Consider the following 56416-nt stretch of genomic DNA (forward strand, 5'->3'; position numbering starts at 1 on the left):
CGTGTGGAGCCCGGGTAGAGGCGCGTGGCCTGGTCGAACGTGACTGATGCCATGGTTCTTTTCTCCTTCACCGGCAGGTACGTGCCGGACGATCCGTAGTGAAACGAGTGCTGACCAACGCTGGCCAACCTGCTGATTATCGCACCCTTTCGTTGGACGCTGGCAACACGGATGCATACGCATCGGCCGCCCGCTGGCGCGGGAGCGAGCCTTTCTCAGCAGGGTGACCGTAAAATCCTCGAGGCAGTCGCGTTCCCGAGCGCTGCCGGAGAACCAGATCGAGATGGAGTCGTTTGTGTCGACCGGAGCACCAGGGGCGCCGAAGCCGTCGAAGAACGAGCGCCGCGAAGCCGCACGCGAGAAGGCCCGCGTCCTCCGCGAAGCGCAGCAGAAGCGCGAGAAGCGCAACCGCTTCCTGCTGATCGGCGGCATCGGAGCGGTCGTCATCGCGGCCGTCGTCGTGGTCGCGCTCATCCTGACCACCAACATCCGCCCCGCCGGACCCGGTCCCGCCAACATGGCGAGCGACGGCATCAAGATCGGAACGGGCCTGGTCGCTGAGACCACGCCCGCCCTGCCCGCCGGCGCCGAGCCGACCGAGCCGAGCGCGAACCCGGCCAACGTCGTCGACATCCGCATCTGGGTCGACTACTTCTGCCCGGTCTGCGGAGCCTTCGAGGCCGCTAACAACGAGCAGATCCGCGGTTGGGTCGAGGACGGCAGCGCCACCATCGACATCCACCCGATCGCGATCCTCGACAACCGGTCGATGGGCACCAAGTACTCGACCCGCTCGGCGAACGCCGCCGCCTGCGTCGCGAACACGTCCCCCGACAAGTACTTCGACTTCAGCCAGATCCTCTTCGAGAATCAACCGGAGGAGCAGACCGTCGGCCTCGACGATGAGACCCTCATCTCGCTGACCGAACAGGCCGGTGTGACGGGTGCATCCACGATCGCGAAGTGCATCGAGGATCAGACCTATGCCAAGTGGGTCAGTGACTCGACTACCCGCGCGCTGACCGGCCCGCTCCCAGGCACGGATGTTCCCAAGGTCGAGGGCACGCCCACCGTCATCGTCAACGGCGTCCAATACAAGGGTGCGGTCGACGATCCCGAGGAGTTCGCCGCGTTCGTACTCGCCCAGTCGTCGACGCCCGAGGCCTCCTCGACGCCGACCCCCACGCCGTCGCCCGCAGCGACTCAGTAGCTCGTTCTCTAGAATGAGACAGCGGCCCCGGCCGTATGCCGACTTGGCGCAATTGGTAGCGCACCTAACTTGTAATTAGGGGGTTACGGGTTCAAGTCCCGTAGTCGGCCCCAGAACATGCACCCGCTACGGGTTTCGAGGCGGATCGCTCCCGTCGTAGAGTCCTGTATCGGCGCGCGCTCAACATCTGCGGCTACTCGTAGCGGAGCGACTCGACGGGGTCGGCGCGGGCTGCCCTGGCGGCCGGCAGGGTTCCCGCGACAAACGCGATTCCCATGACGAGCACGATGATCCAGACGATCGAGAGCGGATCGAAGGCGATCAGTGTCAGCCCGGGCAGGTTGGCGAGCAGCGCACCGGACAGCGCCGCGCTGAGGGCCGTCCCCGCGAGGATGGCGATCCCGGCCCCGATGGCGCTGCCGAGGAAGCCGATGAACACGGCCTCAAGACTGAAGAGGGAGAAGACCCGTCCGCTTCCCATGCCCATCGCCTTCATCAGGCCGATCTCCCGTGTGCGCTCCTGCACCGACATGAAGAGAGTGTTGACGATCCCGAAGCTCGCGGCCAGCAGGGCGATCACGGCGAACGCGTTGAGCACGAGCACGATCGCATCGATGACCGTCTTGAAGGAACCGAGCTGGTCGGCCACGGTCGTGCCCGTGTATCCCGCGTCGGCGAGGCGATCCTTGAGGCCGGTGACCGCCTCATCGGTGGCACCGTCCGCGAACGTCACGCTCGCCGACGCGTACCGCTGTTGCTCGTCCGTCGGCACCCCGGTGTTCTGAGCGCTGAAGAGCGCATCGGTGAGCGCGGCGTTCGGGATGACGCTCGACGCGCCGGCGAGCGTGGGCTCGGCGACACCGACGATCGTCGCCTCGACCAGATGCTGGGTGCGCTCGGCGTCGGTAACGGCGATCGTGACGGTCTTGCCGACCGCCTCGTCATCGCCATCGAAGCCGAGAGGTTCGATGTACGAGACGGGCAGCACGACCTGCAGTTCGGGGGAGTCGCCGTCGGGCTCGGCGCCCGCGGCCAGCTGCACCGTCTGCCCGGGGATGAGACTGCCGATCGAGAGGACGTATCGAGTTCCATCGGCGTATTCGATGTAGTCGGCCGAGACCGACTTGGTCGGATCCACGGCGAGCACCCCGTCGATCCCCCCGAGGGTGTCGATGTCGTCCGGCGTCAGCGCGATGACCGACGCGCCGGGAGGGCCGGGTTGACCGCTCGCGATGGAGTCGGGGTTGTATTCGGCAGGGCCGGTGTCCGCGATCCCGTTCGTCGCATCCGCGGTCTTGGTCACCGTCATGACGTCCTCGGCGCCGATCGAGGTGACGGTGTCGTCGATGTACCGGTTGATACCGGTGCCGAGACCGTTCGTGATCGTCAGAGTGAACGCTCCGACGAAGATCGCGAGGATCGTCAGGATGGTGCGCGTCTTCGAGCGGAACGTGCTGGAGACGGCCGACGCGATGAGGTCGGTGGTTCTCACGCGGCGACCGCCTCATCGTCGATGATCAGACCGTCGCGGATCTGGATCCGGCGGTCGCACCTCGCGGCGAGGTCCTCGTCGTGGGTGACGATGATCAGGGTGATGCCCTTCTCGCGATTCAGCTCGAACAGGATGTCCTCGACGACGCCTCCGGTGCTGGTGTCGAGATTCCCCGTCGGCTCGTCCGCGAAGATGATCCGCGGATCGTTGACCAGAGCCCTCGCGATGACGGAGCGCTGCTTCTGACCCCCGGAGAGGTCGACGGCCTTGTTCCGTGCCTTGTCGGCGAGCTCGAGCTGGCTGAGCGCCGCCATTCCGCGCCGTTTGCGCTCGGCGCGGCCCACTCCCGCGATCTTCATCGGCAGCACCACGTTGTCGAGCACGGACGAGCCCGCGGTGAGGAAGAACTGCTGGAACACGAAACCGAAGGTCTTGTTGCGAGTCCGATTCAGCGCTCTGCCGCGCAGGGTCGTCGTGTCGACTCCTTCGAGTTCGATCGAGCCGCTCGTGGGCTGATCGAGCAGCGCTAGAACATGCATGAGGGTCGATTTCCCCGACCCGCTCTTGCCGACGATGGCCACGCTCTCTCCCTCGAAGATCTCGAGGGTCACGCCCCGGAGGGCGTCGAATCTGTTCGCGCCTCGGCCGTAGGACTTGCGTACGTCCGTGACCGAGATGATCGGGGCTTTCATGTGGCTCCTCGCAGGCGGGCCGACGCTCGGACCGCTTCGTCCACACTGCCGCGGAGGATCAGGCCGCACATCATCCCACTGGGGGTATCCCGCATACGCCGTGAGAAGTACACCTCCGGGCCGCGCGGATCTCACGCACGATGAGGAACGGCCCGAGCTCGTGGCGAGCTCGGGCCGTTCTGGTCGCTCCAGCCGCCGACCGCCGTGGTGGCCGCCCGCGGTGCACCGGCAGGAGCGGATCAGGGTGCGAGTGAGGCGAAGACCTCGCGGGACCGGTGGTATCCCTCGGCGAGGCGATCGATGAATCCTTCGACCGCCGGGTCGCCGGCCGCTTCGACGGGGTGCTCGCGACGCCACTCGACCATGCCGATCACCGATCGGTGGAAGGTGCGGGTCGGGAAGAAGCCCGGGACCAGCGAGCGGATCTTCGAGTTGTCGAACAGGGCGCTGTGCGACAGGTCGCCCACGATCAGCTCCGACCAGAACCAATCAGGGGCGGCGACCGTGAAGAACTCCGACGGGACGTGGATGAGCTTCGCCTCGACGCCGAGAGCCTCGGCGATCATCGTGTAGATGGTGTCCCAGGTGTAGACGTCGTTCGACGTGATGTGGAACGCCTCGCCGATGGCCTTCGGGTTGCCGAGCAGTCCGACGAGCCCCTGAGCGAGGTCGTCGGCGTGCGTGACGGTCCACAGCGAGGTCCCGTCGCCGGGCACCACGATCTCGGCGCCGCGCTCGATGCGGTCGAAGACCGTCCAGTCGCCGGGCAGCGGAGGGTGCGCCTCGTCATAGGTGTGGGACGGTCGCACGATCGTGACGGGGAATCCCTCCTCGCGGTAGGCGGCGAGGAGGACGTTCTCGGTGTCGATCTTGTCGCGCGAGTAGGCGACGAACTTGTTCTCGAGCAGCGTGGACTCCACGACCGGCACCTGCAGGATCGGTCGCCGATACACCGAGGCCGAGCTGATGTGCACGTACTGGTTGGTCCGTCCGGTGAAGATGCGGGTGAAGCGGGCCGAATCGGCCTCGTCGAACGACAGGAAGTTGACGACCGCGTCGAAGTGGAGGCCTTCGATCGCCGACAGCAGGGCGTCGTCGTCGGTGACGTCGGCGACGAGCGAGTGCACACCCTCGGGGACCACCCGTCCCTTGGCATTGATGCCGCGGTTGAGGGCGTAGACGTTCATGCCTTCAGCAGCGGATCGGCGCACGCAGGCGGAGCTGATGATTCCGGTTCCGCCGATGTACAGCACCTTCAGCGGTGCGGGGTTGGTGCTCATGATTTTCCTCGGATCGATGGGTTGACGGGATGTCGATGTGGCGCGGTGGGGGAGCGCGCAGAGGCGCGTTCGCGGGATTCGGCGCAGGTGAGCGAATTCAGTGGACGAGCTTGCCGGCGAACGAGTCCTCGACGCCGAACTCGTTGACGACGACGAGGATGCTCGACCTGTCGATGCCGAGGTCCGACAGCTTGTCGAGGAGGGCGTTGTAGAGCCGCACCTTGGCTCGTACGGTGTACCAGGGGACCATCGTCATGCGGATGACGAGCGGGTTCTCGACGCCGGAGACCTGCACGTTGCCGACCGCGGCGTCATAGGGGCGGAACACCTGGAAGACGTCGTCGACGGGCACGTCGATCGCCTCGATCTCAGCGTCCTGCACGGCGCGGGAGATGAGCGCGCCCTTCTCCTCGTAGAGGCGGCGATCGATATCGATCTGGACCAGGGGCATCGTCACTCCGTGTTCGTCTCGGCGTCGCGCCCCACTCTGGACCCGGCGGATCAGAGCAGCGGTGGAGTTGCTGCACGATCTCTCGCACAGTAGCGCCGTCTCCGAAAGGCGCGCAAGTGTGAGAATCAATAGTGCGAAATGCACCCGTTGTGTGGTGCAATGGCTCCGAAGCGGCGCCCTTCCGGCGCGCGCTTCGCTCCCGACAGTCCGATCGTCATCGGAGTCACCCCGCACCGGCCCTCTGGGTCGCCCCGTCCAAAGGAGGACACATGCCGCTCATCCAGGTCGACATCGACAGGGCAGTGCTCGAGGAGAAGCGTCAGCAGCTCAGCGACGCGATCCATCAGGCCCTCGTCGACACCGAGCCGATGGGGATCCCGGTCGACGACAAGTTCCAGGTCTTCCGCCCGCGGGATGTGGGGGAGCTCGTGTTCGATCCGACCTACAACTCGGTCGATCGCCGCAGTCTGGTGCTCATCCAGGTCCTGATGGTCCACCGCTATCCGGCTTCGGCTAAGCGCGAGATGTTCCTGAACATCACGAAGCAGCTGGTCGCGATCGGCATCCGTCCCGAGGATCTCCTGATCTCGATCATGGAGAACCAGTACGAGGACTGGCTGCCCGGCATGAGTGAGGAGGAGTTCGCGCGCGTCAGCGAAAGCTGAGTCATCGTCGGGTCGGTTTGACCTGGCGCTCATTGGAGGATAATTTTCGAGAGCAATACCCCCTGGATGTCGAAGAGGACATCGACGCACCTGTGCTCCGGCGACAGGGTGACGTCCAGGGCTCACTAGGAGGAAACAATGTCGTTTAGTTCCGTGGGCAGGACGCGTCTCGTGCGCGTCGTCGCCGCAGCAGCCATCGGCGGCTTGATGCTGACCGTGTCGGCCTGCGCCGGTGGTGGAGGGGGCGGCGGCGAGCAGGGATCCGCCACCGAGGGAGAGGTCAACTGGTGGGGGTTCACCCCCGACCTCGGAGTCGGCGAGGACTACATCGCCCTCTTCAATGAGGAGTACCCCGACATCAAGGTCAACTACAAGTTCGTCCCCATCTCGCAGTACGACGCCGCACTCCGTCCGGCACTCGCCTCGTCGTCGGGACCCGATGTCTACGACGTCGCCCCCGGTGGTGGTATCGCATCCATCACGGCCTTCGGCGGCTCGGCGATCGACATGACCCCTGTCCTCGAGGACTCGCTCGGCGACGACTGGGCCTCTCAGATCGCCGAGAACGGCGTCACCGGTCTCACGACCAGCGACGGCAAGCTCGCCGGCCTCCCCGTCGGATCGACCTTCGGCGGCACGCTCTGGATCAACCAGGAGCTGTTCGACAAGTACAGCCTCACCCCGCCGACGACCCTCGACGAGTGGGTCGAGGTCTGCGACACCTTCCGTGCCAACGGCGTCGGCTGCCTCGCTCAGGGCGCGGGCCAGGTCGCTTTCGACCAGGACACGCTCCAGTCGATCGCCGACAGCATCGAGCCCGGACTGTGGACCAAGGCTTCGAAGGGCGACGCCGATTGGAGCGATCCGGTCTTCGTCGAGGCTCTCGAGATCTGGAAGAAGCTGTTCGACGACGAGATCATGGTCCCGGGCGCGCTCGGTCTCCAGCAGTACCCCGACGCCAACAACCTCTTCCAGTCGCAGCAGGCCGCGATGGTCATGATGGGCACCTGGTACATGCAGTACTCGACGGTCGCGGGCATGACCGCCGCCATCTCCGCTGCCGGTGTCGGCAGCCCCGTCCCGTTCACCGCCATCTCGATCCCGTTCCCGGATGTCTCGGGCAACGGCAACCCCGCGTCGCTCTACGGCGACCCCGACTACGGCCTCGCCGTCAACAGCCGCTCGAAGGCGACCGCCGCGGCGACCACCTTCGCGACCTGGTTGACGACGACGACCGCGGGTCAGCAGGCCGTGGCCAACGCGCTCAACACCATCCCGTCGCTGAAGGGCGTCGAGCCCGACTGGGACAACGTCGAGCTCGTCAACCCCGACGTGCAGCGTCCGAGCCTGCAGGCTCTGATCGCCGAGACCGCGACGGTGAAGGAACCGCGTCTGAGCCTCGTGTCAGCTGATCTGCAGCAGGCGATCGGCGTCGCCGCGACCTCGGTCGCAGGCGGCCAGGCCACGCCGGAGGATGCGGCGAAGACGCTGCAGGAGACGATGAAGCGGCTCGGCTGACGCCGCCGCGTCCACCACCGTCAGTCACGCAATACCCGAGGGAGTCGCACCGCATCATGACCGCAATGTCTACGACAACGAGGCCAGGTGCGGCGTCGCCCCCGAAGGCAGGGAAGACGAGTGGCGGCGGCCCCCGGCGCCGCCGCCGCTCGCTCCCCAACGGACTCCCGTGGATCCTCCCCGCACTCATCGTGTCGGTGGGGCTGCTCTACTACTCGATCGGATACACGGGATACATCTCGACCCTCAAGTGGGACGGCACCTCGCCGAACCCCGAGTCGGTCGGGCTCGACAACTACGGTCTGCTCTTCACCGACCCGATCTTCTGGACCGCACTGCGCAACACAGTGCTGTTCTTCCTCGTCACCTTCGGGGTGCAGACCGCGCTCGGTGTCTTCTGCGCGGTGCTGCTGCACTCCCGGATCAGGCTCGCCGTCGTGTACCGGGTGCTGATCTTCCTCCCCGTCGTGCTCGCGCCGGCCATCATGGCGCCGGTGTTCCGCCAGATCTACGCGGCCGGTGGTCAGTTCAACGACGTCCTCGGGTTCCTGGGCCTCGGCTTCCTCGCCCAGCCGTGGCTGGCGCAGTCGTCGACCGCCCTGCCGGTGCTCATGGCGATCACCATCTGGCAGTGGACCGGCCTCAACTTCATCCTCTACTTCGCCGCGATGGGGCAGATCGACAGCGAGATCCTCGAGGCCGCCCGCATCGACGGCGCCAGCAACTGGCGGATCCTCGTCAGCATCATCTGGCCGGGGGTGCGGGGAACGACGATCGCACTGGCGATGCTCAGTGCGATCGGGGCGCTGAAGACCTTCGACATCCCGTACCTGGTCACCCTCGGCGGGCCGAACTTCGCCACCGAATTCCTGGGCACCTTCATCTACCGGGAGAGCATCCCGCTCGCGCACGTCGGCTACGCGGGGGCGATCTCGATCATGCTGCTCCTCCTGGCCATCGTGATGGCGTTCATCTTCGGTCGCCGCCGGAACAGCGAGGAGCGCTGATGTTCGAGATCCGCACGCGCAGGGCCAAGATCGTCCTGCAGATCGTGATGACCCTGATCGTCATCCCCTTCGTCTTCCCGCTCTGGGTGATGGTCCAGGGCTCCCTGTCGGGACAGGGCTGGGAGAACTACGCGATCGTGCTGGCCGTGCCCGAGCTGCCGCAGTTCTTCCTCAACAGCATCCTCGTCGCCGCGGCGACCATCGCCATCGTGTACGTCTGCTCGATGCTCGCCGCATTCGGTTTCTCGAAGCTGCGAGTGCGGGGCAAGGAGATCTACTTCTGGATGCTGATCCTGGCCCTCACCCTGCCCGAGGTCGTGCTCCTCACACCCCTGTTCGCCACGACGAGCTCGCTGGGCCTCTTCAACACGCCGTGGGCCGTCATCCTGCCGATCGCGGCGCTGCAGATCCCGTTCGCGGTGCTCATCGCCCGCAACTTCGTGGACGGGATCCCGGACGAGCTGTTCGATGCGGCCCGCCTCGACGGCGCGAGCACCTTCTCCGGCTTCCGTTACATCGTGGTGCCGCTGACCCGCCCGATCGTCGCCGCGATCTTCGTGCTCACCTTCATCGCGGCATGGAACAACTACCTGCTGCCGCTGGTCTTCCTGCAGGACCTCAGCAGTCAGACGCTGACACTGCTGCCGCAGTTCTTCGTGGGTCGCTTCAGCGACGATCAGACGAAGGTGCTCGCGTCGGCGGTCATCAGCGCCCTGCCGGTGATCATCGCCTACCTGAGCCTGCAGCGTCTCTTCGAGCGCGGGCTGGCCGCGGGCGCCCTCAAGTGACGAGGGTGGAGTCGCACAGATGCGACGCCGCCGGTTCGCCAGCGCGGGGCTCGGCCGATCAGATCGAGCTGAGGTACTTCGTCGGGTCGACGGGGCGCTTCCCGCGAGCGTCCCGATACTTGGCGTGGATGCCGCCGACGTAGAGCCAGCCGAGCAGCTCCTCGTTCTTCTTCAGACCGTGCGCTTTGCGGACCGGTTTGCTGCGCGTCAGGTCGCCCGTGCGCCAGAACACGCCCCAACCGGCTTCATCGAGCAGCAGGCTCAGAAGATGGGCCACACCTGCCGCGGTGGCGTCCTGCTCCCACTCGGGGACCTTCGACTTCTGCCGGGATGCGACGACGGCGATGAGGAGAGAGGCACGGAAGGGCTTATCGGACGGCTTCTTCGATCCATCGGCCTTGCCGAGAGCCTTGCCGAGCTTCGCGCGGCCCTCCCCGCGGATCTCGATCAGACGCCACGGGCGCAACGAGGAGTGATCTGCGACTCTCGACGCCGCCGCCACGAACGGCAGCAGCTGCTCGTGCGTCGGCGCCTCGGGCGTGACAGAGGAGTGGGAGCGCCGCGCGAGCGCAGCGCGCATCACCGCGTCGGAGGCGATCAGTCCTTCTCCTCGAACTCGAGCGAGATGGAGTTCATGCAGTAGCGCTCGCCCGTGGGGGTCTGCGGGGCGTCATCGAACAGGTGACCCAGGTGCGAGCCGCAGGCGCCGCAGAGGACCTCGGTGCGCACCATGCCGAGGGTGCTGTCGCGCTCGAGCTTGACCGCGTCGTCGCTGACCGGCTCGTAGAAGCTCGGCCAGCCGGAGCCGGAGTCGAACTTCGTCGTGCTGCGGAACAGCTCGGCATTGCAGGCCTTGCAGCGGTACACGCCGTCGCGCTTCTCGTCGAGCAGTGCCCCGGTCCACGGGCGCTCGGTCGCAGCCTGGCGCAGCACCTTGAACTCGGTGGGGCTGAGCTCGGAGCGCCACTGGTCGTCGGTCTTGTCAACCTTGTAGGTCACGTCTTCTCCTCGGGTCGGATCGATTGTAGGGGCGGCCGACTGGGGGTCTTCGGAGTGCGCAGCTGAGGATCCCGCCCCGCCGGTCTGTCGGGTGCGCCGAGTGCCGCTGTCGTTCCTAGACTCGGAAGGCGAGCGGAGGGCGGTGGACATGGCCGAGCAGGATCCCCTCTTCGACCTCGCCCCCGATCACCGGGCGGACGCGGACGACGATTCGATCGCCCATCCCGACGCGGGCCACGACCCGGCGCCCGGCCCCGACGCAGACCGGACGGATACGTCCGGGCTCAGCGAACGAGACCTCGCCGTGCTCGCATTCGAGCGCACCTGGTGGCGTCACGCCGGCGCGAAGGAGGAAGCGATCCGCGGATCGTTCTCCATCTCTCCCGCCCGTTACTACCAGCTGGTCGACTCGCTCATCGATCGGCCGGAGGCTCTGCGGCACGACCCGATGCTCATCGGGCGGCTGCAGCGTCTCCGCGAGAGCAGGGTTGCCCGACGCGCGGCGCGTGCAGAGCTCCGCAGACCATCCGGCCGTTAGTGTCGAGTGCGCTTGCCGCTCGACCCCGCTGAGGAGCCATGCCCACATTTCCGCCTGACCGCTTCGACGAGGCGCCGGCTGATCTGCATCGGGTCGGTGCGCATCGAGCGCCCAAGCGACGGGGACGCGGCTGGATCGCATTCGCCTGGGCGGCGCTCGCGACGGGCCTGATCGTGGCCATCAGCGTCGTCGGAATGTTCATCATCAACGACAACGTCTCGTTCGAGAACCCGTTCGGCGGTGCGTCGACCCCGATCCCGACCGAGACACCGATCCCGACGATCGAGCCCACCGTCGACCCCGCTGCCAACGTGGTCGTCCTCAACGGCACGCTCACCGACGGGCTGGCGAACTCGGTCGGCGATCTGCTCGTCTCCCGGGGCTGGACGGTCGCCACCCGCGGGAACGCCTCGGCCTCCGATGTGGCGACGACCACCGTGTACTACAGCGACCCGTCCCAGGAGGGTGCCGCGAAGGGCATCATCCAGTCGCTCGGGGTGGGCTCGATCGCTCTCTCGGACGCCTTCGTCGTCCCCGATCAGGTGCGTCTGGTCGTCGTCGTGGGGGCCGACTACCCGCTTCCTCAGTAGTCGTCGAGGCGAGGGTTCGGACGCTGGTACATGTCGCCGATGTTTCCGACTCGTTTAATGTTCCGATCAATGGGGCGCAGGGGGCCGGAATTGCTGTCATCCCCATGTTTCCGGGGCTGAGCGCTCCGCTACTATCGCGGAACGGTCGGTCGTCCAGCCGCCCCGCAGCTCGCCACAGTGCGGTCGACAGGGGCAACCGGACGATGCAGACGGAGCACCTCAGCCGTGTGCACCGACCGGGGGTTGGCCACACGGCCGCCCGGTCGGCACAGCACACGGGAGTTACACATGGCGCGAGGAACCGTCAAATGGTTCAACGCTGAAAAGGGCTACGGCTTCATCACGGTCGACGACGGGAGTCAGGACGTCTTCGTCCACTACTCCGCCATCGACATGGCGGGCTACAAGTCCCTCGAAGAAGGCCAGCAGGTCGTCTTCGAGGTCGGCACCGGTTCGAAGGGGCCCCAGGCGGAATCGGTCAAGCTCGCCTGACACACCGAATCTCCGCCCCGCCCACCGCTAACGCCGTCCGTCGTCCGGGCGGCGTTAGTGTTTGCCGCGTGAGCAGGGGGCGGGGGGCGTCGAGGGCGCTTCGGCGCGCATCCGCAGCCGGCGCACTGCTCGTCGTGGTCGGCCTCGCCGGATGCGCGATCCCGCGTGTTCAGGCCGCGGCTCCGGTGCCCGAGCCGACGCCGACCTACACATCCGTATTCGAGCCCGCACCGGCTACCCAGCTGGCACCGCTGCGAGGCGCCACCGTCCCGCTCGGCTCGCTGGCCCACGCATCGATCGCCGCGAAGATCGACAATCACGAAGAGGCGCGCCCCCAGTACGGTCTGGATCGCGCCGACATCGTCTTCGAGGAGCTCGTCGAGGGCGGTCTGACCCGCTACGTGGCCGTCTGGCAGTCGAACGTGCCCGACCTCATCGGTCCGGTTCGATCCATCCGTCCCATGGACCCCGACATCATCTCCCCGTTCGGCGGCATCGTCGCCTACTCGGGCGGCCAGGAGATCTTCGTCGACATGATGGAGGACACGGTCGTCTACAACGCGATCCACGGCAACAGCGACACCGACGACACCTTCTACCGCACCGATGAGAAGGAGTCGCCGCACGACGTGGTCGTGAAGGCGCCCGAGGTGATCGGCCAGCACTCCGACCTCGCCGCACCCGCCCAGCAGTTCGCCTACTCCTACGATGTCGCGTCCTCGACGGCGGCCAAGGAGGGCACGCCCACCTCCCGCATCGACTCGACCTTCTCGGGGGAGCGGTACCCCCACTGGCAGTGGGACGCCGGCCGCAGCCAGTATCTGCGCAACCAGGAGGGCGCACCCGACTACGACTCGGCGGGTGTGCAGCTCGGAGCGACCAATCTCGTGGTCCTGCGCGTCGGCATCGACTGGACCTACGGCTACGTCCCGAGGACCGTCATGGTCGGGTCGGGCGAGGCGTGGGTCTCGACCGGCGGCGGCACCATCCACGCGACCTGGTCGAAGGCCGATCGCGGAGCCCCGATCCGCCTCGTCGACGACCGCGGAGTCGTCGTCCGGCTGGCCCCCGGCAACACCTGGGTCGAGCTCATTCCCGACACCGGTTCCGTTACGCTCACGCCGTAATCGACGCCCCGCGCTCACCTTGCACTCTCGGGTGCCGACTGCCAAGATTGATTAGCACTCGCTCTAGCTGAGTGCCAACCAATAGCAAGTCGGTTACGTCCGGGAGGGACGACAAAAACATATGGCTAAGATCATTGCCTTCAACGAAGAGGCCCGCCGCGGCCTCGAGCGCGGTCTCAACACACTGGCCGACGCGGTCAAGGTGACGCTCGGCCCCCGCGGCCGCAATGTCGTCCTGGAGAAGAAGTGGGGAGCCCCCACCATCACCAACGACGGCGTCTCGATCGCCAAGGAGATCGAACTCGACGACCCGTACGAGAAGATCGGCGCCGAGCTCGTCAAGGAGGTCGCCAAGAAGACCGACGACGTCGCGGGCGACGGCACCACCACCGCAACCGTCCTGGCTCAGGCGCTCGTCCGTGAGGGCCTCCGCAACGTGGCCGCCGGCGCAGACCCGATCAGCCTGAAGAAGGGCATCGAGAAGGCTGTCGCAGCCGTCTCGAAGGCGCTCGTCGACAACGCCAAGGAGATCGAGACCAAGGACCAGATCGCCGCGACCGCGTCGATCTCCGCCGCTGACCCCGAGATCGGCGCCATCATCGCCGAGGCCATCGACAAGGTGGGCAAGGAAGGCGTCGTCACCGTCGAGGAGTCGAACACCTTCGGCACCGAGCTCGAGCTCACCGAGGGCATGCGCTTCGACAAGGGCTACCTGTCGGCGTACTTCGTGACCGACCCCGAGCGTCAGGAAGTGGTCTTCGAGGAGCCCTACATCCTGATCGTCAACTCGAAGGTCTCGGCCATCAAGGACCTGCTGCCGATCGTCGACAAGGTCATCCAGACCGGCAAGCAGCTGCTGATCATCGCTGAGGACGTCGAGAGCGAAGCCCTCGCGACCCTCATCGTCAACAAGGTCCGCGGCATCTTCAAGTCGGCTGCCGTCAAGGCCCCCGGCTTCGGCGACCGTCGCAAGGCTCAGCTGCAGGACATCGCGATCCTCACGGGTGGACAGGTCATCTCCGAGGAGATCGGCCTCAAGCTCGAGAACACGACGCTCGACCTGCTCGGTCAGGCTCGCAAGGTCGTCATCACCAAGGACGAGACCACCATCGTCGACGGTGCCGGCGACGCCGAGCAGATCGCGGGCCGCGTGGCTCAGATCCGCCAGGAGATCGAGAACACCGACAGCGACTACGACCGTGAGAAGCTCCAGGAGCGCCTCGCGAAGCTCGCCGGTGGCGTCGCCGTCATCAAGGCGGGTGCCGCGACCGAGGTCGAGCTGAAGGAGCGCAAGCACCGCATCGAGGATGCAGTGCGCAACGCGAAGGCCGCTGTCGAAGAGGGCATCGTCGCAGGCGGTGGCTCGGCGCTCATCCAGGCCGGCGCGATCGCCTTCGCCTCCGAGGCCGTCACCGGCCTCGTCGGCGACGAGGCGACCGGTGCAAACATCGTCAAGGTCGCCATCGACGCCCCGCTCAAGCAGATCGCGCTCAACGCCGGTCTCGAGCCCGGTGTCGTCGCCGAGAAGGTCCGGTCGCTCCCCATCGGACACGGCCTCAACGCCGCGACCGGCGAGTACGGCGACCTCTTCGCACAGGGCATCATCGACCCGGCCAAGGTGACGCGCTCCGCGCTCGTCAACGCGGCCTCGATCGCCGGTCTGTTCCTCACGACCGAGGTCGTCGTGGCCGACAAGCCCGAGAAGGCCGGCGCCGCCCCCATGGGCGACCCGACCGGCGGCATGGACTTCTGATCGCCCTGACGCGTAAGCGTCACAGCGATCAACGCTGAGGAGCGTGGCACGCTTGCCGCGCGTCTCGAAGCGTAGAGGTTCGGTACCGCTCCGGACCTGAAGTCCCGCAGGTAGCACGAAGGGCCGGTTCCCCACGGGGGACCGGCCCTTCGTCGTTCCCGGTGTTCTGGTCAGCGCACCGCGAACAGTCGCGCGTTCGCCTGCTCGACGTCGAGGTACTGGCGGCCGGCGGCACCGAGCGCCTGATTGATGGCGGTGATGCTCTCCTCGACCCGCTGCTGGGTTGCTCTCCAATCGGCTGCCACGCTCTGGAACGCGAGAGATGCCTCACCACCCCAGCTGCTCTGCAAGCCGGTGAGCTGACTCATCAGGGCTGCGGCGTCGGCTTGGATGCGGGCGATGGTGCTGGCGGTCGACGCCTGGGCGGCGAGGACGGCTTCGCTGTCTACGGTGAATCTGGGCATGGGGTGGCTCCCGTCTCGAGGTTGTGGTCGAGACGGTACGCCGAAGGCGACCGTGTCCGGGGCCTGTCAGGCCTGGTCGGGGAGAGTTCCCTCTGCCGGTTCGCTGGGGAGGACCAGGGGGAGACGCACACGGAAGGTCGCGCCGCCGCCGGGCGTCTCGTCGACCTCGACCGTGCCGCGGTGTGCGCTGACGATCGCGGAGACGATGGCGAGGCCGAGTCCGCTGCCGCCGGTGTCGCGCGTGCGCGACGAATCCGCTCGCCAGAACCGCTGGAAGATCTTCTCGCGGACCTGGCGCGGAATGCCCTCGCCGTGGTCGACGACCTCGAGGGTCGCGATGCGCTTCTGCGCGTTGGCGCGAACGACGATCTCGATCGGGGTCTCGACCGGGGTGAAGCGTGTGGCGTTGCCGAGCAGGTTGGTGAGCACCTGACGGATCTTGTTCTCCTCGCCCATCACGATCGCGTGCGCACGGGCGTTCTGGGATGCGTTCTCGGGGGCGACCACGAGCACGTCCATAGGGCCGCGTTCGCGGGCACGGCGACGGAGTCGGGCGAGTTGTGTTCGGCTGAAGGCGATCGGACCGGTGACGGTCGCGTTGCGGATCTGACGCCGGAGATTGGTTCGGGGGAGTGTGCTGGAGGCCCGCTCATCGCCCTCGACCGACGGAGTCCGGTCAGCCGGACTCGACGCGTAGTCGGCCTCGCCGAAGGCCAGGGCGAGATCCTCGTCGTCGAAGAGCGATTCGGCATCGAGGTCGCTGTCGGTGACGACGCTGACGACCCGTCCCGGTGACGACGCCATCGCGTCGAGGGCCGCGTCCTTCGCGAGGGGGAGCAGGTCCACCTCCATCAGCTGGAGCGGCTTGGTCTCGTCGAGTCGCGCGAGCTCGAGCAGATCGGCGACGAGCCCGCCCATGCGGACCGCCTCCTTCTCGATGCGCTCCATCGCCTGCCCGACCTCTTCAGGTGTCTGGAGGGCGCCCATCCGGTACAGCTCCGCGTATCCGCGCACGGACACGAGGGGCGTGCGCAGCTCGTGGCTGGCATCACCGACGAAGCGGCGCATCTGCTCGATCGTGCGCGCGCGGTCGGACAGGGCCTTGTCGATGCGGTTGAGCATCGTGTTGAGGGATCGGTTGAGCCGGCCGACCTCGGTGTTCGGTGTCGCCCCTTCGAGGCGCTGGCTGAAGTCGCCTTCGGCGATCGCCGCCGCCGTCTTCTCGACCTGCCGCAGCGGCCAGAATGCACCGGTCACGAGGAGACGGGTGATGAGAGCGCCCAGAGCCACGACGACGATGCCGAAGAGAAGGAACAGCGTGAACATGCGCGCGATCGCCTTGTTCGTGCTGTCGAGGGGGAGCCCCACCACCAAGGAGTAGGTCGCGGACCCCTCGGGGAGGCTGATCGAGACCACGCGCCACTGACTGCTGCGGTCCTCGCTGTCGAGCGTGAACGGGGATCCGTCGGCGTCGAGCGTGCGCTCTTCGGTGACCGAGGAGGTGTCAGGCGGCGCCGTCGTGCCGATCTGCTCCGCGTTCGAGCTGTACAGGCCGCCGCCCGAGTCGACGATCGCCAGGTAGTAGCTGCTGAGTCCGCTGCTCCAGTAGGCCGGGAAGTCGTCCTCGTCCTCGAGATTCGACATCTGCTTCTCGGCCTGACCCGCGGCGGTCACGACCTGGTTGTCGAGTTCGTCGAAGAGGAACCCGCGCATCACGGTCAGGGTGCCGAAGCCCGAGATCACCAGCCCGAAGGTCAGGAGGAGAACGGTCACGCCGGTGATCTTGGTGCGCAGCGAGATGCCGTTCCACCACCTCATGACCGATTCGTGCACGGTGGAATTGTAGATGTCGGGGGTTGGATGCCTGCCGTGAACGGCGGGGAGATCAGCCCTTGCTCGCCTTGAGCATGTACCCGAACCCGCGCTTCGTCTGGATCATCGGCTCGGTCGAGTACTGATCGAGCTTGCGACGCAGGTATGAGATGTACGACTCGACGATGCCTGCATCGCCGTTGAAGTCGTACTCCCACACGTGATCGAGGATCTGCGCCTTCGACAGCACCCGGTTCGGGTTGAGCATGAGGTAGCGCAGCAGCTTGAACTCGGTGGGGCTCAGCTCGACGGACTCGGAGCCGATGGTCACCTCATGGGTGTCCTGGTCCATAGTGAGCTCGCCGGCGCGGATGATGGCATCCTCTTCCGCATGCATGGTGCGGCGGAGGATCGCCTTGATGCGCGCGACGATCTCGTCGAGGCTGAACGGCTTCGTGACGTAGTCATCGCCGCCGACGGTGAGGCCGGTGATCTTGTCCTCGGTGTCGTCCTTCGCGGTGAGGAAGAGGATCGGCGAGGTGTAGCCCGATGAGCGGAGACGCTTGGTGACGCCGAACCCGTTCATGTCGGGCAGCATCACGTCGAGGATTATGAGGTCGGGCTCCTCCTCGAGCACTGCGGAGATAGCGCCGGCACCGTTGCCCACTGCACGGACGGCGAATCCGGCGAACCGGAGACTCGTCGTGAGCAGATCGCGGATGTTGGGCTCGTCGTCAACTATGAGGATGCGGGGTCCATCGGCCATGCCTCATTATCTGCACGTATCCTGAGTACAGTCTGAGAGCGGAACGAGTGGGGCCGGAGTCCCCGCTCGTCGAATGCGAAGAACGGACCTCAGCGCGAGCGGCGGCGAATGTTGATGATCAGCACCGCGATGATGAGCACGATGCAGACGGGCAGTCCGATCACCGGGAAGACCAGGATGGTCGGCCACGGTGCGACGGTCAGATCCGTCACTCCGAGTGCGGGCGCCGCGATCAGCGCGATGAACGACAGGGCGCAGAGACCGAAGATCGCCACCGACATGAAGGTCAGCACCCGCTGCGCTCGGGAAGTCTCATTGTTCTGCTGAGGGGCCGACATGGATAAGAGAGTATCGGCCGAAGTCGTCGACGCCGCAGCCCGTCTACAATTGGGGCCGCGTCCACCGTGTGGTGTCGATGCGAGATACAGGAAGTTAGGCAGGGGATATGCCCACCGGCAAAGTGAAGTTCTTCGACGAGGAGAAGGGTTTCGGGTTCATCAGCGGCGATGACGGCAGCGAAGTCTTCCTCCATGTGTCGGCCCTGCCCTCGGGAGTGACGTCGGTCAAGCCCGGGACCAAGCTCGAGTTCGGCGTGGCCGACGGCAAGCGGGGGCTCCAGGCGCTCAGTGCGCGGATCCTGCAGGCTCCGCCGAGCCTCAGCAAGGCGGCCCGCAAGCCTGCCGACGACATGGCGATCATTGTCGAGGACCTCGTCAAGCTCCTCGACGGCGTCGGTACCGCACTCAAGCGCGGCCGTTACCCCGATGGGCCCAACGCGAAGAAGATTGCGGCCATGCTGCGCCGCGTTGCGGACGAGATGGATGCGTGAGCCGCAGGACGCGGACCGCGGTCTGATCGATCGGGCGCGCGTCGCGCTCTTCGAGATCACCGACGCCGAGACCGTCGGCCCCGTCGTCGGCCTCGACGACGAGACGGAGGGCGTCGTGAACGTGCTGTTCGCGTCGACGATGCCCGGCTACCCGAACTGGCGCTGGAATGTCGCGGTGTCCGTCATCGACGGCGTCGAGTCCCCGTCGGTGCTCGAGGCGGAGCTGCTGCCCGGCGAGGGCGCGCTGCTCGCACCCGATTGGGTGCCGTGGGCGGATCGGCTTGCCGATTACCGCGCCGCGCAGGGTGAGAACGAAGAGGAGTCCGAGGACGAGGTCGCCGAGTTCGGCGACGACGACCTGGACGACGATGATGACGACGAAGAGGATCTCGACGACGACGACGAGCCCGATGAGCTCGTGCGCCCCGACTCCGACATCGACGGAGTCGACTTCGAAGCCGTCGACCCCGACGAGGCAGCCGATGAGGAGATCGACCTCGACTCCGACGACGACGAGTACGGCACCGACATCACGGAACCGGCTTCGGACGAGCGCTGAGGTCCCCTTCGCGCCTTCGTTTCGACGAGCTCAACGAGCGGCACCCGCCCGCCCATTGAGCCCGTCGAAATGAAGGGCGAGGTCTCGGTACGCCGCGGTGCGGCTACTCGACCTCCGGCATCCGCCCGCCCGTTGAGCGAAGCGAAACGAAGGGCGCAGGCCCGCCCGCTCATTGAGCCCGCCGAAACGAAGGGCGAGGTCTCGGTCCGCCGCGGGTCCGCACGCCCGTTGAGCGAAGCGAAACGAAGGGCGCGGGCTCGCCCGCTCATTGAGCCCGTCGAAATGAAGGGCGAGGTTCAGCGCCGGCGGAACTGGGTGTACACCAGGCCCGCCAGGCCGAGCGCGAAGCCGGCGATGCAGGTCCACAGGGCGCTCGACCACTGCCCCATGACGCTCGGCACGAGCACAGCGACGATCAGAGCAGCACCCCAGATGACGACGCCGGTCAGGATCGCGCGGCGATCATCGGTCTCGACGGGAGCGGGCTCGGCGCGACGCTCGGAGTGCTTCAGGTAGAGCCGCACCTCAGAGCCGCTCGAGCACGTAGTCGAGGCTGCGGGTGAGCGCGCGCACATCGTCGGGCTCGATGGCCACGAACGTCGCGACGCGGAGCTGGTTGCGGCCGAGCTTGCGGTACGGCTCCGTGTCGACGATCCCGTTGGCGCGCAACGTCGCAGCGACCGCGGCCGCGTCGACGCTGTCGTCGAAGTCGATGGTGACGACCACCTGCGAGCGGTGCGAAGGGTCGGCGACGAACGGGGTCGCGACCGACGTCCGTTCCGCCCACTCGTAGAGCACGCCCGACGATTCGCGGGTGCGGGAGTCGGCCCAGGCGAGTCCGCCCTCGGCGAGCATCCACTCGAGCTGGTTCTCGAGCATGACGAGGGTGCCGATCGCGGGGGTGTTGAGCGTCTGCTCGAGCCGCGAGTTGTCGAGGGCCGCCTTGATGCTGAGGAACTCGGGGATGTAGCGACCCGATGCGGCGACCCGGTCGATGCGCTCGATCGCGGCGGGCGAGAGCAGCGCGAACCACAGGCCGCCGTCGGAGGCGAAGTTCTTCTGTGGCGCGAAGTAGTAGACGTCGAACTGGCTCGGGTCGACGTTGATGCCGCCGGCCGCGCTCGTCGCGTCGATCACCGTAAGAGCCCCCGTGTCGCCGTAGACCCGCTGGACCGGAGCCTGCACGCCCGTCGAGGTCTCGTTGTGCGGCCAGGCGTACACGTCGACGCCCTGGGTGGGGTCGAGGCGACCGAGTGTGCCGGGATCCGAGACGACGGACAGCGGCTTCGCGAGGAACGGCGCCCCCGCGGCCTTCACGAACTTGGCGCCGAACTCGCCGAAGGAGAGGTGGGAGCTGCGCTCCGCGATGAGGGAGAACGCGGCGGCGTCCCAGAACGCGGTCGAGCCGCCGTTGCCGAGGATGACCTCGTACCCGTCCGGGAGGGAGAAGAGGTCGCTCAGCTGGCGGCGGACACTGCCGACCAGGTTCTTGACCGGCTTCTGACGGTGGGACGTGCCGAACAGGGAGGAGCCGGCCGCCTGAAGCGCGGCGATCTGCTCGGGCCGGACTTTCGATGGGCCGCAGCCGAACCGGCCGTCGGCGGGAAGGAGGTCGGCGGGAATGGTGACGTCGGTCATGATCCACCCAGTTTAGGGAGGGGAGGAGGCGCGCGGTCGGCCGAGTCTGATGCGGCGGCTAGACTTCTGGAGGCACCGCAGGCCGATGTGGAGGGGTAAGTGACTGATCTCGTCGACACCACGGAGATGTACCTGCGCACCATCCTCGATCTCGAGGAGGAGGACATCGTCCCCCTTCGCGCGCGAATCTCGGAGCGACTCGGTCACTCCGGCCCCACCGTCTCGCAGACCGTCGCCCGCATGGAACGCGACGGACTCGTCGTCGTCTCGGGCGACCGCCACCTCGAACTGACGTCGGTCGGCCGCCTCAAGGCGACCCACGTGATGCGCAAGCACCGCCTCGCCGAGCGGCTGCTCAGCGACGTGATCGGTCTCGACTGGGAGTTCGTCCACGACGAGGCCTGCCGGTGGGAGCACGTCATGAGCGAGCAGGTCGAACGCAAGCTCATCGACATGCTCGGCAATCCCACCGAGTCGCCCTACGGCAACCCGATCCCCAGCCTCGACGACATCGGAACATCGCCGTCCGTGGCATTCCTCGAAGGAGTCACCAACCTCGTCGGGTTCGTCCGCGGGGGCGGCTCGGGCGAGGTCGTCATCCGCCGCCTCGGCGAGCCCGTGCAGTTCGATCCCGAGCTGCTCAAGCAGCTCAAGGAAGCCGGCATCGTGCCCGGCTCGACCGCTGTCGTCGACGACGCCGGTCAATACGTCTCGCTGCGTGTCGACGGCCACGGGGACGGCATCGAACTGCCCGTCGAAGTGGCGATCCACGTATTCGTCGCCGCCGGCTGAAACCCGCGTCATTCCGCGGCGGGACGACACCTCCCGTCCCCTCAACAGGCGCGCAAAAGTTATCGTTTCGTTGCCTCCGGCGAGTCGAAATGTGACATGCGTCCGTCTGTGCCATACCCTTGGCATGCTCTTGCGCCCAGAAAGGCCGGTCGCCTGAGTCGGAAACCGTGACGCTTCTCACCCCGTCTCGCGGTCTCTTCACGTCTCAACACGCGCAGGACGGGGCCCTGAACCGAAGACCGGGGACGAAGCGCAGGAGGATTCTCTTGGCCCTTACGAGTGACAACGACAGGTCTCGCGACCGGTCGAACCCGACACCCGGATCCGCGTCCACCCCTGCGGAACAGACTTCCCGACGCCCGTCGCGCGTCGGTCTCGGCATGAAGGCGGGCATCGCCGCTCGTCTCACCGCGGCTCGCCTGAACGCGGATGCGCCCCGTGCCCTCGCTTCGCGGGGTGCGACCGCTCCTCGCGGTTCCGCTCCCGTCGCGCCGCGTCGCAACCGCGGACGCAACGTTCTGAGCGTCGTCGTCATGACTCTCGCCGTTGGCCTCGTCGCCACGCTGGCCATCCCGTCGTACGCGTTCGACCCGGCCGCGAACGCGAGCCCCGAGTTCGCTCGCTCCGACCTGCAGACCCTCAAGTTCGAAGAGGCCCAGACCGTCGACGTCAGTGCTGACGCGACGGAGACCGCTGTCGCCCGCGACAACTACGACGCCACCACCGTCGAGGAGCTCGAGGCCGCCAAGGCGGCCAAGGCTGCCGAGGAGGCGCGTGCCGCCGCCGCGGCGACGTACGCGTCGTACTCCGGCCCCAGCGCAGCCGACTACCTCGCCAACCCTCCGTACCCCAACTTCAGCCTCCAGCAGGTCTACGAGGTCGGACTCCAGTACCAGGGTGTCCCCTACCGTTACGGTGGCGCTGACCCGTCCGGCTTCGACTGCTCCGGCTTCGTGATGTTCGTCTACGCCCAGTTCGGCATCTCGCTCGCCCACTCGGTGCGCAGCCAGGCCGCATCCGGCACGATCATCTCTCCTGAAGACGCAGTCCCCGGCGACCTCGTCATCTTCAGCGGCGAAGGCCACGACGGCATCTACGCGGGCAACGGCAACGTGCTCCACGCTCCTTATGAGGGCGCATCGGTGCGGGTGCAGCCCATCTGGGACAGCGTCTACTACGTACGACTCGGCATCTGATCCCTCGCTGATCAGGTCGACCGCAGAGCGCGGGCGCCACGTGAACGTCAGGTTACGTGAGCGCCCGCTCTCTCGTTTCGGGGGCGGTGCAGCCGCTCTTCTGCACTATGGTTGCCTCACCGACGCCAGAGAGCGGGAGTTCATGCAACCGAGTAGCCGCATCCCAGCCATGGATCGGCGCGCGCTCGCGGGGCAATGGACCGCAGGTCAGATATCCGTGATCCGGATATCCGACCGTCGCATCTCTGCGGCATCAGACCGAGGGCACCGTCATGTAGACGGTGCCCTTTTTCGTGTCTGCGCGACCGTCGGATCTGGTCGGAGCCCGCAAGCCGTGCGGGCCATTCGAAGGGGCGACGCATGCGCACACTGGTACTGAATGCGGGATACGAGCCGTTGGCGGTCATCTCGTTCAAGCGGGCACTGGTGCTCGTCATGACAGGGAAGGCGACCGTCGTCGCCGCCGACGAGTTCAATCCGATCATCGCCTCGTCGGGGGAGTGGGACAGGCCGAGCGTCATCCTGCTCACCCGCTACGTCAGGATCCCCGGCGCCCGTCGCATGCCCGTGTCGCGGCGGGGCGTGCTGCGGCGCGACTCCCAGCGCTGCGGCTACTGCGGTCACAGTGCCACGACGGTCGACCATGTGCTGCCCCGCTCGCGTGGCGGCGCCGACTCGTGGGAGAACCTCGTCGCCTGCTGCCTGCGCTGCAACAACATCAAGGGTGATCGGACGCCCGGCGAGATGGGGTGGCAGCTGCGCATCTCACCGCGCCCGCCGCACGGTTCAGCCTGGATCGTGCGCGGGACCGAGCGCACGCAACCCGCCTGGGATGAGTTCCTCGCCCCTGCCGCGTGACTCCGGGAGGGCGTGTCGCCGTTACCGCTTCGTGACAGAACGACAGTTGTCACGTACCCTCGAAGGGTTGCTCTCCTCGGAGAGTGGATGCATATGCATTGGCGATGAGGGATGGTGGCGTGACAGAAGCGGGGCGATTCGTGCCTGAAACAGTGGGCACTCCCGTTGCTTCACCCCTCACCCGACGTGAACTCCGCGAGGCGGAACAGCGCCGCGAAGACGAGTCGCGACGCCCGCGTACCACGCAGGCAGGTGCCCGCAGGGTCACCGTCGGGCGGTCCGCGCCGGGCGTTCGCCGTTCGGTTCCGGCCGCTTCCCCGCGCACTGCGGCGCCCGCGCCGAAGCGCCGCACCGGTCCGTGGCGGGCGCTCGTCACCGTTCTGGTGGTCCCCGGCCTGTTCGCGACCGCTGCACTGCCCGCCTACGCGGCGTCTGTCGCGGAGGACGGCACCGTCTACGCCGGAGCCAAGACCGGTCAGAGCCTGTTCGTGTCGGCGAACGTCTCCGCCAGCACCATCGATCGCGGCGGACTCGCCGCCACCTCCGACGAGGAGATGGCCGCCCGTCTCGCCGACCCCGCGCGCACGGCTCGCACCGAGGAGTACGAGGCATCCGGTGCCCGCGAACTCGGCGACGACTACCCGTGGTTCGCCGAGGAGGCCGACGTCGAGGGCGGTGGGCTCTCGCCGCTCAGCTACTACTACCGCGAGTGCGTCGACTTCGTCGCCTGGCGACTCAACCGTGACGCCGGCGTCACGCAGGCTCCGTGGAAGTACACCTGGTTCAACCTGACGCCCAACGGCGGCGACGCGTCCCAGTGGGCTTCGAACTGGCGCTCGCACGGGTGGCCCACCGGCAGTGAGCCCGTCGCGGGTTCCGTGGCCTGGTTCAACGGCAACCATGTCGCCTACGTGAAGACGGTGCTCGACAACGGGCAGATCGTCATCGAGGAGTACAACCACGGGAGCACCCACAAGTACGGGATCCGCACGATCGCGGCGACCGACGTGGCCCTCTTCCTCTACGCGCCGCCCCGCTAGCCCGCTCGCCCGCCCGCCCACTGAGCGCAGCGAAGTGAAGGGGGACTTGCAACGGCCTTCGGCCTACTCGACCTCCGACCGCTCCGCCCGCCCACTGAGCGCAGCGAAGTGAAGGGGCGTGCAACGGCCTCCGGCCTACTCAACCTCCGACCGCTCCGCCCGCCCACTGAGCGCAGCGAAGTGAAGGGCGCACCCCGGGCATGACGAAGGCCGGCCACCTCGTGTCGAGGTGACCGGCCCTGTCGTTCTCTCAGGCGGAGACCGAAGCCTCGGTCGCCTTGTTCTTGCGTGCGACGTGGCGCCAGATGAACGCACCGCCGATGATCACGCCCAGCATGAGCGGGAAATCGAAGAGACCACTGATGGCAGGGTCCTTCAGGAGGATGCCGGCCATGTCGCCGCCTCCGTCGTAGATGCCGTGCAGCAGGGCGACGAGAATGTACGCCCCGATGACACCGAAGGTGAGACGGAAGCGGCTGCCACGAGCCGCGGCGAAGATCGCGGCACCCAGCACCGCGCTCCAGAGGATGTGCATGAACGGAGCGGTCAGCCCGCGCTCGAACATGACGAAGGCCGAGGCGGCGACGGGGCTGCGGCCGTCATACGCGGCCAGGATGTAATAGGTGGTCTCGACGATCGCGAACCCGGCGCCGACGGCGCCACCGATGAAGAGACCGTTGCGTGCGGTCTTGGCCACGCCCCAGCCGAGCGCGACGATCAGCACGGCCTTCGCGAACTCCTCGACGAAACCGGCGAGTGCGAGCTGGATGGCACCGTGACCGTACTCGACCGGCTGCGGGATCATCCCGGTGAGAGCATCGAGCGTGCTCGCGATGGTGATCGCGAGGAAACCGCCGATCGCGGCGGTCTGGACGATCTTCTCAGCGGTGATCGTGTCGGAGGGTGCGAGGCGGTGCGACATGATCCAGAGGATCACGCCGGGGACCAGCGCAGCACCGAGAAGTGCCCACGCGGGGACGACAGCGGTGTTGTGCATCAGATGGATGGGAACGAGACCGAGGTAGAGCCAGACCGCGAAGCCGGCGGCCAGCACGAGGGCCGTGTGAGTGTGGCGGACGGGTCCGCCCTTCTTCTCGGCCTTCTTCTCCGCACGCGACGTGTGGGTGCGAGTGTGGTGTTCGTTCGTGGTCTCGTGCACCGCCGGAGTGGCGTCCTTGTCGAGAACTGTGCTCACGTGAAGTGATGCCCCCTTGAATCCAGCCGCCTGCGCCCCCGCGCAGGTCCAACGGCCGCTTCGTCGACACCGAGCCTGCCGAAACGCGGGGCTCCTCCGCGACCCCCCGTCGTGGTGGGTCCCCGAACGAGTGCCCCGAGGTGGGGCGTGGTGGGGAGCCTGAGCCTGAGCCTGAGCCTGAGCCTGCGTTTCGCTGGGCTCAACTGGCGGGGCGGGCGGGCGCGGATGGGTCCTGCGTTCCGCTGCGCGGGGCGGGCGGGAAGTGCGCCCGCTGAGCGCAGCGATGCGAAGCGGCCTCAGGCGAGGCGGGCTTCGGCTTTCGTCTCGCCAGCCGTCTCCAGGGCGAACGCGGCCGAGCTGTCGCCTGCCGTCACCCTGTAGTCACCGAGGAAGCCGCTCACCGGAACCGTTCCCTCCGCCGACGTGCGCAGGGTCACGGGGGAGAGCCACCACTCGCCCTTGATGAGACCGCGCAGCACCTCGTACGACGGCTTCAGGCTGCCGTCCTTGCGGACGAACCCGACGGGGGCGCCCAGCCAGGCGCCGTCGTCGGTCAGTCCCCAGTAGTTGATGGCCTGCACGGCGGGGTGCGAGACCAGCGAGCGGTAGTGACGGTTGATCTCGTCGGCCTGGCGCTCCTCGCCCTCGGGCGTGCTCGGCCAGTCGGGGATGATGTAGTCGTTCAGGTCCTCGATCTCGCGCGGCATGATGTGCCCGGAGAGCAGAGTCGACTCCGTCATGTGGATGGGCAGACCGAAGCGCGCGAACCGGTCGATGATCGCGAGGATCGCATCCTCGCCCCGGTAGCCCTGGTGCATGTGCGTCTGCAGGCCGATCGCGTCGATCTTGATGCCCGCCGCGAGCACCTCTTCGATGACCGCCTCGTAATCGGGGGAGAGGTCGAAGTCGTTGATCAGCAGGAACAGGTCGGGCTTCGTGGCCCGCGCCTCGCCGAACGCGAGCTTGATCATCTCGATCCGACCGCGCTGCTTCGCGAGCTTGGTGAGCGCGTTGTCGTCCTTGTCGAACACCGGCAGGATGACCGTCTCGTTGATGGCGTCCCAGATGTGGATGAGGTCCGTGAAGTCGCCGACCTCGCGCCGCACGCGCTCGCGCTGAATCTTCTCGACCTCATCGAGCGGGAGTTCGTTCAGCCATTCGGGCGCGAGGGTGTGCCAGAACAGCGGGTGCCCCTTGACGGTGACGCCGCGTTCGATGAACCATTCGGCGGTCTTGCGCAGCCGGGCGGTGTCGGGCTTGCCGCGCTCGGTCTCGAAGGGCGCCCAGTAGAAGGGGAGCGTCGCGGTGTTGAAGAGCTCCAGCCACTGGTCGGCGAGTTCGGGCAGGCGGGCAAGGGATGCGCTGCCGAAGAAGAGCGGCCTCTCCTCGGTCTCGTTGTTGGCGAGGGGGATGAAGTCGAACCCGATGTTGCCGAAGGAGAACGCGTGGCGCGTCTGCTCCACTGTCACCTCGGTGTCAGCCAGAGGCTGCCCATCGGCGCCCAGAACCGTGACTGTTGCGTCGGCGATGCGGTGCTTCATGGTGGGGTCAGCCTGCGAAAGTTTCGTGGTCAAAACGTCCTCGTTTCTCGATCGGCCGACAGTCTTTCATGTGCGTCGGGGCGCCCGCATCCCGAACCGGAGCGTCGCGCGAAGGTGACTATTGCTCGTCGACCGTCGCGGCTTCGCGGCGCAGCCAGTCCTCGACGTTGAGAACGTGCACCGAGGCGCGCAGTCGTGCGCGTTCGACATCGCCGTCGGCGATCGCAGAGATGATCTCGTCATGCTCGAGCGTGGCGCTGCTCGCAACGCTCGTCGCGGCAGCGATGCGCAGCCCGCGCGCCGGGGCGGTCTGGCCGCCTAACATGTCGGTCAGAGCGGCCAGGGCGGGGTTTCCGCAGACCGCGGCGATGGCGCTGTGGAAGCGGCGATCGATCTCGATGAGCTTCGCGGTGTCGAGCGGCTTCACGTGGGCTGCCGCTTTCATCTCGTCGTTGACTGCCCGGATCTGATCGACCTGATCGGGAGTGGCGCGGAACGCCGTGCGCGACGTGGCCTCGGCCTCGAGCACGCGGCGCACCTCGAGGAAGTCGATCGCGGCCTTGTGGTCGTGCAGGTTGACGATGAAGCTGACCGCCTCGAGCACCATGCCGGGAGCGAGACTCGTCACGAAAGTTCCGGCGCCCTGGCGCGTCTCGAGAACGCGGAGCGTGCTCAGTGCACGGATGGCCTCCCGCATCGAGTTGCGCGAGAGGCCGAGGCGACCCGCCAGGTCCTTCTCGACCGGGAGCTTGTCGCCGGGCTTGAGCTCGCCCGAGATGATCATCGTCTTGATCTGCTCGATCGCATCCTCGGTGACTGCCATCGTCCGTCGATCCCTCGGTGAGCGCGAGGCCCTGTGCCTGCCGCGTGGTTTTCGGATAATAGCCGGTCATCGGGTCAATCGGCGAGCGAGACCGCTCATGTATCGGACGACTGTCGCAGGGTTTCGGCAGCGGATTTATCGGCAGATGTGCGGAAATCCGGGCTGGCGGCCGTTCCCCGGTCGGTTCCATCCCGACTTCGGCTTTCCCTTGACCCTGCGGAGTCATCCGATCTACTATCCCAACGACGCAGAAGTCATCGGGTCAATGATGATCACATTTGAGTGATTCATGGCCCGCCCCCGCCTTCGAATCACGGTGTAGGAGTCAGTGTTGACGTCTCAGGGCAAGTCCTTCCAGCAGAGCACCCACCGGATGCTGCGCGACATGCACATCCCCGACTGGGATGACCGCTTCCTGTCGGAGTACGACCCTGAGAGGCTCGCCGCGCAGTGCGAGCGCGCCGGCCTGAACGCGGTCATGATCTACGCCAAGTCTCACGTGGGTCTCACCTCCTACCCGTCCGACATCGGTCGCCGTCACGGCAACCTCGGCGATCGCGACGTGATGGGCGAGCTGAACGATGCGCTCCGCAAACGCGGCATCGCAACCGCCGCGTACCAGAGCATCACCTTCGACAACTACGCGGCCGAGACTCACCCCGAGTGGGCGCAGATCGACCGCTCGACGGGCCGCAACCTGCACGACCGCACCCGTTACGGCGTCTGCTGCCCCAACAATCTCGAATACCGGGCCTACGAGCTCGGCATCATGCAGGAGATCCTCACCCGCTACGAGTGGGACGGGCTCTGGCTCGACATGATCTTCTTCCTCGCGATCTGCTCGTGCCAGGCCTGCACCGACCGCTACCGCGCGGAAGAGGGTGCGGAGATCCCCGGCACCGTCGACTGGACCGACCCGGCGTGGGCGACGTTCCAGGAGGCCCGCCGCCGCTGGATCGCCGACTGGACCGAGATCCTCATCGACCGGGCGCACGAGCTGAAGCCCGGCATCGCCGTCACCCACAACCTGGCCAACGCGCTGTCGGGATGGCGCTGCGCCCAGCCCCTGCAGTCCGGGCGACTCGACACCTACACCTCGCTCGATCTCTACGGCAACCGGTACGAGCACCTCGTCGTCACGAAGATGGCGCAGCACCTGAGCGCGACCCAGCCGGCAGAGCTCATGGTCAGCGTCGGCGTCGACCTCATCGACCACGTGACCCTCAAGTCGATCCCGCAGCTCTCGACCGAGGCGCTCGCCGCGACCTCGGCGGGGTCGGCGTTCATCGTGATCGACGGCATCGACCCCATCGGCACCGAGCAGATCGGCAGCTACGACACGATGAAGGCGGCCTTCGAGTCGATCGAGCCGTATGAGCGCGAGATCGGCGGGACCCCGATCGAGGACGTCGCGATCTACTTCTCCGACAACTCGTTCATGGACTTCGCCGACAACGGCATCGTCGCCGGCCCGCCGACGCGGCTCGGCGGCACCCCGTTCCCGCATGTGGAGGCGGCGCGCGGCGCAGCGAAGGCGCTCACGAGCGCTCACATCGCGTTCGGTGTGATCACCGAGAGCGACCTCGACCGCCTGTCCGAGTGGTCGGCGATCATCCTGCCCGACGTCTCGCGCATGACGACGCGCGAGGTCGACGCATTCCGCGCCTATGTGGCAGCGGGGGGCTCGATCTACGCGAGCGGATACACCTCGCTCGTCCACGTCGATGGCACCCGGAACGACGACTTCATGCTGGCCGACGTGTTCGGGGTCGCGTTCGTGGGCGAGGAGGACGGCAGAGTGTCGTTCCTCGAGCCCGCAGCGGACATCGTGCGCGACGCCATCGCCCCGCAGTCGATGGTCAGCGAGCCGTACAACGACCAGTGGGGTGTGCCGTACACGGCCGTTCCGCTGACCACCTCGCCGCGCGTGACCGCAACGACGGCCGACGTGCTCGGCACGCTCGTCCTTCCCTATGGCGCGCCCGAGTGGGGCAACGTCGAGAAGAAGACCTGGGCTGCGATCCACTCGTCCCCGCCGTGGGACCACACCGAGCACTCGGTGCTGTCGGAGCAGCGGACGGGCGAGGGCCGCGCGGTCTACAGCGCGTTCGTGCTCGAGAGGTCGGCGACCGAGGCGAACCGGGCCCTGTTCGTGCGGATGATCCGCGACCTGATCGGCGACAGGCGATCGCTGACCGGCCGGGCGCGCACCGGGGTCTGGCTGAGCGGATACGACCAGCCCGAGAACAACCGGGTGCTCGTCGCCCTGCACAACTACGGAGCCGAAGCGCCGGTGCCGGTCGAGCAGGCCGCGATCGAGCTGCAGGCGCCCGAGGGCCGACGCTTCGTCTCGGTGACCGGCGGACCGGGCGCGACCATCACCGATTCGGATGTCGCGGGGGAGTCGGCCTCGTTCACCGCCGAGCTGGGCGCGGAACTCGCCTTCGTCTTCGTGGAGTACGAATGAGCGAGCTGAGCACCGCGGCTGCCCTGCCTTCGCTCGGGCTGGGTACCGCCGCGCTCGGCGGGATGTACACGGCGGTCTCGAGCACCGAGGTGCAGGACCTCTTTGATGCCGCCTACGCCCGGGGCATCCGCTACATCGACACCGCACCGATGTACGGCTTGACAACCGCGGAGCGCCGGGTCGGATCGTTCCTCGACCGCGCCGGTCGCGACAGTGTGCAGGTCAGCACCAAGGTCGGCCGGCTCATGACACCGCTCAGCCTCCCGTCGGTTCGCGGATGGCGGGACGAGTTCGGCTGGGGCAACGCGGGCGCGTTCGCCCAGGTCTACGACTACAGCTACGACGGTATCTGGCGTTCGATCGAGGACAGCCTGCAGCGGCTGGGCCGCGACCGGGTGGACGTCGTCTTCATCCACGACATCGGTGTGCAGACCCACGGTGACGGCAACCTCGAGTACGTCGACCAGCTGCGCTCCGGGGGCTACCGCGCGGTCGCGGAGATCAAGGCGGAGGGCATCGCCGGCGCGATCGGCCTCGGGGTCAACGAGGGCCGTGCCGTGCTCGAGACCCTCGACGACACCGACCTCGACTGGTGTCTGCTCGCCAACCAGTTCAACCTGCTCGAGCAGGACCGGTCGGCCGACGTGTTCGAGCGCTGCGCCGAACGCGGCGTGAAGCTGCTCGCGGCCGGGGTGCTGGCCACGGGCGTGCTCGCCGGCGGAGACCGCTTCCGCTACGCCGAGCTGCCCGACGAGATCGCGACGAAGCTCGACGGCCTCCGCTCGGTCGTCGACCGCTTCGGGGTGCCGCTTCCCGCGGTCGCCCTGCAGTTCGTCGAGCGGTCCGGTCGATTCGACACCCTTCTCCTCGGGCCCCGCTCGGCCGCCGAGCTCGAGCAGCTGCTCGACTGGCGCGAGGTCGCGGTGCCCGACGAGCTGTGGGACGAACTCGCCCGCACCGGCCTCGTCGAGGCGCAGTGGCTCTCGCCGGAGGGGGCGCGCCGATGATCGACGCCCACCTGCACGTCTGGCGGATCGACCGCGGCGACTACGACTGGCTCGCCGACGAGGACGCCTCGCTCCGGCGTGACTTCTCCCTCGCCGACTGGGCGGAGGCCGCCGCGTCGACGCCGGTCGACTCGTGCGTCATCGTTCAGGCGACCCCGACCCGCGCCGAGACCCACCACGTGCTCGCGGTCGCCCGCGACAACCCCGACCGTGTTCGCGGAGTCGTCGGATGGGTCGACTTCGAGCGGCCCGAGGCCCCCGACGAGATCGCATCCCTCGCCGCTGACCCGCTGCTCGTCGCCCTCCGCCCCTGGCTGCAGGCCATCGCCGACCCCGACTGGATCCTCGGCGATCAGGTCGGACGTGCCCTCGACGCCCTCGAGCAGGCTGGGCTCGTCTACGAATCTCTCATCAAGCCTGTCCACCTGACTCGCATCAGCGAACTCGCGCGGACCCGCCCCGGGCTGTCGATCCTCGTCGACCACGGCGCCAAGCCCGACATCGCCGCCGATGGGTTCGAGCCGTGGGCCCGCGACCTGCGCGATCTTGCATCGGCCTCCGACCGCGTCGTCTGCAAGCTGTCCGGCCTTCTGACCGAAGCCGGCACCCGCACCAGCCGCGACGAGCTCGAGCCCTACATCGCCACCATCCTCGACGCGTTCGGCCCCGACCGCGTGCTGTGGGGGAGCGACTGGCCCGTCGTCACGACGGTCGCGTCGTACGCCGACTGGTTCGCGATGGCGCACGACCTCGTTCCCGCCGAGCATCGCGATGCGGTGTTCGGGGGAACAGCCAGCAGGATCTACGGCCTCGACGCCGCGGACCGACTCATACAGGAGGTGGGGCGATGAGCACCCCGACAATCCGCCCGCCCGTCGCGATCTCGCTGGCCCGTTCCCGGCGCACGGTCATCCGGCTGCACCCCGACGACAACGTCGTGGTCGCCTGTTACGACCTGACCGCCGGCGACCGGCTCGACTCCGAGAGCCTGACGACCATCGATCCGATCCCGTCGGGTCACAAGGTCGCGACCCGCGCCATCTCCGCCGGGTCGTCGGTGATCCGCTACGGCCAGTTCATCGGCCTCGCCCGCACCGACATCGCCCCGGGTGCTCATGTGCACACCCACAACCTGGACTACGTCGAGGTGGATCACGCAGCGCAGTTCGGGGTCGACGCCCGGCCGACCCAGTTCGTGGAGAAGCCCGCCACGTTCCTCGGCATCCGCCGGGCCGACGGTCGCGTGGCGACCCGCAACTTCATCGGTCTCGTCAGCTCGGTCAACTGCTCGGCGACTGTCGTCCGCGCGATCGCCGACTACTTCCGCCGCGACCTCAACCCCGCGGCGCTCGCCGACTTCCCGAACGTCGACGGTGTCGTGCCGCTCACGCACGGCAACGGCTGCGCGGTCGACCCGAACGGGCTCGGCCTGCAGGTGCTGCAGCGCACCCTCCGCGGGTACGCCCAGCACGTCAACTTCGCCGGCGTCATCGTCATCGGCCTCGGCTGCGAGACGAACCAGGTCGAGGACCTCGTCGAGGTCGACCTCAGCGGGCTCGACCGCCCGGTCGCGAGCTTCAACACGCAGGACGTGGGCGGCACCCGCCAGGCGGTCGCTCGCGGAATCGAGCTGGTGAAGTCGATGCTGCCGCAGGCGAACGATGTCTACCGCGAGGAGGTCCCCGCATCCGAGCTCATCGTCGGCCTGCAGTGCGGTGGATCGGACGGCTACTCGGGCATCACGGCCAACCCCGCGCTCGGTGCCGCTGTCGACCGGCTGGTGCGCAACGGCGGCACCGCGATCCTGTCGGAGACCCCCGAGATCTACGGTGCCGAGCACCTGCTGGCCCGCCGCGCGAGCAGCCCCGAAGTCGGGCAGAAGCTGCTCGACCGCATGGCCTGGTGGCTCGACTACGCCGAGTGCATGGGCGCTGAGCTCAACAACAACCCGTCGGCCGGCAACAAGAAGGGCGGCCTGACGACCGTGCTCGAGAAGTCGCTCGGCGGTGTCGCGAAGGGCGGCACGACCGCGCTGATGGAGGTCTACGAGTACGCCCAGGCCGTCACCACCCGCGGGTTCGTGTTCATGGACACCCCCGGCTTCGACCCGGTGTCCGCCACCGGTCAGGTCGCGGGGGGAGCGAACCTCATCGCGTTCACGACCGGCCGCGGATCCGCGTACGGCTGCCAGCCGACCCCGTCGCTGAAGCTGTCGACCAACAACGAGCTGTGGCTGCGCCAGAGCGAGGACATCGACATCAACTGCGGCGAGATCGTCAACGGCTACGCCACGGTCGACGAGCTCGGCGAGCAGATCTTCCAGCGCATGCTGACCTGCGCCTCGGGGGAGTCGTCCAAGAGCGAACTGTTCGGTTACGGCCAGAACGAGTTCGTGCCCTGGCAGCTCTCCGCGGTCATGTGACCGCCTGTCATCCGAAGGATTCCCCGACTTCCCGACCCCTTGTATCCCCACCACCAATAGAAGGAGCACTGCAATGACGCCGCGTCCGAAGAAATTGGGAATCGCCCTCGCCGCGATTCTCGCCACCACAGCCCTCGCCGGCTGTGTGCCCACCGCAGGAGACAGCGCCTCGGGAGGTGGGGGTGATGGCAAGACCCTCGACCTCTGGTACCTGTCCGACAACCCGACCGTGCCCGATGCCGTGAAGCGCTTCGAAGAGGCGAACCCCGACATCAAGGTCAACATGACCGACACCGTCAACGACCAGTACAAGACGAAGCTCCGGGTCGGCCTCGGCACCCCGAACGGCCCCGATGTGTTCCTCACCTGGGGTGGCGCGTCGCTCAACGAGGCTGCCGCGTCGAACCTCGTGGTCCCCGTCGACGACCTCGTCGAGGACAAGGGATACAAGGACGCCTTCAGCGAGGCCGTTCTCGCTCAGGGTTCGGCGGACGGCAAGCAGTACGCGCTGCCGTCAGCGGTCGAGGCGTCGATGGTCTGGTACAACACCGAGATCTTCGACGAGCTCGGACTCACCCCGCCCACGACGTGGGATGAGTTCATGAGCGTCATCGCGGCCACCAAGGCGGGTGGGTACACGCCGATCGCCATGGCGAACGCGACGCAGTGGCCGGGCAGCCAGTGGTGGTCGGAGCTCGTCGCGCTGTCCTGCGGCCCCGACTTCTGGGCGACCATCGCAACCCCCGACCCGAAGATCCAGTTCACCGACCCGTGCGTGATCGAGGCGCACAAGAAGATCCAGGAGCTGACCGCCGCAGGCGCGTTCAACGACGGGTTCAACGGCCTCGACTACGACTCCGGTGAGTCGCGTCAGCTGTTCTACGCCGGCACCGCCGCCATGAACCACATGGGCAACTGGACCGTCTCGTCGGCTCGCGAAGAGGCGCCCGAGATGCTGGAGAAGATGGACTTCTTCACCGTTCCCGCGTGGGACGGCGCGAAGGGCACGAGCGACATGATGACCGGCGGCGTCTCGCCGATGTACGCCATCTCGGCGTCGACCGACAACCCCGACGCCGCGAAGGAGCTCCTCTCCTACCTGGTCGACGAGCAGGCTTCGGCCGAGATGGCCGGAATCGGTCGCGTGCCCGTCTACGCGGGTGTCGGTATCGACGACCCGCTGGTGCAGAAGGTGTCCGACGCCATCTCGAACGCTCCGGCGATCGCGGCGTGGCCCGACCAGCTGCTGGCGCCCGAGCTCTCGACCGAGATGCTCGTGCAGGTCCAGTCGCTGTTCGGTGGTGATGCGACGTCTGAGGGTGCCGCGGAAGCCATGCAGGCCGTCTTCGACAAGCTGAACGGATAACGCCATGGCCACGAGGAGAGCTCAGAGTTTGAGGGTGCGCGACAGGGCGGTGTGGGCTGCGTTCCTGTTGCCCGCGCTCGCCGTGTATGCACTGTTTCTCATCTATCCCGTCATCCAGTCGGGTGTTCTGAGCTTCACCTCGTGGGCCGGTCCGGGTCGGGCAGCGACTGTGGTGGGTTTGGAGAACTACACCGAGCTGCTGGCCGACCCGGTCTTCTGGCGGGCGATGGGCAACACCGCCCTGCTGCTGTTCGTCAGCATCGTCATCCAGCTGCCGATCGGTCTCGGGTTGGCGCTGATCGTGGCGACCGCCGCGCGAGCCAAGCGGTTTTGGCGGGCGATCTACTTCATCCCTACCCTCATGTCGACGGTGGCGATCGCCATCCTGTGGCGCCTGATCTACAGCCCCGATTTCGGAATCATCAACGGATTCCTGCGGGCTGTCGGGCTGGGCGATCTGGCACAGGGATGGCTCGGCCAGTCGAGCACAGCGCTGGCAGCGGTGCTCGCCACGAACATCTGGCAGTGGGCGCCGTTCTACATGGTCATCTACCTGGCCGCGCTCGCCGGGATCAACGGCGAGGTCTACGAGGCCGCCGCACTCGATGGGGCGACTCCGTGGCAGCGGTTCTGGTACGTCACGCTGCCGCTGCTGAAGCCCGTGCTGATCACGACGTCGATCCTGTCGCTGGCCGGGTCGATCAAGGCCTTCGACCTCGTCTACATCATGACCGGTGGCGGTCCGAGCAGTTCGACGGAGCTGCTCGCGACGTACATGTTCCGACAAGGCTTCGACAACTACCGGCTCGGTTATGCGAGCACGATCGCGGTCGTGATGTTCCTCATCACGTTCGTGCTCACCGTTCTGGTGATCGTGCAGTCGAACCGCCGCAACCACGCTGACGAAATGCGAGGCGCCAAATGACCGCCATCACGACCGCACGCGGCCAGGCGGCCCAGGGCCGAAGGTTCCTGCCGAACATCCGGTTCGCCCGGGTGGGCTGGTACGTGCTCGCCGGGGTGACCGCCGTGTTCAGCGTGTTCCCGTTCGCCTTCATGGTGACGGGGTCGTTGAAGACGAGCGGGGAGTTCCTCGCCAACCCCTTCCTCCTGCCGCAGGCGCTCACGTTCGAGAACTTCACGAACCTGATTGCGTCGAACTTCGGCCGCTACTTCCTCAACAGCATCATCGTGACCGCCGTCGGCGTGATCGGCACGGTCGTGCTGGCGATCCTGGCCGCGTACCCGCTGTCCCGGTTCAAGACGCGGCTGAACACCCCGATGATGCTGCTGTTCCTGGCCGGGATCATGGTGCCCGTGCATGTGACGCTGATCCCGAGCTACGTGCTCACCCAGCAGCTGGGGCTGTATGACTCGCTGCCGGCGCTGTTCGGGCCGTTCATCGCGTTCAACCTGCCGGTCGCTGTGTTCGTGTTGACCGGGTTCTTCCGGCAGATCCCCGAATCGCTGTTCGATGCGGCGAAGATCGATGGCGCGGGGCACTGGCAGTTGCTGCGCAACGTCGTGATCCCACTGTCGGGGCCGGCGATCTCGACGGTGTCGATCATCACGTTCATCTTCGTGTGGAACGAGTTCGTGTTCGCGCTCGTCCTCTTGTCGTCGGGTGAGAACTACCCGATACCGCTCGGGTTGAACGCGTTCTACGGCCAGTTCCGGGTCGACATCCCCGGTCTGATGGCCGCGCTGGTGGTCGCGACGATCCCGTCGCTGATCTTCTATCTCGCCGCTCAGGAGCGCGTGGTCGCGGGCCTGGCGGCGGGGGCCCTACGGGGAGAGTGACGCCGGTCGTCGCGGCGCGGGTCTCTCTTCACCTGCGCCGCGGCGTTCGGACGGCTGGCGCCTCGAGGTCGGCCTTGCTGGGATGGGCCGTGATGACTGTTCTGTGATGACTAGGAGCGATGATGCTGCGTCTGACCTTGACCAACCCGCCTCTGCTTTCGGCGCTGAGTTCGGCGGGCCACGGCTCGAAAGTGCTCTTCACCGACGCGAACTACCCGGCGACGACCGCCGCGAACCCGCGTGCACGCCTCATCGAGCTGTCGATCGGCCGCAACCTGCCGACCGTCTCGGATCTGCTGGGCTTGGTACTGCCGATCCTCCCAGTGGAGGCGGCGTGCGTGATGGAGGGCCCGGGCGAGATCCCGGCGCACGACGAATACGCGAAGGCACTCGCGCCCCTGCAGCTGGATTCGCTGGGCCGCTTCGAGTTCTACGATGCAGCGCGGGGGAGCGAGGTCGCCGTCGTGGTTACCACGGGTGACACCCGCCTCTACGCGAACCTGATGCTGACCGTCGGAGTCGCCTGACCCGCTGCCCGTCGCGCTCGTCGCGTGGCGGTCACCGCCGGTACGCTAGACCGGTCAGCCTCTGTAGCTCAATGGAAGAGCAGTTCCGTCCTAAGGAAAGGGTTGGGGGTTCGAGTCCCTCCAGGGGCACCCTGCGGGTTCCTCTCGCTATGCCGCGGCGTAGCGATTACATCGGTGGACAAGCCTGGCATGCGGGCGACAGCAGATCGTCGCGAAGCCATTTGTGAATTTCGCCCACGCTAGCGTCATGGTCACTGAGAGGTGTCGGTCGATAGATATGACCAGCTATGTCGGAGGGCAGCGTATCGATACTCGTGTCTTTGAGAATGGCGCACTTGCGCCCGGTCATCAGCATTCCTCCCACCTCGATTAAGACGTTGGAATTGAATGCATCCCCGGCATGGTCCATGAGGACTATTGCGTACTTGCTGGCCCACATGTAAGTAACGACGTTCGCCCAGAGGGTGTCCTCAACTGCGCTATCACTCGCCACCTGAAGGGCCAATCCGTGCTGGGAGACGGCCTCACGGATTCGACCGATGAGCCCGTTGAATGGATCCTCCTCCGTCTTTGGAAATCGAGTGATCAGCATCACATTGCGGTCGAATTCCGTACGGGCCAGTAGTCTTGATAGCCCAGGGTTGCCCGCCATCGGTCCGAGGAAGGGTGGAATCACGCTCAGACGAGTGTTGCCGAGCTCCGCTCCTGGTACCTGGCCGAGCTCCAACGCGAGCGCTGGCACCGACACTGCGGCCGCCTCCTTTTCCAGCGTCGACTGACCAAGAGGCGTCAAAGCCCAGGTCAGGGGGGTCGGTCGCATCAATAGTTGACGTTTCTGGAGCCTGCCGAGGGAGTCGCTAGGGTTGCCGACGGGCGGGAGTCTGAGTGCGCTAAGTACCGCCACGACGTCCTTCGTTGCGAATGTGTCGGTCGACGACGCAACGGCTGCAAGTGCGCCAGCCGCTAAGATTTGGATCCCTTGCGGGAGTCGCTGCATGCGGAGTCTGACGCCCTCGTTCACCGCCGTGGGCTCGGACTGGGGGTTGCCAGCCGTCATACGTTGCCCGTGATCGTCCGGATGAGCTCAGACGTCGCTTCGATCCCGGGCTTGGTGATTTTCACCTCACGGGACGCACCCTTGCCACGCAGTACAGCCACATCCTCTAGGAGCTGCAAGCTCGCCGCGAAGTTGCTTCCGTCGAGCCGACCGTAATCTTGGGCAACTTTCCGTATTAGGCCCGCAGACGTCCACTCCTCGATGCCCGAGATCTGTCTCGCTGCTGAGATCAGTTGTGCCAGCTGGCGCATGCCCTGCGACTTGTTAGTTGCGATCTTCTTTGCAGAAACCACGAGCGCTGGACCGTCGTCAACAACGTCGTAGACCAGCTCCAGCGTGTCTTTCGGCAGGTTCAGCACGTGGGCAAGCTTCCCGAGTACATCGCCTTGTTCCGCAGGCTGCACTAGCGGCTTGTCGGTAGATCCTGCTTCTGCGTGGGTAGCGCTGGTGGACGAACTCGGGCTCAGCCTGGCCCGCAGTAGTGCCTCGAGCACAATCGAGCGGTCGGCGGGCTTTAGTCCCATGCCGTCGACCTCCTCGATGGTCTTCATGGAAATATTCGCCAGATCGTCATCAGACAAGGGACAAGTCCTTTCGTGGTCATGGATACGAGCAGTCGCACGTCGCACACGGTACACCCGTCGGGCTTGAGTCGCCAGAAGGAGTCAAGCCGGCGTGTCATCAGGTATGCCCGGGCTGGTCGCATGGCCATTCTGCCGGGCGCTGCGAAGTCACACACGCCTCCTGATGCTCGGGGAGTGCTGTACATGTTCGATGTGGCTTGTTCCGTGTCGCTGGCTACAACACGAGGTGTACTGAAATAATGCCACGATCAGGTATTTCAACTCTACTAACGGCATGTCTTAGAAGTTCACACGAGCGAATACGGGCTGGACACGTTTAGATTGGGATCTCTCGCTGACTGGTCGAGTCATCGGCTGGCTACTTCCTCTGGGGCCTCGATCGTCGCTCGCCACGTCGATGGTGCCGAGCGTGACCCTCTTGCCGCGGATCAGTTCGACAGGTTTGATCGGCACGTGGGAGTGGTGGCTTTCCAGCGAGACGGTGCCGATCGTCGACTGATGCATTAACGGGGAGGGTTGCTCGTACTGCCGCATTTCCAGCCCGAGGGTTGGTTTCCAGTTGGGTTTACCTCGATGCCATAGCCGCAACAGAGCTGAGCGGCGGATATGAAAACGCGGCCTCTGCCCGTCCGGGCAGTGGAGCCCAGCGGACCTACAGACGCGGGTCGACGGGCTCTGACTCCATCGCGAGCACTGCAAACACAGCCTGATGAATGCGCCACAGCGGCTCTCCCGCCGCAACTCGTTCTAGGGCTTCGATACCGAGCGCGTACTCGCGTTGCGCCATCGAGCGCTTGTGGGCGAGATTGCGGTCGCGGAGGCGGGACAGGTTCTGCGGTTCCGTGTAGTCGGGGCCGTAGATGATGCGCAGGTACTCGCGGCCCCGCACCTTGATGCCGGGCTGCACCAGCCCCTTCTCGCCACGAACCAGGTTCGCGAGCGGCTTCACGACCATTCCCTCGCCACCCGCCGCAGTCATCGACTCCCACCACGAGGTGGCCGCGTCGAGCGTTGCGGGGTCGGCGAGATTCACGGTCATCGACCGTGTCGCTCGGATCAGCTCCGGATCTGCCGCCGCCAGGCGGTCGGCGATCGCGAGGTGCCAGGCGTGGCTCTTGTCCGAATGCGTTGCACCCTCCGTCGCCAGCACCTGGAAAGGCGCGAGCTGCACCCCATCCAGTCCCGACGCAGGAGCCGCGTAGTTCCGGTACGCCTCAACGTACGCGGACGCGTTCACGGCTCGTGGGCGTGTCCGGGCAAGCAGGTCGCCTATCTCGACTCCGTTCGCCGCCGCTTGCTCGAGTACCGACACCGCGCGGGGGAGGGCAGCCGTTGCTGCGGCGCCGACCGAGGCGTACTGGTCGCGGATCATGTCGCCCGCCTTCAGTGACCACGGGAGCAGCTCGGCATCGAGCATCACCCAATCCGAACCGAGCTCAGACCAGAGGCCGGCCTTCTCGAAGGCAGCATCCAAACGGCGCAAGAACTCGTCGGCCAGCTCGCGCTCGAAGAACGGGCGGCCGGTGCGCGTGTAAACGACACCGCGCCATCCGGCGGGGGCGTCGAAACGCGACGGGTCACGCGCCAGCAGAACGACTGCGCGAGAGCCCATGTGCTTCTCTTCGCAGATCAGCTCGGTCACGCCCTCCTTGCGGTAGAACGCGAACGCCTCAGCAGGATGCTCGAGCAGAGTGTCCAGGCTCGACGTGTTGGGCGGGCTCATCGTCGGCGGCAGGTACAGCAGCCAGCGCGGGTCGATCGCCCAGCGGCTCATCACCTCGAGCGCTCCAGCCGCGTACTCCTCGCGGACACCGATCCGACCGTGAGTCTTGGTCTCGACGATTTGTTTGCCCAAGACGTCGTCGATCGACAGCAGACCAGCTGCCCGCTCGCGCTCCGCCGCAACAGCTGCAGGGGCGGCCAGCGGTTTCGCCGGTTCGAACCAGACCTGCTGCGCCGGCACCGAGACGACCTCGCGCTCGGGGTAGCGCAGCGCCGACAGCTTGCCGCCGAACACCACACCGGTGTCGAGGCACATCGTGTTGTTCACCCACTCCGGCTCCAGCGTCGGAGTGTGCCCATAGAGCACCATCGCCTTGCCCCGGTAGTCGTCCGCCCACGGGTAGCGAACCGGCAGACCGTACTCATCGGTCTCGCCGGTCGTGTCGCCGAACAGAGCAAACGATCGAACCCGACCGGATGCACGGCCCTGGTACTCCTTGCGCATTCCAGCGTGAGCGACGACAAGCTTCCCGCCGTCGAGCACGAGATGAGAGATGAGACCGTCCGCGAACTGCTCGACCTCCTTCCGGAACTCCGGCGTCTCCGCCCCGAGCTGCAGCAGCGACTCGGCGAGACCGTGCGCGGTCTGTACCTTCTTCCCGCGAAGAGCACGGATGAGCTTGTCTTCGTGGTTGCCCGGGACGGCGAGAGCGTGACCGTTGCGGACCATCCCCATCGCCAGCCGCAGCACGCCCGGGGTGTCGGGACCGCGGTCGACGAGGTCGCCGAGGAACACCACCTTGCGGCCCTCCGGATGTGTGGCATCGACCGGACGCCCCTCGGCGTCACGTTCGAGCAAGTAGCCGAGCTTGCCGAGCAGCGACTCGAGCTCGGACCGGCAGCCGTGGATGTCGCCGATCACATCGAACGGTCCGGTCTCGTGACGGAAGTCGTTGAGCAGCGGTTCCCGCTTGATCGACGCGTCCGCGATCTCGTCGACCCCGTGCAGGATGTGGATCTTGCGGAACCCCTCCTTGCCGAGGAACTTGAGCGAGCGGCGCAACTGGTCCTGCTGGCGGCGGATCACATCCGCACCGAACGGGCGGTCGGTCCGCGACTCGTTGCGTTCGACGCAGACGCGCTCCGGAACATCGAGCACGATCGCCACGGGCAGCACGTCGTGGTCGCGCGCCAACTGCACGAACCCCTTCCGCGCCTCGGACTGCACGTTCGTCGCGTCGATCACGGTGAGCAGCCCCGCCTCGAGGCGCTTGCCGGCGACGTAACGGAGGGAATCGAACGCGGCGCGGGTCGCTGCCTGGTTGTTCTCGTCGTTGGAGACCAGGCCGCGGAAGAAGTCGCTCGACAGTGTCTCGAACGGGGCGAACTTGTCACGCGCGAACGTGGACTTGCCCGAACCGCTGGAACCGATCAGCACGACCAGCGACATCTCGGGGATGGCGAGCTCTGACATCGTCACACCCTCCTGAACAGTGCGAGCTGGGTGGGGGATCCAACGGCCGGGTCGAATTCGCCGACGGGACGGAACTCGACCTGATACCCGTTGCGGTCGGCGACGCCCTGCGCCCACTCGGCGAACTCGGCCCGCGACCACTCGAATCGGTGATCGGGGTGACGGAATCGACCGGCGGGCAGGGATGGGTAGAGCACGTTGTAGTCGGCGTTCGGCGTTGTGACGATGACGGCACCGGGGCGGGCATGCCCGAACACCGACGACTCGACCGATCCGAGGCGGTCGGGGTCGACGTGCTCGATGACCTCCATCAGCACGGCGGCGTCGAGGGCCTTGATCCGGTCGTCCTGGTAGGTGACCGATGACTGCAGCAGCTTGATTCGCGCGCGCTGCGCATCGCTGAGCTGTCGTAGTTGGAGCCGCTCCTCGGCGATGTTAAGGGAACGGCTCGACACGTCGGTGCCGATGATCTCGACGAAAGACGGATCGGCGGCGAGCCGCTTCAGCAGGGCGCCCTCGCCGCAACCGAGGTCCGCGACGCGGTGGGCGCCGACATCCTTGAGCGCCGCGAGCACCGCCTCGGCGCGCAGGTTGTAGAGCGGCGTCGAGGTCTGCGCATCCGGTTCCGCGGGAACGGAGTCGTCGTCGAGCTCGACGAGGCGAGCGGTGGCGTCGGCGATCATCGTGCGCTGATGGGCGAGGTAGCGCTGGGTGATCAGCTCGCGATCCGGGTGCTCGGGCAGCCAGCCCTCGCCGGCGCGCAGCAGCTTGCCGACCTCGTCGTCGCTCACCCAGTAGTGCTTCGAGTCGTCGAGAACCGAGAGCAGGACGTAGAGCTGGCGAAGCGCATCCGACAGCCGGATGGTGGCGGTCAGGCGGAGGTTCGCGTAGCGGGAGTCGCCCCACTCGGGAAAGGCGGGGTCGAGTGGGATGGCCGTCTCGTCGACGGCCCAGCCGAGGGGTTCGAACAGTCGTGTCGCCAGCCCGCCGATGCCCCGGCTGGGGACGGCCGTCAGCTCGATCTCGAGCGGGATGGCGGATGCGGCGAGTTCGGGTCGTGCGTCGGATCGTCCCGTCATCGCGGTCCGGAACAGCTGTCCCAGCGCGACGGCGAGCATCGAGGACGAGGCGTAGGGCCGGTCGTTGACGTAGTTGCTGAGCGAGAACGAGTCGGTGCCGCCGAACCGCTTGTTGCGGACGAGGTCGATCGGGTCGACCTCGAGCAGCAGAGCGGCGGTGCAGCGCTCGTCGGTGGCCTCGGGGTAGAAGACGTGCGCCTGCCCGACGCTCATCGGGAAGGTCTGAACCTTCGACGGGTGCTTGTGTAGCAGAAAGCCGAGGTCGGTCGCGTCGGGACCGGTGTAGGTGATGGTGGCAAGCAAGGCGATGTTCCGTCGTCGGAGGAGAGCGTCTTGCCACCCTAGGGGACCACCGAATGCGCGGGAGGCGATGTGACATCGGCCCTCCGAGTGGGGGTCGAGCCGGTTGAGAAGGCCTGCCACCCTGAGATTCCCGTCGACGACGTGTCGACGTAGGGCAGCCTGACGAGCTTGTGAGGATAACCAGATGACCCCGCGACCTGGCGCTCGCCTGCTGATCGGAGTGGGCGTTGCGCTCTCCGTCGCGCTTCTGACCTCGGGATGCACGAGTGCCGCACCCTCGGTCGATACGTCGCCCACGAGTGCGCCGTCGACATCCGCCGCACCGACGCCGACTGCCGAGGCCGACCCGCTCACGACAGTTGATCAGGTCAGCGTGACACCTCAGAGCATCGAACTCCTTGCCGGAGGCGTCGCCGTCGCGTCGTACGACTACCTCGGTTCATCCGCTGATCCGGTCGCCGCTCTGACAACCGTGTTCGGAGTCGCGCCCGTCGATGAAGAGCAGCCGGGCAATGGTCACTTCCCACCAGCGACCTGGCATAGCTGGGGCGGGCTCACCGTCAGTGAGCAGCACTACGACGAAGGCGACTGGCTCAAGGTCACAACGCGGGATGCCTATTGGCCGAGCTTCCGGGTCTTCGTATCCCAGCCCTCCGAGGGGCGCGTCGCTCTGACAACACCCGCGAACATCGCCTCCGGTGCTCCGTGGGTCGACGCTGAAGCCGCGAACGTCGGATACCTCACCTGCTTCGGCACACCGATCTACTCGGTCGACGCCGCGGCCTGGAGCCCGGGGTGGACGAATGTCGCCGTCGCAGCCGACCCCAGCGCCGACGGGGTCACCGTCGGTCGACTCAGCGCGCCAGCCGCCGAGGTACCGGAATGCTCGTGAGCTGTCACGTCGCCATCTAGATACGGGTAGCCGTGGCGTCGACATCGGCCCTCTGAGTGGGGGTCGAGCCGGTCCGCAGGCGCCTGCCACCCTGGTGACGCACTCGTTGCGAGGTGTCGGGGGACACGGATCCACGCAGCGGATGGGGGAGTGCCGCGGATTTCGGGGCGCTTGGGGGACTCCTGAAGGAGACTGCGTTGACCGCTCACGATCTGCCGGACACCAATTCGATCCGGGCCGCCATGGACAAGGCTCAAGACGAGACGCTGTCCGAACTGGGGCTCAAGCCCGGCACCGTCGAGGTGTGGGAAGACGGCTACCGCGCTGCCGCCACCGCGGACAGCACGTTCGAGTGGTGGTACTTCGACTGCCAGCTCGACGACGGCTCGACCCTCGTCGTCACCTTCTCCAACAAGCCGCACACCGACCCCAGCGGGCCGCTCACACCGACGGTCCTCGTGATCCGGCAGCACGCCGACGGCAGTCGGGTGCACCTCGAACCGACGTTCCCGGCCGACCAGTTCAGCGCCGCCACCGACCACTGCGATGTGACGATCGGCAAGAACACCGTCACCGGTGACCTCGACACCTACCAACTCCACCTCGAAGTCGACGGCCTCACCGCCGACGTCACTATCAACCGCGCCGCGCCGTCATGGCGTCCAGGCGCCGGCGTGAGCTACTTCGACTCCGCCAAGACGCACTTCCTCGCCTGGGTCGTCCCGGTTCCCTACGGCACCGTCTCGGCGACGATCACCGAGAACGGCGCCACCACCACGGTGACCGGCAGCGCGTACCACGACCACAACTGGGGCAACCACCTCATGGGGTCGTTCCTCGACCACTGGTTCTGGGGCCGCGCCCACATCGGCGACTACACCGTCGTCTACGTGCGGATGACGACGAAGGGCCTGTTCGGTCTCGGACAGATGAACATCCCGACCTTCTACCTCGCCAAGGGCGAGCAGATCATCACCGACGACCTGCTGCCCCTCCGACTCGAAACCAGCGACGACGTTCCCGGCCCCGGGCACCAGACCTATCCGACGCACCTCGACTGGGAGTGGCAGAGCGAACGCGGCAGCATCACCATGACGGTCACCAAGCCGAAGCTCATCGAATCGCTCGACATGTCGACCCACCCGCACGGCCTCAAGAAGCTGATGGAAGCCGGCCAGCACCCCATGTACTACGACTTCAACGCCGACATGACCCTCGACATCGAACTCGATGACCTCATCGACAAGGTCAAGGGGCGGACGCTTTACGAGAAGATGATGTTTCGGTGAGGTTGGGGGCCGAAGGTTCGCGAGCTTGCGTTAAGCCCTTCGTTTCGACGGGCTCAACGGGCGGGGCCGAGTCCCTTCGTTTCGCTGCGCTCAACGGGCGGGGTGGTTGCGGTCTGGACCCTTCGTTTCGGCGGGCTCAACGGGCGGGGTGGCGGCCCCTTCGTTTCGCTGCGCTCAACGGGCGGGCGTCAGGCGGACTTGTCCCTTCGTTTCGACGGGCTCAACGGGCGGGGTGGCGGGCGTCAGGCCGGGAGTTCGGCCCTCAGGAGGGCTGTGCCCTCTGCCAGTGCGCTCAGCTTGCCGAGGGCTACTTTGCGGGGGAGCGGGGCCATGCCGCAGTTCGTGCTCGGGATGAGTTTGTCCGCGTCGACGAACTGGAGCGCCTTGCGGAGGGTGTCGGCGACCTCCTCCGGTGACTCGATCGTTTCGCTCGCCACGTCGATGGCGCCGAGCATGACCTTCTTGCCGCGGATCAGCTCGATGAGGTCCATCGGCACGTGCGAGTGCTGGCATTCCAGCGAGACGATGTCGATGGTCGACTGCTGCAGCAGCGGGAACGACTTCTCGTACTGCCGCCACTCCGGCCCAAGGGTCGCCTTCCAGTCGGTGTTCGCCTTGATTCCGTAGCCGTAACAGATGTGCACGGCGGTCTCCGCGCTCAGTCCCTCGGCCGCCCGCTCGAGCGTCGCGACTCCCCAGTCCTGGACGTCGTCGTGGAAGACGTTGAACGCGGGCTCGTCGAACTGGATGATGTCGACCCCTGCCGCCTCGAGCTCCTTCGCCTCCTCGTTGAGGATGCGCGCGAACTCCCACGCCAGCTTCTCGCGGCTGCCGTAATACCGGTCGTAGAGGGTGTCGATCATCGTCATCGGGCCGGGAAGCGCCCACTTGATCGGCCGGTCGGTCTGCGAGCGGAGGAACTTGGCGTCGTCGACGAAGACGGGCTTCTCACGGCTCACCGCACCGACGATGGTCGGCACGCTCGCGTCGTACCGGTCGCGGATTCGTACCGTCTCGCGATCCTCGAAATCGACGCCACCGAGATGCTCGATGAACGTCGTCACGAAGTGCTGGCGCGTCTGCTCCCCGTCGCTGACGATGTCGATACCGCGCCGGTGCTGCTCCTGCACCGCGACCCGTAACGCATCCTGCTTGCCCTCGACGAGCTCGTCGCCCTCGAGCTTCCAGGGCGACCAGAGCTTCTCGGGCTCCGCGAGCCAGGCGGGCTTCGGCAGGCTGCCGGCGGTCGAGGTGGGGAGAAGAGTGGACATGCTCGAGGGTCCTTTGCCGGTCAACGGACGGGAGTGGGGTAGTCGGCGGCCCACTGCTGCAGCACGTCACCGTGGGGGGTCATGAAGTGCTCGTCGGTGAACTTGCCCTGGATCTTCGCCAGCTGACTGCGTTCCTCGCGGTCGTAGGTGATCTTCGTCAGTGAGTAGTCCTGCTGCTCCAGGCTCGGCCGGTAGGTGCTGGCGGCGGCCGAGTTCGCGTTGTAGATCTCGGGTCGGTAGATCTTCTGAAACGACTCCATCGTGCTGATCGTGCCGATGAGCTGCAGGTCGGTGTAGTCGCTCAGCAGATCGCCGCGGAAATAGAACGCGAGAGGCGCCCTGCCGCCGGGCGGCATGAAGTAGCGGACCTGAAGGCCCATCCGGCCGAAGTACGCATCGGTCAGGGAGAAGTCGCCATCCTGCTCGTACTCGACGCCGAGCACCGGATACTGGTTCGCGGTGCGGTGGTAGGTGCGGCTCGTCGAGACGCTGATGCAGATCACCGGCGACAGCGCGAACCGCTCCCGGTAGGCGTCGGAGTCGAGGAAGTGCTGGAAGAGCTTGCCGTGCAGGTCGCCGAAGTCGTCGGGGACGGTGAGGCCCGTCCCGCCCGCATTGGCCGCGGGGAGCAGCACGCTGAAGTCGTAATCGCGCACGTAGGACGAGAAGTTGTTGCCCACGATGCCCTGATGACGTGCGCCGGTCGTCTGATCGACGATCTGGACATCGAGCACCTCGATCAGCGGGAACGCCTGATCCTCGCCTTCCGCGGTGAACTCCAGCTCGACCGAGACGATCCGGAGCTCGACGGCGTACCGATCCCCATTGGGGTTGTCCCATCGCGCGAGGTCGTTGAACCGACGGTTGATCATCGTGAGCGCATTGCGGAGGTTCTGCTGCCGGTCCTCGCCGCGAGCGAGGTTCGCGAAGTTCGTGGTGGCGCGCGAACTCTCCGAGGGTGCGTAATCCTCGTCGAAGGGGGTGGTGGTGATGCGATAGGTGAACGCGTTCGCCATGAGCGGCCAATCCGGTGGCTGAGCGGCCGGGCTGGCCTCGTGGATGTCGGTGCGTCAATCGTGCGGGTATCCCGCGGTCATCGGGTAATTCGCCGGTCCGATAGGTGGCTATAGTCTTTGACTATGGCTCGGCAATCGAGCGGCGTCACGCTGCAGCAGCTCCAGTACTTCATCGAGGTAGCCGCGGAAGGCTCGATCTCCGCGGCCGCCGACCTGCTCTACGTCGCCCAGCCGACGATGTCCGCGGCGATGAAAGACCTCGAGACTCGGGTGGGCCGGGCTCTGCTCGCCCGCTCCGCGCGCGGGGTCACGCTCACCGTCGATGGCGCGGAGTTCCTGGGCTATGCGCGGCAGGTCGTCGAGCAGGCGGCGCTCCTCGAGCAGCGCTACCTCGGTCGGCCGCCCTCGCGGCGGCTGCTGGGGGTGTCGGCCCAGCACTACTCGTTCGCGGTCGACGCGTTCGTGCGGATGGTCAAGGAAACCGGGGCGGCGGAGTACGAGTTCTCGCTGCGGGAGACTCGCACCTGGGACATCATCGAAGATGTCCGCACTCTCCGCAGCGAGCTGGGCATCCTCTACCGCAACGACTTCAACCGGGGCGTCTTGGACAAGCTGCTCCGCGACTCGGGGCTCGCGTTCCATCCGCTGTTCCTCGCCGAGCCGCACATCTTCATCTCGCGGAAGAACCCGCTCGCCGCTCGGAAGCGCGCGACCCTCGACGATCTCGCCGACCTGCCGCGGCTCACCTTCGACCAGGGCGCGAACAACTCCTTCTACTTCGCGGAGGAGATCCTGTCGACCCTGTCGAGCAAGCGCGAGATCCGCGTCTCCGACCGGGCGACGATCTTCAACCTCATGATCGGCCTCGACGGCTACACGATCTCGACCGGGATCATCAGCGACGACCTCGACCCCGAGATCATCGCCGTGCCGCTGGATGTCGACGAACGCATCGAGATCGGCTGGATCGGCCACTCCGCGATCCCGCTCACCGAGCAGGCGCAGCGATACCTGGGCGCGGTGCGTGATGTGGTCGCCGAGTTCGGTGTGGAACTGCTCGGCTAGGCAGGGTTCAGCTCGACGCGGCCTATCGCCGATACGCTCGATCCGGGCCCATTCTCACGGCCGCCCGGCCGTGACCATCCGCCCGGGAGTGTGCGCATGTCGGTCGGTCTGCTCGCCGTCGTCGATGACATCCTGACCGCCGCCGTCAAGGCGAGCGCGAAGACAGCCGGAGTCGTCATCGACGACGCGGCCGTCACGCCGCAATACGTGCAGGGCATCACGCCCGCGCGCGAGCTGCCGGTGGTGGGGAAGATCGCGCTGGGCAGCCTCGTCAACAAGTTCGTGATCATCACTCCGATCGCGCTGCTGCTCACCGCGTTCGCCCCGTGGGTGCTGCCGTTCCTCCTCGTTATCGGAGGTTCGTTCCTCTGCTTCGAGGGCGCGGAGAAGGTCCTCGAATGGTTCGGCTTCCACCACGGACCCGCCGGAGAGGAGGAGACGCGCGACGAGAAGAAGCTCGTGCTCGGGGCCGTGCGCACCGACCTCATCCTCAGTGCCGAGATCATGCTCATCGCGCTCGCCAGCCTCGACCCCGGCCTGAGTATCGGGATGACGCTCGTCACCCTGCTCATCGTGGGCTTCGCCCTGACGGTCCTCGTCTACGGCGCCGTCGCTCTGCTCGTCAAAATCGACGATGTCGGACTGCGGCTGATGAAGTCGCCGCAGCGGTCGACGCGTCGTGCCGGCGCGCGGGTGGTCTCCGCCATGCCCGCGGTGTTCCGCTTCATCAGCATCGTCGGCACGGTCGCCATGCTGTGGGTCGGCGGGCACATCGTCGTCGAGAACCTTCACGCGACCCTCTGGGCCCTGCCCTACGACGCAGTGCACGCCGTCACGCACGCCATCGAGGCCGCAGGGCCCGTCCTGGTCTGGATCGTCGAGACCGTCATCTTCGCGATCCTCGGCCTCATCTGGGGCCTCGTTATCGTGGCTGTCGTAACCGGCATCACGCGGTTGCTGAAGCGCGGGGCCCCTACGGCTCACTGACCTCGGTCGGTACTGGGCCGATCACCGGGTGACCCGACTCGGGACGTGTCGGCGACGTGCTCCTTCGCCGTCTCTCGGCTCCCGATCAGTCGTCGAATCGCACCCGCAGCAGCGGCGAGCCCTGCATCCACTGCTCCAGGGGTTCGACGGGCTGGGACAGATAGCCACGGTGCAAGGGCTGATTGAGGTCGTCGATGATCGACGCGAAGATGCGCCGACGATCTGCCGGGTCGGGGACCGGCTCGGCTCGCGCCTGCAGGTCGGCCCGGATCCCGTTCTTGAGGTGGAAGGTGAACTCGGGATTGGCCAGCAGGTTGGCGTACCAATCGCGTGCCGCCGGCTGGGTGGTGAGGTAGATCTCGTCGTCGACACGGTAGAACCAGATCTCGATCCGGCGCGGCCGCCCGCTTTTCGCCCCGGTTGTCGTGATGTCGATGGTTCTGGCGGATGCCGGAGATGCGGGAGTGATGGCGAGCGCGGTCTCGATCGAGTCGTCCATGGTGTGCTGCCTTCCGAGGTCTGACGGTGCGTCGGACTGTTGCCGACGCCTCCTCAGTGAGTTATCAGTCGCCGAACGCCGCGCTCGGCAGGTCCTTCTCATCGTCGATGATGGCACGCACGATGCGCTCGGCGACCTTGTCGGGGTCGATGCCTTCGCCGAGTTTCGGGGCCTCGCCGGCGATCGGGTGGCGGGACAGCTCCGTCTCGACGTGACCCGGCCGTGCGTCGAGGATGCGGATGCCCGAGCGGCGCAGCTCGCGAGAAGTGGCGACGGTGAACGCCGCCAGTGCGGCCTTCGCCGCCGAGTAGGCGGCCATCCCGGCGGTGGGAACCTCGGAGACGATGCCGCTCAGAGTCACGATGAACGGCTTGCGGTCGGTGCCCGCTGACGCCGTCAGCAGGGGAGTGGCCTCGCGAATCAGTCGGATCGGCCCTGTCGTGTTGACGGCGAACAGCTCGGTCAGGGTCTCGTTACTCAGCTCCGATGACGGGCCGAAGGCGACGACGCCCGCTGCGATGACCACGCCGTCGAGCCGGCCGTGCTCGCTCTCGATCGCGGCGACGAGGCGCTGAGGCATCGCTTCGTCGCGGATATCCCAACTCGACCCGCGACTCGCCGACACCACCGTGGCGCCCGCCGTCGAGAGCCGGTCGGACATGCGGGAGCCGAGCCCACCGGTGCCGCCGACGACCAGAACAACCGCACCCTCGAGATCTGTCATGTCTGACGGTAGGCAGGCCCGGCTGGTGTCAGCCTGTGCGCGGCGGCGACATCTCCACCTCAGCCGGACGGGGTCAGTCTTTCGTCAGCTCCTCGGCCAGCATGACGATGATGCCGCTGGGCCCGCGCAGGTAGGTGAGCTTGTACACGTCCTGGTAGTTCGCGACGCCGCGGAGCGGGAAGCAGCCGTGCCTCGCCGCGATGGCGAGGGCCTCGTCGATGTCGTCGACCGAGAATGCGACACGATGCATGCCGATCTCGTTCGGACGGGTCGGCGTCGTCTCGATCGCGTCGGGGTGGATGTACTCGAACAGCTCCAGGCGGCCGTGACCATCAGGGGTCTGGAGCATCGCGATCTTCGCGTGGTTGCCGTCGAGGTCGACCGCCGTGTCCGCCCACTCGCCGCTGATCGTGTCGCGGCCGATGACCGTCAGACCGAGGTCGGTGAAGAACGAGACTGCTTCGTCGATGTCGCGCACGGCGATGCCGACGTTCTCGAGTTTGATGGCCATGCGCGGCATGCTACCGATCCCGCGTCATCAGTCGGTGAGCAGATCGTCGCCGCTCCAGCTTCAGTCTCGCGTTGCGAGCGACAGCGCGGCCGCGATCGCCTCGAGCCTCGCAGTGATGTCGCCCGGCGCCGGCTGCACCTGGATGCAGACATGGTCGGCACCGTCGGCGAGGTGGGCCTCGACCGCCGATGCGATGACCGCAGCGTCGCCGTGCGCGACCAGTGCGTCGACGAGCTCATCGCTCCCGCCGTTCGCGATGTCCTCGTCGGTGAAGCCCGCCCGGCGCATGTTGCGCGTGTAGTTGTCGAGCCGCAGGTAGTTCTTCAGGAAGGCACGGCCGCTCGCCCGCGCCGACTCCGCATCCTCGTCGAGGACGACGGTCTGCTCCGGCGCGACCAGCGCGTCAGGGCCGAGCGCCTCGCGTCCCTCTCGGGTCTGCGAAGGAACGGTCAGGTACGGGTGGGTTCCCGCGCTGCGCTGACGCGCCAGCTCGAGCATCTTGGGCCCGAGAGCCGAGATCACCCGCGCCTCGACCGGCACACCGTCGCGGTCGAGCACATCGAGGTAGTCGACCATCGCGTCGATCGGGCGCACCCGCTCGGGAGTGGCCTCGCGGTGACCGGTGCCGACCCCGAGGAGCAGCCGGCCGGGGTGCTTCGCCTCGATGCGGTGGTACGACGCGGCGAGTTCGGCGGCGTCGGACTTCCAGATGTTCACGATTCCGGTCGCGACCTGCAGCGTCTCCGTGGCATCGAGGAACTCCTCCGCCTCCCGAAGGTGCGACTCTGGCGAGCCGCCCAGCCAGAGAGCGCCGTAGCCCATCCGCTCGATGCTCCGCGCCAGTTCGGGAGTGATGTCGCCCGTGCTGCGCCAGACGCCGACCCTTCCGAGGCGGGTCGTCCACGGCGAAGGCTGGGGGAGATCAGAGGAATTCACCGCTTCAGCCTATTCAGCGCAGCCCCGGCTCGCCTGAGTCTGCGGCCCGGCACGGAAAGTCGCCGCGCGATCGATCCGAGCGTGAGACGGCGAGCATGGTAACGTTATCAAGCTCGCCGAGACCGAAGGGATAATGGTGTCCACAAGCCGCTCGCACTCGCACCACTACGACAAGCAGCCCACCGTTGTCGTCCCCGGAATCCACGAAGCGTGGCAGGGGTCCGCGGCCTGGACCGAGGTCGCACGGCATGCGAGCGAGGGCCGCGATGAGGTGCCGATCATCGTCGTCGACGCCTATCCCGGCGTGGACATCCCCGCTCTCGAGGCGTCCGTGCGCGCGGCTCTGCCCGGTTACAACGTCATCAACGTCGAAGACGCCGCCGCCAAGCCCATCGCCGAGATCGACGCGCTCATCCGCCGCAACCTCACCGACGACCGCGTCTTCGGCGTGCTCAGCCACCACAACCTCATCGAGTTCTACGACACCGAGCGCCTCGCGAGCGTCGCCGACGGCGTGCTCGACGGCGCCACCCCGACGGTCCTGATCGGATGGGGCGCCTGCCTCGTCCCGATCCGCCGTTCCACCCTGGTCCTCGCCGACCTGGCCCGGTGGGAGATCCAGCAGCGTCAGCGCCGCGGCATGCCCAGCTGGCGCAGTGACAACGGCCAGGAGGACGCCCTCCGCAAGTTCAAGCGCGGCTTCTTCGTCGAATGGCGGATCGCCGACCGGCACAAGCGCACCCTGTTCGACTCGGTCGACTTCGTGCTCGACACCAACGCCTCGGTCGAGAACGCCAAGCTCATCACCGGCGACGCCTTCCGAGCGGGGATGAGCGCCGCAGTCGCCGCACCGTTCCGGGTCGTGCCTTTCTTCGACCCCGGGGTCTGGGGCGGGCAGTGGATGAAAGACGAGTTCGGACTCGACCCGTCGGCGGAGAACTACGCCTGGTGCTTCGACTGCGTGCCCGAGGAGAACAGCATCCTCCTCGACGTGGCCGGCACCATCGTCGAGCTGCCGTCGATCGACGTGGTGCTGACCCACCCGAACGAGCTGCTCGGCGAGCGGACCCATTCGCGCTTTGGGGCGGAGTTCCCGATCCGGTTCGACTTCCTCGACACCATGCAGGGCGGCAACCTCTCGCTGCAGGTGCACCCGCTGACCGACTACATCCAGAACTCGTTCGGCATGCACTACACCCAGGACGAGAGCTACTACCTGCTCGACGCCACCGACGACGCCGTCGTCTACCTCGGCCTCAAGACCGGTATCGAGCCCGACGACATGCTGGCCTCCTTGAAGACGGCGTCGAAGGGCGGAGTCGACTTCCCGGTCGACACCTACGTCAACGCGTTCCCCGCCAAGAAGCACGATCACTTCGCCATCCCCGCCGGCACCGTGCACTGCTCGGGCGCCGACTCGATGGTCCTCGAGATCTCCGCAACCCCCTACATCTTCACGTTCAAGATGTGGGACTGGGGGAGGGTTGGGCTCGATGGCGTGCCCCGCCCCATCCACCTCGATCACGCCGCCAAGAACATCCAGTGGGATCGTGACACCGAGTGGACCGCCGACAATCTCGTCGGGCAGGTCGAGCAGATCGCCTCCGGCCCCGGGTGGACCGAGGAGCGCACCGGGCTCCATCACCTCGAGTTCATCGAGGTCAGGCGGCACTGGTTCAGCGAGAAGGTCGAACACCACACCCAGGGCACGGTCAACGTGCTCAACCTCGTCGAGGGTGCCGAAGCCGTGGTCGAGAGCCCGACCGGTGCGTTCGAGCCCTACGTCGTCCACTACGCCGAGACGTTCATCGTGCCCGCCGCAGTCGGCCGCTACACGATCGCGCCGCACGGAAGGAGCATCGGCTCGACTCTCGGCACGGTCAAGGCCTACGTCCGCGGGACGCACCTGTCCTGACCTGAGCGCGGTTCTGCGCCGCCAGGTCGAGACGATCCGACATCGTCCGGCAGGCCGGCCGGCATCGGCAGTGCTCGGTCAGCGGGCCGCCCAGAAGGCGGCGCCGACGAGAGGAGCGTCTTCCGGGTGCTGAGCGCGCTCGATCGGCAGCCCCGCCAGCCCGGGGTCGACTGAGACGAGACCGGCCCGCACCAGAGGCTCGACGAGGTCCCATGACCCGGTCATCGACCCTCCCAGTACGAGGATCTCGGCAGCGAACCGAGAGACGGTCGAAGCGATCGCCCGACCGAGTCCCGAGAGGCCTGCCTCGACTGTCGCCATCGCGATCGGGTCGCCGGTTCGGGCGAGCTCGAAGATCTCACGCACGTCGATCGGTGACTCGGTGACCCCTGTCGCACGGGCGTAGGCGGCCAGCAGGGCTCGGCGCGACATCGTGTCCTCGAGCGGCTGCCCGTTGTAGTCGATCAGGTGGATGCTGCCCTCGGGGGCGACCCCCGGGCCCTCCTGCACCGGGACTCCGTCGACGATGAACGCCGAGCCGACCCCGGTGCCGAGCGTGAGGCAGATCGAGCGGGAGTAGCCGCGCGCGGCACCGATGATCGCCTCACCCAGTCCGTAGGCGTCGGCATCGTTGATGAAGTGCAGCATCGCGGGCGTCGGCACGATGCGGGTCATCAGGCCGCCGCGAACGTCCTGCCCGGTGAGCGACTCGAACTTGTCGACGTTCTCGTAGCGGCCGACCCCGGCGACGTAGTCGAAGGGGCCGGGGATGGCGACGGCCCAGGCCGGGCGGTGCTCCGCATGAGCGGCGGTGAGTGCGGTGGCGGCGCCGGCGATCTCGCCGAGGAGATCGTCGAGGTCCGCCTTCGGATGGATCGGCGACCGTGTGAGCGATCCGGGCGACACGGTCCAGTCGGCCGGCTCGACCAGTGCCGTCGTCAGGTGGGTGCCACCGATCTCGAGCACCGGGATCCGGTCGGCATCACCCACGGGGAAGTCCTTCGATCGATCGGGCGCCCAGAAGTGCGCCGCGGCTCGCGGACTCGGCCAGCCCGCCGTCGCCGTCGACTCGAGCGTAGAGAGTCGCCTGCCATGCGTGGTACAGGTCGGGCTTGCCGTCCCAGGTGACGAACGATGGTCGGTTGGCCGAGTCGAGCTCGTGCCACCACGAACCCCCCTTGCGGTCGATCACGCGTGTTCCGACGTGATCCCAGAAGGTCGAGTACCAGTCGCGGTAGCGATCCTCGCCCGTCGCGCGGTACAGGCTGAGAGATGCACCGATGCCCTCGGCGACGGTCCAGTGCATCCGGTGCGCGTTGATGATGCGGCCGTCGAAGTCGACGCTGTAGGCGAAGCCGCCGTGGGTGGTGTCCCAGGCGTCGCCGACC

General features: G+C 66.9%; 56 protein-coding genes and 2 tRNA genes (1 of these 58 cut by a window edge). 31 read left to right on the top strand and 27 right to left on the bottom strand.

Annotated features, from left to right (window positions below; all coding sequences use genetic code 11):
• The first annotated feature begins 295 nt into the window (after positions 1-295).
• Both DDQ50_RS15160 and DDQ50_RS15165 read left to right on the top strand, forming a co-directional pair.
• On the top strand, positions 296-1210 hold the full coding sequence (locus DDQ50_RS15160; RefSeq protein WP_165829852.1) for a DsbA family protein: 915 nt from the start codon (positions 296-298) through the stop codon (positions 1208-1210).
• 37 nt (positions 1211-1247) lie between these two features.
• Positions 1248-1323, top strand: a tRNA-Thr gene (locus tag DDQ50_RS15165).
• An 80-nt stretch (positions 1324-1403) separates the two neighbouring features.
• Here the strand turns inward: DDQ50_RS15165 and DDQ50_RS15170 are convergent.
• The 4 genes from DDQ50_RS15170 to DDQ50_RS15185 all read right to left on the bottom strand — a co-directional run bounded on the left by DDQ50_RS15170 (position 1404) and on the right by DDQ50_RS15185 (position 5131).
• Positions 1404-2702, bottom strand: a complete 1299-nt coding sequence (locus tag DDQ50_RS15170; protein WP_116757650.1) for an ABC transporter permease — start codon at positions 2700-2702, stop codon at positions 1404-1406.
• Positions 2699-3394 carry an ABC transporter ATP-binding protein gene (locus DDQ50_RS15175; protein ID WP_116757651.1) on the bottom strand — a complete coding sequence of 232 codons (696 nt, stop codon included), beginning with the start codon at positions 3392-3394 and terminating at the stop codon, positions 2699-2701. The genes DDQ50_RS15170 and DDQ50_RS15175 overlap by 4 nt, the downstream gene beginning before the upstream one ends.
• A gap of 239 nt (positions 3395-3633) precedes the next feature.
• Positions 3634-4674 (bottom strand): NAD-dependent epimerase/dehydratase family protein, encoded by a 1041-nt coding sequence (locus DDQ50_RS15180; protein ID WP_116757652.1) that lies wholly within the window; start codon positions 4672-4674, stop codon positions 3634-3636.
• Positions 4675-4771: 97 nt separating this feature from the next.
• Entirely contained in the window at positions 4772-5131 is a 360-nt protein-coding gene (locus tag DDQ50_RS15185) for a hypothetical protein (protein WP_116757653.1), read from the bottom strand.
• A 263-nt stretch (positions 5132-5394) separates the two neighbouring features.
• On the opposite strand from DDQ50_RS15185, the gene DDQ50_RS15190 reads away from it, so the two are divergent.
• From DDQ50_RS15190 to DDQ50_RS15205, 4 genes are all read left to right on the top strand, one after another.
• The gene (locus DDQ50_RS15190) at positions 5395-5790 is read left to right on the top strand and encodes a tautomerase family protein (protein WP_116757654.1); all 396 of its coding nucleotides are present in this window, start codon (positions 5395-5397) and stop codon (positions 5788-5790) included.
• Positions 5791-5928: 138 nt separating this feature from the next.
• On the top strand, positions 5929-7308 hold the full coding sequence (locus tag DDQ50_RS15195) for an ABC transporter substrate-binding protein (RefSeq protein ID WP_116757655.1): 1380 nt from the start codon (positions 5929-5931) through the stop codon (positions 7306-7308).
• A gap of 65 nt (positions 7309-7373) precedes the next feature.
• Entirely contained in the window at positions 7374-8315 is a 942-nt protein-coding gene (locus DDQ50_RS15200; protein WP_116757656.1) for a carbohydrate ABC transporter permease, read from the top strand.
• A complete protein-coding gene (locus DDQ50_RS15205; RefSeq protein WP_116757657.1) occupies positions 8315-9103 on the top strand; it encodes a carbohydrate ABC transporter permease in 789 nt (262 codons plus the stop codon). Before DDQ50_RS15200 ends, DDQ50_RS15205 begins: the two co-directional genes overlap by 1 nt.
• Positions 9104-9161: 58 nt before the next feature.
• Here the strand turns inward: DDQ50_RS15205 and DDQ50_RS15210 are convergent, their stop codons facing one another.
• Positions 9162-9683: a nitroreductase family protein gene (locus DDQ50_RS15210; protein ID WP_116757658.1), complete on the bottom strand. Its 522-nt coding sequence runs from the start codon at positions 9681-9683 to the stop codon at positions 9162-9164.
• 17 nt (positions 9684-9700) lie between these two features.
• Positions 9701-10102, bottom strand: a complete 402-nt coding sequence (gene msrB / locus DDQ50_RS15215) for a peptide-methionine (R)-S-oxide reductase MsrB (protein ID WP_116757659.1) — start codon at positions 10100-10102, stop codon at positions 9701-9703.
• A 148-nt stretch (positions 10103-10250) separates the two neighbouring features.
• On the opposite strand from msrB, the gene DDQ50_RS15220 reads away from it, so the two are divergent.
• The 5 genes from DDQ50_RS15220 to groL all read left to right on the top strand — a co-directional run bounded on the left by DDQ50_RS15220 (position 10251) and on the right by groL (position 14602).
• Positions 10251-10640: a DUF3263 domain-containing protein gene (locus DDQ50_RS15220; RefSeq protein ID WP_116757660.1), complete on the top strand. Its 390-nt coding sequence runs from the start codon at positions 10251-10253 to the stop codon at positions 10638-10640.
• Positions 10641-10678: 38 nt separating this feature from the next.
• Entirely contained in the window at positions 10679-11230 is a 552-nt protein-coding gene (locus DDQ50_RS15225; protein WP_116757661.1) for a LytR C-terminal domain-containing protein, read from the top strand.
• Between the two features lie 288 nt (positions 11231-11518).
• The gene (locus DDQ50_RS15230; protein WP_116757662.1) at positions 11519-11722 is read left to right on the top strand and encodes a cold-shock protein; all 204 of its coding nucleotides are present in this window, start codon (positions 11519-11521) and stop codon (positions 11720-11722) included.
• A 68-nt stretch (positions 11723-11790) separates the two neighbouring features.
• Positions 11791-12849, top strand: coding sequence for a DUF3048 domain-containing protein (locus DDQ50_RS15235; RefSeq protein WP_165829854.1), 1059 nt, complete (start codon positions 11791-11793; stop codon positions 12847-12849).
• Positions 12850-12970: 121 nt separating this feature from the next.
• Positions 12971-14602: a chaperonin GroEL gene (gene groL / locus DDQ50_RS15240; RefSeq protein ID WP_116757664.1), complete on the top strand. Its 1632-nt coding sequence runs from the start codon at positions 12971-12973 to the stop codon at positions 14600-14602.
• A gap of 170 nt (positions 14603-14772) precedes the next feature.
• Here the strand turns inward: groL and DDQ50_RS15245 are convergent, their stop codons facing one another.
• From DDQ50_RS15245 to DDQ50_RS15260, 4 genes are all read right to left on the bottom strand, one after another.
• Positions 14773-15066 carry a WXG100 family type VII secretion target gene (locus DDQ50_RS15245; RefSeq protein ID WP_116757665.1) on the bottom strand — a complete coding sequence of 98 codons (294 nt, stop codon included), beginning with the start codon at positions 15064-15066 and terminating at the stop codon, positions 14773-14775.
• 66 nt (positions 15067-15132) lie between these two features.
• The gene (locus DDQ50_RS15250) at positions 15133-16899 is read right to left on the bottom strand and encodes a sensor histidine kinase (protein ID WP_116757666.1); all 1767 of its coding nucleotides are present in this window, start codon (positions 16897-16899) and stop codon (positions 15133-15135) included.
• 52 nt (positions 16900-16951) lie between these two features.
• A complete protein-coding gene (locus tag DDQ50_RS15255) occupies positions 16952-17644 on the bottom strand; it encodes a response regulator transcription factor (RefSeq protein ID WP_116757667.1) in 693 nt (230 codons plus the stop codon).
• A gap of 89 nt (positions 17645-17733) precedes the next feature.
• Entirely contained in the window at positions 17734-17982 is a 249-nt protein-coding gene (locus tag DDQ50_RS15260) for a hypothetical protein (protein WP_116757668.1), read from the bottom strand.
• Positions 17983-18089: 107 nt separating this feature from the next.
• Between DDQ50_RS15260 and DDQ50_RS15265 the strand changes: the two genes are divergently transcribed.
• Both DDQ50_RS15265 and DDQ50_RS15270 read left to right on the top strand, forming a co-directional pair.
• Positions 18090-18473, top strand: a complete 384-nt coding sequence (locus DDQ50_RS15265) for a cold-shock protein (protein WP_116757669.1) — start codon at positions 18090-18092, stop codon at positions 18471-18473.
• Positions 18466-19032, top strand: coding sequence for a DUF3027 domain-containing protein (locus DDQ50_RS15270; RefSeq protein WP_116757670.1), 567 nt, complete (start codon positions 18466-18468; stop codon positions 19030-19032). Before DDQ50_RS15265 ends, DDQ50_RS15270 begins: the two co-directional genes overlap by 8 nt.
• 296 nt (positions 19033-19328) lie before the next feature.
• Here DDQ50_RS15270 and DDQ50_RS15275 read toward each other — a convergent pair whose 3' ends face one another.
• Positions 19329-19556 carry a DUF2530 domain-containing protein gene (locus tag DDQ50_RS15275; RefSeq protein WP_116757671.1) on the bottom strand — a complete coding sequence of 76 codons (228 nt, stop codon included), beginning with the start codon at positions 19554-19556 and terminating at the stop codon, positions 19329-19331.
• Position 19557: 1 nt separating this feature from the next.
• Positions 19558-20670 (bottom strand): phosphoserine transaminase, encoded by a 1113-nt coding sequence (gene serC, locus DDQ50_RS15280; protein ID WP_116757672.1) that lies wholly within the window; start codon positions 20668-20670, stop codon positions 19558-19560.
• Between the two features lie 99 nt (positions 20671-20769).
• Here serC and DDQ50_RS15285 point away from each other — a divergent pair, with 99 nt between their 5' ends.
• From DDQ50_RS15285 to DDQ50_RS15300, 4 genes are all read left to right on the top strand, one after another.
• Complete coding sequence (locus tag DDQ50_RS15285; RefSeq protein WP_116757673.1) at positions 20770-21462, top strand: iron-dependent transcriptional repressor DtxR; 693 nt, start codon at positions 20770-20772, stop codon at positions 21460-21462.
• A 266-nt stretch (positions 21463-21728) separates the two neighbouring features.
• A complete protein-coding gene (locus DDQ50_RS15290; RefSeq protein ID WP_133245987.1) occupies positions 21729-22658 on the top strand; it encodes a C40 family peptidase in 930 nt (309 codons plus the stop codon).
• Positions 22659-23018: 360 nt separating this feature from the next.
• Positions 23019-23516 carry an HNH endonuclease gene (locus DDQ50_RS15295; RefSeq protein WP_116757675.1) on the top strand — a complete coding sequence of 166 codons (498 nt, stop codon included), beginning with the start codon at positions 23019-23021 and terminating at the stop codon, positions 23514-23516.
• 140 nt (positions 23517-23656) lie between these two features.
• Entirely contained in the window at positions 23657-24556 is a 900-nt protein-coding gene (locus DDQ50_RS15300) for a CHAP domain-containing protein (RefSeq protein ID WP_165829855.1), read from the top strand.
• 250 nt (positions 24557-24806) lie between these two features.
• Here the strand turns inward: DDQ50_RS15300 and DDQ50_RS15305 are convergent, their stop codons facing one another.
• The 3 genes from DDQ50_RS15305 to DDQ50_RS15315 form a co-directional block, all read right to left on the bottom strand.
• Positions 24807-25751 (bottom strand): PrsW family intramembrane metalloprotease, encoded by a 945-nt coding sequence (locus DDQ50_RS15305; protein ID WP_116757677.1) that lies wholly within the window; start codon positions 25749-25751, stop codon positions 24807-24809.
• A 296-nt stretch (positions 25752-26047) separates the two neighbouring features.
• Entirely contained in the window at positions 26048-27325 is a 1278-nt protein-coding gene (locus DDQ50_RS15310; RefSeq protein WP_338065166.1) for an endo-1,4-beta-xylanase, read from the bottom strand.
• Between the two features lie 85 nt (positions 27326-27410).
• Positions 27411-28115: a FadR/GntR family transcriptional regulator gene (locus DDQ50_RS15315; protein WP_116757679.1), complete on the bottom strand. Its 705-nt coding sequence runs from the start codon at positions 28113-28115 to the stop codon at positions 27411-27413.
• Positions 28116-28443: 328 nt separating this feature from the next.
• Here DDQ50_RS15315 and DDQ50_RS15320 point away from each other — a divergent pair, with 328 nt between their 5' ends.
• The 9 genes from DDQ50_RS15320 to DDQ50_RS15360 all read left to right on the top strand — a co-directional run bounded on the left by DDQ50_RS15320 (position 28444) and on the right by DDQ50_RS15360 (position 37833).
• Positions 28444-30582 carry an alpha-amylase family protein gene (locus tag DDQ50_RS15320; RefSeq protein WP_133245988.1) on the top strand — a complete coding sequence of 713 codons (2139 nt, stop codon included), beginning with the start codon at positions 28444-28446 and terminating at the stop codon, positions 30580-30582.
• Positions 30579-31589, top strand: coding sequence for an aldo/keto reductase (locus DDQ50_RS15325; protein WP_116757681.1), 1011 nt, complete (start codon positions 30579-30581; stop codon positions 31587-31589). Before DDQ50_RS15320 ends, DDQ50_RS15325 begins: the two co-directional genes overlap by 4 nt.
• A complete protein-coding gene (locus tag DDQ50_RS15330; protein WP_116757796.1) occupies positions 31586-32440 on the top strand; it encodes an amidohydrolase family protein in 855 nt (284 codons plus the stop codon). Before DDQ50_RS15325 ends, DDQ50_RS15330 begins: the two co-directional genes overlap by 4 nt.
• Positions 32437-34011 carry a UxaA family hydrolase gene (locus DDQ50_RS15335; protein WP_116757682.1) on the top strand — a complete coding sequence of 525 codons (1575 nt, stop codon included), beginning with the start codon at positions 32437-32439 and terminating at the stop codon, positions 34009-34011. The genes DDQ50_RS15330 and DDQ50_RS15335 overlap by 4 nt, the downstream gene beginning before the upstream one ends.
• A gap of 73 nt (positions 34012-34084) precedes the next feature.
• Complete coding sequence (locus DDQ50_RS15340; RefSeq protein WP_116757683.1) at positions 34085-35377, top strand: extracellular solute-binding protein; 1293 nt, start codon at positions 34085-34087, stop codon at positions 35375-35377.
• Positions 35378-35411: 34 nt separating this feature from the next.
• The gene (locus tag DDQ50_RS15345; RefSeq protein WP_165829856.1) at positions 35412-36302 is read left to right on the top strand and encodes a carbohydrate ABC transporter permease; all 891 of its coding nucleotides are present in this window, start codon (positions 35412-35414) and stop codon (positions 36300-36302) included.
• Entirely contained in the window at positions 36299-37177 is an 879-nt protein-coding gene (locus tag DDQ50_RS15350; protein WP_116757685.1) for a carbohydrate ABC transporter permease, read from the top strand. Before DDQ50_RS15345 ends, DDQ50_RS15350 begins: the two co-directional genes overlap by 4 nt.
• A 122-nt stretch (positions 37178-37299) precedes the next feature.
• On the top strand, positions 37300-37704 hold the full coding sequence (locus DDQ50_RS15355) for an RbsD/FucU domain-containing protein (protein WP_116757797.1): 405 nt from the start codon (positions 37300-37302) through the stop codon (positions 37702-37704).
• A gap of 57 nt (positions 37705-37761) precedes the next feature.
• Positions 37762-37833: transfer RNA gene (locus DDQ50_RS15360), tRNA-Arg, on the top strand.
• Positions 37834-37870: 37 nt separating this feature from the next.
• Here the strand turns inward: DDQ50_RS15360 and DDQ50_RS15365 are convergent.
• From DDQ50_RS15365 to DDQ50_RS15380, 4 genes are all read right to left on the bottom strand, one after another.
• Complete coding sequence (locus DDQ50_RS15365) at positions 37871-38452, bottom strand: hypothetical protein (RefSeq protein ID WP_133245989.1); 582 nt, start codon at positions 38450-38452, stop codon at positions 37871-37873.
• Positions 38453-38757: 305 nt separating this feature from the next.
• The gene (locus tag DDQ50_RS15370; RefSeq protein ID WP_116757687.1) at positions 38758-39312 is read right to left on the bottom strand and encodes a hypothetical protein; all 555 of its coding nucleotides are present in this window, start codon (positions 39310-39312) and stop codon (positions 38758-38760) included.
• Positions 39313-39997: 685 nt separating this feature from the next.
• Positions 39998-42541 (bottom strand): polynucleotide kinase-phosphatase, encoded by a 2544-nt coding sequence (locus tag DDQ50_RS15375; RefSeq protein WP_116757688.1) that lies wholly within the window; start codon positions 42539-42541, stop codon positions 39998-40000.
• 2 nt (positions 42542-42543) lie between these two features.
• Positions 42544-43923, bottom strand: a complete 1380-nt coding sequence (locus DDQ50_RS15380) for a 3' terminal RNA ribose 2'-O-methyltransferase Hen1 (protein WP_116757689.1) — start codon at positions 43921-43923, stop codon at positions 42544-42546.
• A gap of 184 nt (positions 43924-44107) precedes the next feature.
• On the opposite strand from DDQ50_RS15380, the gene DDQ50_RS15385 reads away from it, so the two are divergent.
• Together DDQ50_RS15385 and DDQ50_RS15390 are read left to right on the top strand one after the other, a co-directional pair.
• Positions 44108-44815 (top strand): hypothetical protein, encoded by a 708-nt coding sequence (locus tag DDQ50_RS15385; RefSeq protein WP_116757690.1) that lies wholly within the window; start codon positions 44108-44110, stop codon positions 44813-44815.
• A 197-nt stretch (positions 44816-45012) separates the two neighbouring features.
• On the top strand, positions 45013-46104 hold the full coding sequence (locus DDQ50_RS15390; protein WP_116757691.1) for a lipocalin-like domain-containing protein: 1092 nt from the start codon (positions 45013-45015) through the stop codon (positions 46102-46104).
• Positions 46105-46346: 242 nt separating this feature from the next.
• Here the strand turns inward: DDQ50_RS15390 and DDQ50_RS15395 are convergent, their stop codons facing one another.
• Positions 46347-47375 (bottom strand): methionine synthase, encoded by a 1029-nt coding sequence (locus tag DDQ50_RS15395; protein ID WP_116757692.1) that lies wholly within the window; start codon positions 47373-47375, stop codon positions 46347-46349.
• Positions 47376-47395: 20 nt separating this feature from the next.
• Positions 47396-48391: a DUF1852 domain-containing protein gene (locus DDQ50_RS15400; RefSeq protein WP_116757693.1), complete on the bottom strand. Its 996-nt coding sequence runs from the start codon at positions 48389-48391 to the stop codon at positions 47396-47398.
• A gap of 123 nt (positions 48392-48514) precedes the next feature.
• On the opposite strand from DDQ50_RS15400, the gene DDQ50_RS15405 reads away from it, so the two are divergent.
• Positions 48515-49456, top strand: a complete 942-nt coding sequence (locus tag DDQ50_RS15405) for a LysR family transcriptional regulator (protein WP_116757694.1) — start codon at positions 48515-48517, stop codon at positions 49454-49456.
• Positions 49457-49552: 96 nt separating this feature from the next.
• A complete protein-coding gene (locus DDQ50_RS15410) occupies positions 49553-50443 on the top strand; it encodes a DUF808 domain-containing protein (protein ID WP_116757695.1) in 891 nt (296 codons plus the stop codon).
• An 85-nt stretch (positions 50444-50528) separates the two neighbouring features.
• Here the strand turns inward: DDQ50_RS15410 and DDQ50_RS15415 are convergent, their stop codons facing one another.
• The 4 genes from DDQ50_RS15415 to DDQ50_RS15430 all read right to left on the bottom strand — a co-directional run bounded on the left by DDQ50_RS15415 (position 50529) and on the right by DDQ50_RS15430 (position 53113).
• Positions 50529-50942: a nitroreductase/quinone reductase family protein gene (locus DDQ50_RS15415; protein ID WP_116757696.1), complete on the bottom strand. Its 414-nt coding sequence runs from the start codon at positions 50940-50942 to the stop codon at positions 50529-50531.
• 64 nt (positions 50943-51006) lie between these two features.
• Positions 51007-51666, bottom strand: coding sequence for an SDR family NAD(P)-dependent oxidoreductase (locus tag DDQ50_RS15420; protein ID WP_116757697.1), 660 nt, complete (start codon positions 51664-51666; stop codon positions 51007-51009).
• A gap of 73 nt (positions 51667-51739) precedes the next feature.
• Positions 51740-52177, bottom strand: a complete 438-nt coding sequence (locus tag DDQ50_RS15425) for a VOC family protein (RefSeq protein WP_116757798.1) — start codon at positions 52175-52177, stop codon at positions 51740-51742.
• 60 nt (positions 52178-52237) lie between these two features.
• On the bottom strand, positions 52238-53113 hold the full coding sequence (locus DDQ50_RS15430; RefSeq protein WP_116757698.1) for an LLM class F420-dependent oxidoreductase: 876 nt from the start codon (positions 53111-53113) through the stop codon (positions 52238-52240).
• Positions 53114-53246: 133 nt separating this feature from the next.
• Here DDQ50_RS15430 and DDQ50_RS15435 point away from each other — a divergent pair, with 133 nt between their 5' ends.
• Positions 53247-55028: a class I mannose-6-phosphate isomerase gene (locus tag DDQ50_RS15435; protein WP_116757699.1), complete on the top strand. Its 1782-nt coding sequence runs from the start codon at positions 53247-53249 to the stop codon at positions 55026-55028.
• Positions 55029-55106: 78 nt separating this feature from the next.
• Here the strand turns inward: DDQ50_RS15435 and DDQ50_RS15440 are convergent, their stop codons facing one another.
• Both DDQ50_RS15440 and DDQ50_RS15445 read right to left on the bottom strand, forming a co-directional pair.
• Positions 55107-56018 (bottom strand): ROK family protein, encoded by a 912-nt coding sequence (locus DDQ50_RS15440; protein ID WP_116757700.1) that lies wholly within the window; start codon positions 56016-56018, stop codon positions 55107-55109.
• On the bottom strand, positions 56011-56416 hold the 3' end of the coding sequence (locus DDQ50_RS15445; RefSeq protein ID WP_165829857.1) for an AGE family epimerase/isomerase. 854 nt of this gene lie beyond the right edge of the window; the window shows 406 of its 1260 coding nt (coding positions 855-1260); the start codon falls outside the window, past its right edge; it ends in the stop codon at positions 56011-56013. Before DDQ50_RS15445 ends, DDQ50_RS15440 begins: the two co-directional genes overlap by 8 nt.

It is taken from the genome of Amnibacterium flavum, from assembly GCF_003097495.1.
Taxonomy (GTDB): Bacteria; Actinomycetota; Actinomycetes; order Actinomycetales; family Microbacteriaceae; genus Naasia; species Naasia flava.

Bases quoted from the DNA above. Each gene is read 5' to 3' on its own strand.
- DDQ50_RS15350 (WP_116757685.1), top strand. From the start codon at position 36,299: ATGACCGCCATCACGACCGCACGCGGCCAGGCGGCCCAGGGCCGAAGG.
- DDQ50_RS15190 (WP_116757654.1), top strand. From the start codon at position 5,395: ATGCCGCTCATCCAGGTCGACATCGACAGGGCAGTGCTCGAGGAGAAG.
- DDQ50_RS15340 (WP_116757683.1), top strand. From the start codon at position 34,085: ATGACGCCGCGTCCGAAGAAATTGGGAATCGCCCTCGCCGCGATTCTC.
- DDQ50_RS15375 (WP_116757688.1), bottom strand. From the start codon at position 42,541: ATGTCAGAGCTCGCCATCCCCGAGATGTCGCTGGTCGTGCTGATCGGT.
- DDQ50_RS15225 (WP_116757661.1), top strand. From the start codon at position 10,679: ATGCCCACATTTCCGCCTGACCGCTTCGACGAGGCGCCGGCTGATCTG.
- DDQ50_RS15200 (WP_116757656.1), top strand. From the start codon at position 7,374: ATGTCTACGACAACGAGGCCAGGTGCGGCGTCGCCCCCGAAGGCAGGG.
- DDQ50_RS15330 (WP_116757796.1), top strand. From the start codon at position 31,586: ATGATCGACGCCCACCTGCACGTCTGGCGGATCGACCGCGGCGACTAC.
- DDQ50_RS15405 (WP_116757694.1), top strand. From the start codon at position 48,515: ATGGCTCGGCAATCGAGCGGCGTCACGCTGCAGCAGCTCCAGTACTTC.
- DDQ50_RS15270 (WP_116757670.1), top strand. From the start codon at position 18,466: ATGCGTGAGCCGCAGGACGCGGACCGCGGTCTGATCGATCGGGCGCGC.
- serC (WP_116757672.1), bottom strand. From the start codon at position 20,670: ATGACCGACGTCACCATTCCCGCCGACCTCCTTCCCGCCGACGGCCGG.
- groL (WP_116757664.1), top strand. From the start codon at position 12,971: ATGGCTAAGATCATTGCCTTCAACGAAGAGGCCCGCCGCGGCCTCGAG.
- DDQ50_RS15210 (WP_116757658.1), bottom strand. From the start codon at position 9,683: ATGCGCGCTGCGCTCGCGCGGCGCTCCCACTCCTCTGTCACGCCCGAG.
- DDQ50_RS15230 (WP_116757662.1), top strand. From the start codon at position 11,519: ATGGCGCGAGGAACCGTCAAATGGTTCAACGCTGAAAAGGGCTACGGC.
- DDQ50_RS15175 (WP_116757651.1), bottom strand. From the start codon at position 3,394: ATGAAAGCCCCGATCATCTCGGTCACGGACGTACGCAAGTCCTACGGC.
- DDQ50_RS15295 (WP_116757675.1), top strand. From the start codon at position 23,019: ATGCGCACACTGGTACTGAATGCGGGATACGAGCCGTTGGCGGTCATC.
- DDQ50_RS15220 (WP_116757660.1), top strand. From the start codon at position 10,251: ATGGCCGAGCAGGATCCCCTCTTCGACCTCGCCCCCGATCACCGGGCG.
- DDQ50_RS15315 (WP_116757679.1), bottom strand. From the start codon at position 28,115: ATGGCAGTCACCGAGGATGCGATCGAGCAGATCAAGACGATGATCATC.
- DDQ50_RS15255 (WP_116757667.1), bottom strand. From the start codon at position 17,644: ATGGCCGATGGACCCCGCATCCTCATAGTTGACGACGAGCCCAACATC.
- DDQ50_RS15180 (WP_116757652.1), bottom strand. From the start codon at position 4,674: ATGAGCACCAACCCCGCACCGCTGAAGGTGCTGTACATCGGCGGAACC.
- DDQ50_RS15265 (WP_116757669.1), top strand. From the start codon at position 18,090: ATGCCCACCGGCAAAGTGAAGTTCTTCGACGAGGAGAAGGGTTTCGGG.
- DDQ50_RS15385 (WP_116757690.1), top strand. From the start codon at position 44,108: ATGACCCCGCGACCTGGCGCTCGCCTGCTGATCGGAGTGGGCGTTGCG.
- DDQ50_RS15245 (WP_116757665.1), bottom strand. From the start codon at position 15,066: ATGCCCAGATTCACCGTAGACAGCGAAGCCGTCCTCGCCGCCCAGGCG.
- DDQ50_RS15370 (WP_116757687.1), bottom strand. From the start codon at position 39,312: ATGAAGACCATCGAGGAGGTCGACGGCATGGGACTAAAGCCCGCCGAC.
- DDQ50_RS15325 (WP_116757681.1), top strand. From the start codon at position 30,579: ATGAGCGAGCTGAGCACCGCGGCTGCCCTGCCTTCGCTCGGGCTGGGT.
- DDQ50_RS15400 (WP_116757693.1), bottom strand. From the start codon at position 48,391: ATGGCGAACGCGTTCACCTATCGCATCACCACCACCCCCTTCGACGAG.
- DDQ50_RS15195 (WP_116757655.1), top strand. From the start codon at position 5,929: ATGTCGTTTAGTTCCGTGGGCAGGACGCGTCTCGTGCGCGTCGTCGCC.
- DDQ50_RS15355 (WP_116757797.1), top strand. From the start codon at position 37,300: ATGCTGCGTCTGACCTTGACCAACCCGCCTCTGCTTTCGGCGCTGAGT.
- DDQ50_RS15410 (WP_116757695.1), top strand. From the start codon at position 49,553: ATGTCGGTCGGTCTGCTCGCCGTCGTCGATGACATCCTGACCGCCGCC.
- DDQ50_RS15335 (WP_116757682.1), top strand. From the start codon at position 32,437: ATGAGCACCCCGACAATCCGCCCGCCCGTCGCGATCTCGCTGGCCCGT.
- DDQ50_RS15420 (WP_116757697.1), bottom strand. From the start codon at position 51,666: ATGACAGATCTCGAGGGTGCGGTTGTTCTGGTCGTCGGCGGCACCGGT.
- DDQ50_RS15260 (WP_116757668.1), bottom strand. From the start codon at position 17,982: ATGTCGGCCCCTCAGCAGAACAATGAGACTTCCCGAGCGCAGCGGGTG.
- DDQ50_RS15395 (WP_116757692.1), bottom strand. From the start codon at position 47,375: ATGTCCACTCTTCTCCCCACCTCGACCGCCGGCAGCCTGCCGAAGCCC.
- DDQ50_RS15205 (WP_116757657.1), top strand. From the start codon at position 8,315: ATGTTCGAGATCCGCACGCGCAGGGCCAAGATCGTCCTGCAGATCGTG.
- DDQ50_RS15425 (WP_116757798.1), bottom strand. From the start codon at position 52,177: ATGGCCATCAAACTCGAGAACGTCGGCATCGCCGTGCGCGACATCGAC.
- DDQ50_RS15415 (WP_116757696.1), bottom strand. From the start codon at position 50,942: ATGGACGACTCGATCGAGACCGCGCTCGCCATCACTCCCGCATCTCCG.
- DDQ50_RS15435 (WP_116757699.1), top strand. From the start codon at position 53,247: ATGGTGTCCACAAGCCGCTCGCACTCGCACCACTACGACAAGCAGCCC.